The organism is Anabaena sp. CA = ATCC 33047 (assembly GCF_963870205.1).
GTDB lineage: Bacteria > Cyanobacteriota > Cyanobacteriia > Cyanobacteriales > Nostocaceae > Trichormus.
Window position 1 is genome coordinate 497,309 of sequence record NZ_CAWMSA010000044.1, and the last position, 51,534, is coordinate 548,842.

Annotated in this window: 49 protein-coding genes and 1 other RNA gene (1 of these 50 running past the window's edge); 33 read left to right on the forward strand and 17 right to left on the reverse strand. The window is 41.8% G+C overall.

Going from position 1 to position 51,534, the window contains the following annotated elements:
* The 3 genes from AACS98_RS14110 to AACS98_RS14120 form a co-directional block, all read right to left on the reverse strand.
* Positions 1-820 carry the 5' portion of a YcaO-like family protein gene (locus tag AACS98_RS14110; protein ID WP_066380814.1) on the reverse strand. 494 nt of this gene lie to the left of the window's left edge, so 820 of the gene's 1,314 nt are visible here — the first part of the coding sequence; the start codon lies at positions 818-820; its stop codon lies off the left edge, out of view.
* On the reverse strand, positions 817-1,947 hold the full coding sequence (locus AACS98_RS14115) for a TOMM precursor leader peptide-binding protein (RefSeq protein ID WP_066380818.1): 1,131 nt from the start codon (positions 1,945-1,947) through the stop codon (positions 817-819). Before AACS98_RS14115 ends, AACS98_RS14110 begins: the two co-directional genes overlap by 4 nt.
* Positions 1,948-2,183: 236 nt before the next feature.
* Positions 2,184-2,531, reverse strand: a complete 348-nt coding sequence (locus tag AACS98_RS14120; protein WP_066380820.1) for a hypothetical protein — start codon at positions 2,529-2,531, stop codon at positions 2,184-2,186.
* 634 nt (positions 2,532-3,165) lie between these two features.
* Between AACS98_RS14120 and AACS98_RS14125 the strand changes: the two genes are divergently transcribed.
* From AACS98_RS14125 to AACS98_RS14140, 4 genes are all read left to right on the forward strand, one after another.
* Complete coding sequence (locus AACS98_RS14125) at positions 3,166-4,986, forward strand: ABC transporter ATP-binding protein (protein WP_066380822.1); 1,821 nt, start codon at positions 3,166-3,168, stop codon at positions 4,984-4,986.
* A gap of 191 nt (positions 4,987-5,177) precedes the next feature.
* Positions 5,178-6,593 (forward strand): ammonium transporter, encoded by a 1,416-nt coding sequence (locus AACS98_RS14130; RefSeq protein WP_066380824.1) that lies wholly within the window; start codon positions 5,178-5,180, stop codon positions 6,591-6,593.
* A gap of 73 nt (positions 6,594-6,666) precedes the next feature.
* Positions 6,667-7,545, forward strand: coding sequence for an SGNH/GDSL hydrolase family protein (locus AACS98_RS14135; RefSeq protein ID WP_084386911.1), 879 nt, complete (start codon positions 6,667-6,669; stop codon positions 7,543-7,545).
* 205 nt (positions 7,546-7,750) lie between these two features.
* Positions 7,751-8,959, forward strand: coding sequence for a 4-hydroxy-3-methylbut-2-enyl diphosphate reductase (locus AACS98_RS14140; RefSeq protein ID WP_066380828.1), 1,209 nt, complete (start codon positions 7,751-7,753; stop codon positions 8,957-8,959).
* Positions 8,960-9,148: 189 nt separating this feature from the next.
* Here AACS98_RS14140 and hpf read toward each other — a convergent pair whose 3' ends face one another.
* The gene (gene hpf, locus AACS98_RS14145; RefSeq protein WP_066380829.1) at positions 9,149-9,796 is read right to left on the reverse strand and encodes a ribosome hibernation-promoting factor, HPF/YfiA family; all 648 of its coding nucleotides are present in this window, start codon (positions 9,794-9,796) and stop codon (positions 9,149-9,151) included.
* A gap of 624 nt (positions 9,797-10,420) precedes the next feature.
* On the opposite strand from hpf, the gene lipB reads away from it, so the two are divergent.
* The 3 genes from lipB to AACS98_RS14160 all read left to right on the forward strand — a co-directional run bounded on the left by lipB (position 10,421) and on the right by AACS98_RS14160 (position 13,325).
* On the forward strand, positions 10,421-11,095 hold the full coding sequence (gene lipB / locus AACS98_RS14150) for a lipoyl(octanoyl) transferase LipB (RefSeq protein WP_066380831.1): 675 nt from the start codon (positions 10,421-10,423) through the stop codon (positions 11,093-11,095).
* A 174-nt stretch (positions 11,096-11,269) separates the two neighbouring features.
* On the forward strand, positions 11,270-11,479 hold the full coding sequence (locus AACS98_RS14155; RefSeq protein WP_232317156.1) for a hypothetical protein: 210 nt from the start codon (positions 11,270-11,272) through the stop codon (positions 11,477-11,479).
* 274 nt (positions 11,480-11,753) lie between these two features.
* On the forward strand, positions 11,754-13,325 hold the full coding sequence (locus tag AACS98_RS14160; protein WP_066381026.1) for an ABC transporter permease subunit: 1,572 nt from the start codon (positions 11,754-11,756) through the stop codon (positions 13,323-13,325).
* A gap of 413 nt (positions 13,326-13,738) precedes the next feature.
* Here AACS98_RS14160 and AACS98_RS14165 read toward each other — a convergent pair whose 3' ends face one another.
* Complete coding sequence (locus AACS98_RS14165; RefSeq protein ID WP_066380833.1) at positions 13,739-14,308, reverse strand: thermonuclease family protein; 570 nt, start codon at positions 14,306-14,308, stop codon at positions 13,739-13,741.
* Positions 14,309-14,483: 175 nt separating this feature from the next.
* Here AACS98_RS14165 and AACS98_RS14170 point away from each other — a divergent pair, with 175 nt between their 5' ends.
* Positions 14,484-14,846: an ArsR/SmtB family transcription factor gene (locus AACS98_RS14170; protein ID WP_066380835.1), complete on the forward strand. Its 363-nt coding sequence runs from the start codon at positions 14,484-14,486 to the stop codon at positions 14,844-14,846.
* A gap of 62 nt (positions 14,847-14,908) precedes the next feature.
* On the opposite strand, the gene psbA is transcribed toward AACS98_RS14170, so the two are convergent.
* Entirely contained in the window at positions 14,909-15,991 is a 1,083-nt protein-coding gene (gene psbA, locus AACS98_RS14175) for a photosystem II q(b) protein (RefSeq protein WP_066380836.1), read from the reverse strand.
* A 413-nt stretch (positions 15,992-16,404) separates the two neighbouring features.
* Between psbA and AACS98_RS14180 the strand changes: the two genes are divergently transcribed.
* Positions 16,405-17,484 carry an NAD(P)H-dependent flavin oxidoreductase gene (locus AACS98_RS14180; RefSeq protein ID WP_066380838.1) on the forward strand — a complete coding sequence of 360 codons (1,080 nt, stop codon included), beginning with the start codon at positions 16,405-16,407 and terminating at the stop codon, positions 17,482-17,484.
* Here AACS98_RS14180 and AACS98_RS14185 read toward each other — a convergent pair.
* Both AACS98_RS14185 and petC read right to left on the reverse strand, forming a co-directional pair.
* Positions 17,438-18,445, reverse strand: a complete 1,008-nt coding sequence (locus AACS98_RS14185) for an NAD(P)/FAD-dependent oxidoreductase (RefSeq protein WP_066380840.1) — start codon at positions 18,443-18,445, stop codon at positions 17,438-17,440. The genes AACS98_RS14180 and AACS98_RS14185 overlap by 47 nt on opposite strands.
* Positions 18,446-18,660: 215 nt before the next feature.
* Positions 18,661-19,197 carry a cytochrome b6-f complex iron-sulfur subunit gene (gene petC, locus AACS98_RS14190; protein WP_066380841.1) on the reverse strand — a complete coding sequence of 179 codons (537 nt, stop codon included), beginning with the start codon at positions 19,195-19,197 and terminating at the stop codon, positions 18,661-18,663.
* 324 nt (positions 19,198-19,521) lie between these two features.
* Between petC and AACS98_RS14195 the strand changes: the two genes are divergently transcribed.
* The 3 genes from AACS98_RS14195 (at position 19,522) to hetL (ending at position 22,266) form a co-directional block, all read left to right on the forward strand.
* Complete coding sequence (locus AACS98_RS14195; RefSeq protein WP_066380842.1) at positions 19,522-20,823, forward strand: NAD(P)/FAD-dependent oxidoreductase; 1,302 nt, start codon at positions 19,522-19,524, stop codon at positions 20,821-20,823.
* Between the two features lie 50 nt (positions 20,824-20,873).
* Positions 20,874-21,383 carry a ferritin-like domain-containing protein gene (locus AACS98_RS14200; protein ID WP_066380843.1) on the forward strand — a complete coding sequence of 170 codons (510 nt, stop codon included), beginning with the start codon at positions 20,874-20,876 and terminating at the stop codon, positions 21,381-21,383.
* Between the two features lie 169 nt (positions 21,384-21,552).
* Positions 21,553-22,266: a heterocyst differentiation pentapeptide repeat protein HetL gene (gene hetL / locus AACS98_RS14205; protein ID WP_066380844.1), complete on the forward strand. Its 714-nt coding sequence runs from the start codon at positions 21,553-21,555 to the stop codon at positions 22,264-22,266.
* A 72-nt stretch (positions 22,267-22,338) separates the two neighbouring features.
* Here the strand turns inward: hetL and panB are convergent, their stop codons facing one another.
* Positions 22,339-23,109 (reverse strand): 3-methyl-2-oxobutanoate hydroxymethyltransferase, encoded by a 771-nt coding sequence (gene panB / locus AACS98_RS14210; protein ID WP_066380846.1) that lies wholly within the window; start codon positions 23,107-23,109, stop codon positions 22,339-22,341.
* 161 nt (positions 23,110-23,270) lie between these two features.
* Positions 23,271-24,380, reverse strand: a complete 1,110-nt coding sequence (locus tag AACS98_RS14215; RefSeq protein ID WP_197480085.1) for a ligand-binding sensor domain-containing protein — start codon at positions 24,378-24,380, stop codon at positions 23,271-23,273.
* A gap of 900 nt (positions 24,381-25,280) precedes the next feature.
* Here AACS98_RS14215 and AACS98_RS14220 point away from each other — a divergent pair.
* From AACS98_RS14220 to AACS98_RS14245, 6 genes are all read left to right on the forward strand, one after another.
* Positions 25,281-26,711 (forward strand): form I ribulose bisphosphate carboxylase large subunit, encoded by a 1,431-nt coding sequence (locus AACS98_RS14220; protein WP_066380850.1) that lies wholly within the window; start codon positions 25,281-25,283, stop codon positions 26,709-26,711.
* Between the two features lie 92 nt (positions 26,712-26,803).
* Positions 26,804-27,211: a RuBisCO chaperone RbcX gene (gene rcbX, locus AACS98_RS14225; protein ID WP_066380855.1), complete on the forward strand. Its 408-nt coding sequence runs from the start codon at positions 26,804-26,806 to the stop codon at positions 27,209-27,211.
* Between the two features lie 45 nt (positions 27,212-27,256).
* Complete coding sequence (locus AACS98_RS14230; RefSeq protein ID WP_066380858.1) at positions 27,257-27,586, forward strand: ribulose bisphosphate carboxylase small subunit; 330 nt, start codon at positions 27,257-27,259, stop codon at positions 27,584-27,586.
* Positions 27,587-27,884: 298 nt separating this feature from the next.
* Positions 27,885-28,079 (forward strand): type II toxin-antitoxin system Phd/YefM family antitoxin, encoded by a 195-nt coding sequence (locus tag AACS98_RS14235; protein ID WP_066380861.1) that lies wholly within the window; start codon positions 27,885-27,887, stop codon positions 28,077-28,079.
* Positions 28,080-28,167: 88 nt separating this feature from the next.
* A complete protein-coding gene (locus tag AACS98_RS14240) occupies positions 28,168-29,031 on the forward strand; it encodes a hypothetical protein (protein ID WP_232317154.1) in 864 nt (287 codons plus the stop codon).
* A gap of 143 nt (positions 29,032-29,174) precedes the next feature.
* Positions 29,175-30,422 carry a ribulose bisphosphate carboxylase small subunit gene (locus AACS98_RS14245; RefSeq protein ID WP_066380864.1) on the forward strand — a complete coding sequence of 416 codons (1,248 nt, stop codon included), beginning with the start codon at positions 29,175-29,177 and terminating at the stop codon, positions 30,420-30,422.
* A 178-nt stretch (positions 30,423-30,600) separates the two neighbouring features.
* Here the strand turns inward: AACS98_RS14245 and AACS98_RS14250 are convergent, their stop codons facing one another.
* Positions 30,601-31,161, reverse strand: a complete 561-nt coding sequence (locus AACS98_RS14250) for a 2'-5' RNA ligase family protein (protein WP_066380866.1) — start codon at positions 31,159-31,161, stop codon at positions 30,601-30,603.
* Between the two features lie 71 nt (positions 31,162-31,232).
* Between AACS98_RS14250 and AACS98_RS14255 the strand changes: the two genes are divergently transcribed.
* The 5 genes from AACS98_RS14255 to queF all read left to right on the forward strand — a co-directional run bounded on the left by AACS98_RS14255 (position 31,233) and on the right by queF (position 33,088).
* On the forward strand, positions 31,233-31,499 hold the full coding sequence (locus AACS98_RS14255; protein WP_066381028.1) for a YciI family protein: 267 nt from the start codon (positions 31,233-31,235) through the stop codon (positions 31,497-31,499).
* Positions 31,500-31,535: 36 nt separating this feature from the next.
* An RNA gene (ffs, locus tag AACS98_RS14260) (signal recognition particle sRNA small type) lies at positions 31,536-31,632 on the forward strand.
* Between the two features lie 26 nt (positions 31,633-31,658).
* Complete coding sequence (locus AACS98_RS14265; RefSeq protein WP_066380871.1) at positions 31,659-32,039, forward strand: phasin family protein; 381 nt, start codon at positions 31,659-31,661, stop codon at positions 32,037-32,039.
* Positions 32,040-32,202: 163 nt separating this feature from the next.
* Positions 32,203-32,598 carry a hypothetical protein gene (locus tag AACS98_RS14270; RefSeq protein WP_066381031.1) on the forward strand — a complete coding sequence of 132 codons (396 nt, stop codon included), beginning with the start codon at positions 32,203-32,205 and terminating at the stop codon, positions 32,596-32,598.
* 79 nt (positions 32,599-32,677) lie between these two features.
* Positions 32,678-33,088: a preQ(1) synthase gene (gene queF, locus AACS98_RS14275; protein ID WP_066380873.1), complete on the forward strand. Its 411-nt coding sequence runs from the start codon at positions 32,678-32,680 to the stop codon at positions 33,086-33,088.
* Positions 33,089-33,226: 138 nt separating this feature from the next.
* Here queF and AACS98_RS14280 read toward each other — a convergent pair whose 3' ends face one another.
* The 3 genes from AACS98_RS14280 to AACS98_RS14290 form a co-directional block, all read right to left on the reverse strand.
* The gene (locus AACS98_RS14280) at positions 33,227-34,597 is read right to left on the reverse strand and encodes a cytochrome c biogenesis protein (protein ID WP_066380875.1); all 1,371 of its coding nucleotides are present in this window, start codon (positions 34,595-34,597) and stop codon (positions 33,227-33,229) included.
* Between the two features lie 3 nt (positions 34,598-34,600).
* A complete protein-coding gene (locus AACS98_RS14285) occupies positions 34,601-35,341 on the reverse strand; it encodes a cytochrome c biogenesis protein CcdA (RefSeq protein ID WP_066380878.1) in 741 nt (246 codons plus the stop codon).
* Between the two features lie 314 nt (positions 35,342-35,655).
* Entirely contained in the window at positions 35,656-35,814 is a 159-nt protein-coding gene (locus AACS98_RS14290) for a hypothetical protein (protein WP_156481560.1), read from the reverse strand.
* Positions 35,815-36,666: 852 nt separating this feature from the next.
* Between AACS98_RS14290 and nifJ the strand changes: the two genes are divergently transcribed.
* The 8 genes from nifJ to AACS98_RS14330 all read left to right on the forward strand — a co-directional run bounded on the left by nifJ (position 36,667) and on the right by AACS98_RS14330 (position 47,168).
* Complete coding sequence (nifJ, locus tag AACS98_RS14295; RefSeq protein WP_066380879.1) at positions 36,667-40,227, forward strand: pyruvate:ferredoxin (flavodoxin) oxidoreductase; 3,561 nt, start codon at positions 36,667-36,669, stop codon at positions 40,225-40,227.
* Positions 40,228-40,594: 367 nt separating this feature from the next.
* On the forward strand, positions 40,595-41,434 hold the full coding sequence (locus AACS98_RS14300) for a prephenate/arogenate dehydrogenase (RefSeq protein ID WP_066380880.1): 840 nt from the start codon (positions 40,595-40,597) through the stop codon (positions 41,432-41,434).
* A gap of 238 nt (positions 41,435-41,672) precedes the next feature.
* Entirely contained in the window at positions 41,673-42,614 is a 942-nt protein-coding gene (locus AACS98_RS14305) for an N-acetylmuramoyl-L-alanine amidase (protein ID WP_066380881.1), read from the forward strand.
* 555 nt (positions 42,615-43,169) lie between these two features.
* Positions 43,170-43,817, forward strand: a complete 648-nt coding sequence (locus AACS98_RS14310) for a hypothetical protein (protein ID WP_066380883.1) — start codon at positions 43,170-43,172, stop codon at positions 43,815-43,817.
* A gap of 143 nt (positions 43,818-43,960) precedes the next feature.
* Complete coding sequence (locus AACS98_RS14315; protein ID WP_066380885.1) at positions 43,961-44,371, forward strand: hypothetical protein; 411 nt, start codon at positions 43,961-43,963, stop codon at positions 44,369-44,371.
* Between the two features lie 121 nt (positions 44,372-44,492).
* Entirely contained in the window at positions 44,493-45,134 is a 642-nt protein-coding gene (locus AACS98_RS14320) for a hypothetical protein (RefSeq protein WP_066380887.1), read from the forward strand.
* 571 nt (positions 45,135-45,705) lie between these two features.
* Positions 45,706-46,032 (forward strand): hypothetical protein, encoded by a 327-nt coding sequence (locus tag AACS98_RS14325; RefSeq protein ID WP_066380888.1) that lies wholly within the window; start codon positions 45,706-45,708, stop codon positions 46,030-46,032.
* Between the two features lie 539 nt (positions 46,033-46,571).
* A complete protein-coding gene (locus tag AACS98_RS14330; RefSeq protein ID WP_066380890.1) occupies positions 46,572-47,168 on the forward strand; it encodes a helix-turn-helix domain-containing protein in 597 nt (198 codons plus the stop codon).
* A gap of 49 nt (positions 47,169-47,217) precedes the next feature.
* Here the strand turns inward: AACS98_RS14330 and AACS98_RS14335 are convergent, their stop codons facing one another.
* The gene (locus AACS98_RS14335; RefSeq protein WP_066380891.1) at positions 47,218-48,213 is read right to left on the reverse strand and encodes a CHAD domain-containing protein; all 996 of its coding nucleotides are present in this window, start codon (positions 48,211-48,213) and stop codon (positions 47,218-47,220) included.
* 264 nt (positions 48,214-48,477) lie between these two features.
* Between AACS98_RS14335 and AACS98_RS14340 the strand changes: the two genes are divergently transcribed.
* Entirely contained in the window at positions 48,478-49,545 is a 1,068-nt protein-coding gene (locus AACS98_RS14340) for a DUF3616 domain-containing protein (protein WP_066380892.1), read from the forward strand.
* Here the strand turns inward: AACS98_RS14340 and AACS98_RS14345 are convergent.
* On the reverse strand, positions 49,542-49,946 hold the full coding sequence (locus AACS98_RS14345; RefSeq protein WP_066380894.1) for an NIL domain-containing protein: 405 nt from the start codon (positions 49,944-49,946) through the stop codon (positions 49,542-49,544). The genes AACS98_RS14340 and AACS98_RS14345 overlap by 4 nt on opposite strands.
* Before the next feature lie 195 nt (positions 49,947-50,141).
* Here AACS98_RS14345 and AACS98_RS14350 point away from each other — a divergent pair, with 195 nt between their 5' ends.
* The gene (locus AACS98_RS14350) at positions 50,142-50,720 is read left to right on the forward strand and encodes a thioredoxin family protein (RefSeq protein WP_066380896.1); all 579 of its coding nucleotides are present in this window, start codon (positions 50,142-50,144) and stop codon (positions 50,718-50,720) included.
* Between the two features lie 204 nt (positions 50,721-50,924).
* Here AACS98_RS14350 and hpsU read toward each other — a convergent pair whose 3' ends face one another.
* Positions 50,925-51,485, reverse strand: coding sequence for a hormogonium polysaccharide biosynthesis acetyltransferase HpsU (hpsU, locus tag AACS98_RS14355; RefSeq protein ID WP_066380898.1), 561 nt, complete (start codon positions 51,483-51,485; stop codon positions 50,925-50,927).
* Positions 51,486-51,534: the final 49 nt, after the last annotated feature.

The window sequence follows — 51,534 nt, forward strand, 5'->3', positions numbered from 1 at the left end:
GGCCATCAAGATGACATCCCAAACCGATAACTACAGCCGGCCCTTGACCTGAATGATCAATGGCGATCGCTACCACCACAGGCACTTTTACATCAGTGGTAAAATCGAATGCCATTAACTCAATATCAAATCTGGCATAATTACGTGCAATTTCTGACATGATTCCTGGTTGGTGGTCAAAATATATTCTTGGCGCAGGTAAGCGATTTAACCAAGTAACGATTAAAGCATCACGCTCAATCAACTCGCACAAGCCACCATAAGCCGCAGATTCTAAACAAGAGCCTGTAGCCATGCCATTAGAAGAAGCTGGTACAATATCATCTCCTGGTTGTTCACCGCACCAGTCAAGATAAGTTAAGGACATGGGGACGAAAACTTGACGGTTGCTGCCAAGTACCTGAGCTGCAATCCATGAAGTCTGCACTGTGGGATCAAAAGCCGGAAAAGGGAAATTCAAGTCAGAGTATTGTCGCTCAGAAAAAGAGTAAAAAGTTGGTGGAGGCAGGGCGCGATCGCCTAACTCTGCGTAGCTACTAACAACTATTCGCCGACGATCAACAATCCCTCCACAGTAGCGTTCCAAGGATTCACCAACAGCACCTAAAATTGCCTGCTCATCAGTCACGCCCTTGCCTACACCGAAGCGTAAATTTTCGACTTGCTGTTTGCGAATTTGGTAATTGGCTAATTCAGCCTGCCATAAGACTGGCAATTCACACTCTGTATATGGCTTACTGATTCTTTCCATTGCTCGGATGATACCAGTATGCGGGCTGACCAAATCCCGCCAACGCGGACTAGCTACTACTGCATTCACGGTGTTTTCTCCTGACGTTGGGAACAATGAGGGCAACCAGGTTTCTTCAGTACAACATTGTGAGTCAGCTGTGTAGTGATTAAATCTAGATGCAGTAATTTACCTTCAGTAGCGATTGGCAAACCCAGCAACATCTTTAATGCGTCAAGGGCTAAGTAACTACCAACTAAGGTATAACCTATCGGTAAGTTTTCTCGGAGCCGTGGTTGAGAACGCCGTTCTCGGTTGAGAAACTGCTCAAGTGCCAATTTTGCCTCTGGAAGCTTGGCGCAAGCCATAGACCGCAGCCGATAGCAGAGATAACAAGGGCCATCCTCAAAAAATACTAACGGCCCCACAGTTGCCTCCACCCCAGCTGCTCCCCCTGGGAGCAATGGGCGTTTCATCTGCAAACATAGTCTGTTGAGACGATACGCTAAATTGACTGATACTGCATCGGTGGCAACAACAACCAAGTCAACGTCTTGAATTGATTTACTGACTATTTCATCATTATTTAAAGGATCTGTCACACTCTCAGTTTCGGTGACTCCTGCCATCGCCTCAATTCGTTGAGCAGCTTCCACCACTCGCTCAGTACCAACTTGATTTAAGTCCCTACCCGACATCATCAGCACATCAGAGGGAACTATATCAGCATCATCGCACAGACGCATAAAACCAATTCCAGAACCAGCTAATGTCATTGCGGCTACTAATCCTGAACCTCCTAGTCCAAATACAGCTATTCGAGCATTGGCTAATTGTTTCTGAGCGTCCTTTTGCTCAAAACCTAACTCATGGTAAAGACTCAGTTGAGGCAGCAATTGAGCGCGACGAGCTAAATCAATTGCATCTTCCTCAAAATCTTCTACTAAACGATGGTCAATTAAAAATTCTAAACATTTATCTAATGAAGAATTTGTGATTTTTTCTTGGACAGCATGACGTATTTCTCCTACGGTTCGGCTGCCATCCAGTAAAGGAAAAACAACTCTATCTACATCGTGCAGAGATTGACCTTTAACTTCTAATGTTCGCCGCGTTGTATTAAATATCATACTTTCCCCATCATGTTCATCTGAGGGGATAACGCGAATAACAAGATGTTCTAGCAGACGCAATCGCTTACTATCATTTAATTTCATAGGGTTGCTTTGATTGTCCTAGTTTTATAAAATATGAGTAAAACTGCAAAAAAGCTAACTCTTGAAGCTAAAATATCATCTGACAAATCACCCAATAGGATATGAAGTTATATTTGATTTAGCTCATAGTCTCTATTTGAAAAACTAATTTCTAATTCTAATAAGTAAAAAAACGAGTCTTTCTTGAATTAATATTTAATTAAAACTCAAGAAAAACTCGTTTTAAAATATTAATATTAGTTGCCAAATTCAAGGTCTAAATTCTCTTCCATCACATCTGATCCTGATTCCAAACTACTGAAACTACTAAATTTTCTACCACAGCGACGATAACATTTGCGCCCACAGTAACGACATCGACTCCAGCAGTATCCACCACAATATCCACCGCAGTATCCACCGCAGTATCTACGGCATCGACTAACCCATCTTTGGCTAGTTTCAGAATCCAACACTCCTGGTAAAACTAATTTTTCTAAAGCAGCGATTTCTTCTTTAGACAGCAGCGTTTGTTCTAATTTATCTTCGCTGTCTACCAAATACATTTCTAATGTTTGGGTGGTCAGTTTTTCTTCTGCAAGCATTATTCTTTCTCCTTTTAGCTGCAAACCAATACCTGTGTTTCAATCTGTTTAAGAGTTATTGCACAGTTATAGATTTTTTTTCGCATCAAACATTCCTAAAGTAGTATTTGAGCCTGTTAATTTGAGAAAATTCTGCAAAATACGACAACTGTTAATTACCGATTTTTATGCTTTTACAACTCTAGTTCAATAAACAAACTTAGGCTGATAGCTAAAATGTCAACAGTTTACTGAAGTTCAAAATCAATTGGTCGTAAATATGGTAATGTCCCTCATGGACTTGATTTTACCCAAAATACTGGCTTTCAAAAAACTTTCTTTGTCTCTGGTGTTATACAGGAGTTCGTTTTGCGATTATTTAACTCCTACAATAATATCTACTTTATCTTTTTATGTTGGTATTTGTTCCTACTTAAGTAGTATTGTTTTTAGTATTGATAGTAATTTTGTTACTTCCTAAGTAGTATTATTTTTATTCTCGATAGTATTACAGTGTCAGATAGTTGAATTAGACAAAGATTTCTCGAACAAATAAACTCTTACTGTTTGAAAAACATGGCTGTTGCTGAAAAGTCATGAATATGTTTGCAATCTGAGAAATATTGAACTCAAATCAAAAATTAGGTTTACGTCAATGAGCGATTTAAGAGTTTGGTTTGAAGACTATACTAAAGCTTTATTTCGTTCTCTGCCTTTGTTATGGACAGCAGCACCCAGGGAAATCACCATTCTGATTGTTGCTACTTTGTTACAAGGGTTTTTACCTGCTTTAAGTGTGTGGATTACTAAGTTAGTAGTAGATACCGTAGCTACAACATTGACGGCTGGTAGAGAATTGGGTTGGACAATCTTGCTACCCTTAGTTGCGGGTTGGGTAGGTGCTTTGCTGTTAACTACGCTACTTGACCCTTGGAGAACAGCACTGCAAGGAAATCTCAACGATAAATTGATGGCTCAGATGAGTTTGGCGTTGATGCGTAAAGCCAATTCATTCCCAGACCTGAGCCGTTTTGAAGATTCACGATTCTATGATGAGCTACAGATGTTGCAAGAACGGGTTAACTATCAACCCTTGAACTTTTTAGAGAATTTGGTGGAATTAGGGCGGTCTTTGGTGACTGTAGTGGTGATGGTGGCCTTATTGATTCCCCTAGGCTTTTGGATTCCCTTAGTAATTGCGATCGCCACTATACCACAGGTAGTAGTTTCTACTCAGTATGGTAAAACAATTTGGCTAACTTTGTTTGAAAACAGTCCCCAAGCGCGGAGGATGGAGTATTACACTTCAGTAATGTTGACTGACACCTATGCTAAAGAAACTAGGCTATTTCAGTTAGGTTCATTTTTTATTGAGCGTTATCTCCAAGCATTTCGCTCTTTATATCAGACTATGAGCCATCTGCGCGGTAAACAGGCTTTTTGGTCATCTAGTTTAGCTATTTTAAGCACCCTAGGAAATGGCTTTGCTTTTTACTGGGTAGTGCAGCAAGCATTTCGAGGAGCGTTGAGTCCAGGTAGCGTGTTGTTATTCGTGCAGTCTTTAACTTATTTTCAGCAAAATTTAGAAGGATTTGTGGGTAATTGGTTGGAAATATTTGAAAATGCGCTGTTTATGCAGCAATTTTTCACTTTTATCGATAGTAAAACTCCCATGCGATTGAGTTTACCTGGAGAGAAGATACCAAATCCCATTCTTTCCGGTATCACCTTTGAAAAAGTTTACTTTCGCTACCCTGGTACTAGAAAATGGGCGCTCAAAAATGTTTCTTTTACCCTGCACCCAGGTGAAACCGTAGCTATTGTAGGGGAAAATGGCGCAGGTAAAACCACTCTTGTCAAACTACTTGCGAGGTTATATGACCCCTCTAGAGGACGCATTTTAGTTGATGGTATTGACCTGAAAAATTTAAATTTAGAGCAGTGGCGACAGCAAATAGCTGGAGTATTTCAGGACTTTGGACGCTACTCCCTGACTCTAGGTGAAAATATCGCTTTAGGCAACCTCAAAGCATTAGAGCATCGAGACTTACTCAGATACGCCATAGAAAAAGCCGATATCGTCAAATTAGTAGAAAAGTTTCCTACAGGGGAAGACACGCCCCTAGGTAAGCAATTTAGTGGTACAGAACTGTCTGGAGGTCAGTGGCAAAAGTTAGCTTTAGCTCGTGCTTTTGTCCGACAGGAAGCGCAAATATTACTCTTAGATGAACCAACAGCCGCACTAGACCCCCGTAGCGAATATGAGTTATATCTGCGCTTTGTTGAATTAACAAAGGGTAAGACTACTATTTTGATTACCCATCGACTAGCTTCTGTGCGAATGGCTCACAGAATATTAGTTCTCAAAGCTGGTCGATTAATTGAAGATGGCACACATGAGGAACTTTTGCAGCATGGAGGCGAGTATACTGCCCTGTGGAATATGCAGGTTCAACAGTATGGCATTGCTGAGTGAAGCAAGAATCCCCGTATGTAGCGATAGCAAAATGCGGGGAACGTCAACTGTGGTTAAGATGATTTTTTTGTTAAGATTCCCCGAAAAATAAATTTCGAGTAACTTGCACGACAAAAATTTACTGCCAAAAGTAATCAAATGTAATTAAGTATACAAGGTACTTGATCTGCAAGGGAAAAAGACAAAAAGACGTGATCAAGAAAATTTTAACGCTTGGGGTTGTTACCCTATTACTTTTGGCAGTCCCGATGATGGGTGATGCGTTTGCTCAAACTCCAGCAAATGTTCCGGCTGCTGATCCGGGAGATACGGCATTTATGCTGATTTCATCGGCTTTAGTGTTGTTAATGACACCAGGGTTAGCTTTTTTTTACGGTGGTTTTGTGCGATCGCGCAATATCCTGAATACATTGATGATGAGCTTTGTATTGATGGCGATTGTGGGTGTCACCTGGGTTTTATGGGGTTATAGTCTTTCGTTTGCCCCTGGGTTGCCGTTGATCGGCGGTCTACAATGGCTGGGTTTAAATGGTGTGGGATTAGAAACCACTAATTATCTGCAAGGTTCAAACCCAGCAGAGGTAGTGACTTATGCGGCGACGATTCCCCATCAAGCATACATGATTTATCAAGCCATGTTTGCTATTATCACCCCGGCATTGATTTCGGGAGCGATCGCCGAACGAATGAGCTTTCGCGCCTATTGTTTATTTGTCTTACTTTGGTCAACCTTCATTTACACCCCCCTAGCTCACATGGTTTGGGCTAAAGGTGGTTTACTGGGATTATACGGCGGTTTAGGTGCGCTTGACTTTGCTGGTGGCACAGTAGTTCATATCAGTTCTGGTGTTTCTGCACTTGTCGCCGCCATCGTCCTAGGGCCACGCAAAACCCACCCCGACCGTCTCAGCCCTCCCCACAACGTACCATTTATATTGTTGGGTGCTGGTTTACTCTGGTTTGGTTGGTTTGGCTTCAATGCTGGGAGTGCCTTATCTGTCGCTAGTGGTACTTCTGGTAATTTAGTCACCAACGTCGCCACAACTGCCTTTGTAGCGACTAACACCTCTGCGGCAGCAGGGGCGTTAATGTGGTTAATTTTAGAAGCGACTTTACGCGGTAAACCAACTGCTGTAGGTGCGGCTACAGGTGCGGTGGCGGGTTTGGTAGGTATTACCCCGGCGGCTGGCTTTGTTGTTCCCTTATCAGCAATTTTGATTGGTTTGATCACCGCTACTGTGTGTTTCTATGCTGTGAGTTTCAAACACAAGCTCAATGTTGATGATGCCTTAGATACCTACCCTGTACATGGTGTTGGTGGCACAGTAGGGGCAATTTTAACAGCCTTCTTTGCCACTGCTGAAGTTAACTCAGCCGGGAAAGATGGGGTATTGCGGGGTAATTTTGGAGAATTAGGTGTGGAACTAGCAGCAATTATCATTGCTTACGTAATTGCGGCGGCTGGAACTTGGATAATTCTCAAAATCATCGACGCTACCGTAGGGTTACGAGTCCAAGAAGAAGCCGAATATCAAGGATTGGATATCAGCGAACACGGAGAAGAAGGTTATAACTCCGAGTTTAGCGATCGCATCGTATCCAAATAAATGGGTAAAATAGTGCCATTCTCCCACTAGCGATTTAAAATCTGAGTCAAATCATTGCAAAATTTCGCTAGTCGTGTCCACTACTGCAAAAACCTTTCCTGTTTGGGCTTTTTTCTTACTGGCAACCAACGGCATACTGATGTTGGCGGTGATCTTGCTGCTTTGGCAACAGCAGAGATTGACCGCTTTTTCTAGTAATCCACCGTCTCAACTTCCAGAGAAACAACCCCAAGCTGTCAAACCAGAGTTAGGCCCTCGCCATCAACTCAATTATCAAAAGTGGTTAGAGATTCTGGAGCAAGAAGCCAAAATAGCAGCTGATCAGCGTCCGCCAAAATTAACCATACTAGCAGGGGATTCTTTAAGTTTATGGTTCCCCGTAGAATTATTACCAAAAGATAGAAACTGGCTCAATCAGGGAATTTCTGGCGAAACCAGCAATGGTTTATTAAAAAGATTAAATTTATTCGACAATACCCAGCCAGAGACGATTTTTGTCATGATTGGGATTAATGACCTGATTCGGGGAGTCAGTGAGCAGGTGATTTTAGATAATCAACGCCAAATCCTCAGTTACCTCCGAAGAACCCATCCCCAAGCTAAAATCTTTGTTCAGTCAATTTTGCCACATGGGGGAGAAACAGCCACTTGGGAAGGTAGAGAAAAATTACTAGCTATTCCTAACAGTCGCATTCAGCAGTTAAATGAGCAGTTAAAAAGCATAGCAGCTAAACAAGGTGTTGAATATCTAGATTTGTATTCTTTATTTGTTAATCAACAAGGTAATCTCCGCCAGGAATTGACTACGGACGGCTTACATCTCAATCCCGCCGGATATCTAGTTTGGCGCACAGCCTTGCAGATTTATCAGCAGCGAATAGGGACTGGGGACAAATCAATTCAAAATTCAAAATACCCTACGGGAAGGCAAGCCTACAAAATTCAAAATTGAAGAATTTCTGCCTCCGCTCCTCCGCTCCTCCGCTCACGGCAGTCCGCTCAAGTCGGGAAACCCGCCCACGCGGCTGCCTCCCCTGCTTCCTCATCCCCTCCACCGTGGAAAACGATAAAATTTTTCTGCATATCTCGATTTGGTCAAGTAAATCGTGTCATCGCACGAGAAAATCATAAACAGGAGATACTAACGAATACAACAGATGGATACAAAAGCTTTTAAACGTTCACTGCAAAATTCAGAGAATTATAACCGTAAGGGGTTTGGTCATCAGGCTGAAGTGGCTACCCAATTGAAATCTGAGTATCAAAGTAACTTAATCCAAGAAATTCGCGATCGCAATTACGTCCTCAAACGCGGTGATGTCACTATCCGCTTGGCTCAAGCCTTTGGTTTTTGCTGGGGTGTAGAGCGTGCTGTGGCTATAGCTTACGAAACCCGCAAGCACTTCCCCACAGAACGCATCTGGATTACTAACGAAATTATCCATAATCCTTCTGTAAATCAGAGAATGCAGGAAATGCAAGTGGGATTTATCCCAGTGGAAGCGGGTAAAAAAGATTTTTCTGTAGTTGGTAACAAGGATGTGGTGATATTACCTGCTTTTGGTGCTAGCGTCCAAGAAATGCAGATTCTTAATGATAAAGGTTGCCAAATCGTTGATACTACCTGCCCTTGGGTATCTAAAGTTTGGAATACCGTCGAAAAGCACAAAAAACGCGAATACACCTCAATTATTCACGGTAAATATAAACACGAAGAAACCATCGCCACCAGTTCTTTTGCGGGCAAATATTTAATTGTTCTCAACTTAAAAGAAGCGCAATATGTAGCTGATTACATTCTACATGGTGGCAACCGTGAAGAATTTTTACAAAAGTTTGCCAAAGCTTGTTCACCAGGATTTGATCCAGATCAAGACTTAGAAAGAGTTGGGATTGCTAACCAAACTACCATGCTCAAAAGTGAAACCGAGCAGATTGGCAAACTGTTTGAGCGCACCATGATGCAAAAGTATAGCCCCACTGAATTAAATCAACATTTCCAAACCTTCAACACGATTTGTGATGCTACTCAAGAACGGCAAGATGCCATGTTAGAGTTAGTAGAACACAAATTAGATTTAATGATTGTGATTGGTGGGTTTAATTCTTCAAATACTACGCAATTACAACAAATTGCTCAAGAAAAAGGATTGCCTTCATATCATATCGATTGTGTGGAGCGAATTAAATCTATCGCCTCTATTCAACATCGCCAATTAAATGGTGATTTAGTAATCACAGATAACTGGCTACCAAAAGGGGAAATTGTCATCGGTGTTACTTCCGGTGCTTCTACACCTGATAAAGTTGTGGAAGATATCATTGAGAAAATTTTTGCCCTCAAGGCAACTGTCGCTGTGTCTTAGTTTTAGCCTCTGTAGTGTAAATGTAGAGACGTTGCATGCAACGTCTCTACTTATAGGAATCCTACTTGATTTGTGAATAAAATTAGGTACTTGTGGGGTGGATTAGCAAAGATGACTACACCATGATTCTGGCTTGGATGCTGTACTCTCGCCTAACACACCCTACCTATTTTTTCCCACATCAAATGTTTATCGACTGTGTGATTTTTCTGGCATCAGATTCACGACAACTTTACCGTTTTTGCCGTTGGTATGATGGTGTCCGTTATTATTGCGGGGTTGAATCACACCATAACCGCCGTGATTGCGTTCATAAACAACGTTAATCTCTCCAGTTTCGGCATTACGGAACATATAAAAATCATGTCCAACTAATTGCAGCTGTTCTAAAGCCTCTGCAACAGTCATTGGTGGCATGGAAAAATATTTAGTACGTACTACTTGTTCTGGGAGTTCGGGAGTGCGATCGCCAATTAAATCTGTAACTACTGGTTCGGTTACAATAACTTCATTAGTAGGTTGAGCTTGAGTTTTCTTATCTTGCCTTCTTTCTTTATATTTACGCAGTTGTCGGGAAATTTTATCTGCTACTAAGTCAATGCTTGCATATAGGTTTTCGCTGCTTTCCTCGGCGCGGATAACGCTACCATTTGCATAGATAGTCACTTCCGCCGCTTGTCTGGGATTAATTCGGGGATTGCGAGCTACGCTCAGATGGACATCCACTTCATTTGTGATGTTCTGAAAGTGATTAACTGCCTTTTCTATTTTTTGATGCACATATTCTCGAATCGCATCGGTAATTTCAATATTTTTGCCGTGGATGACAAGCTTCATGTAAACTCTCCCGCTCAATAGCTCAATATTTGATTTGATGTGATGTTGTTTTTCTATGAAAAGAAATTGCGGTAAGTTATGTCACTGCACCAACGCCTCATTTTTGCGGTTTCATGTACTGCTAGTCTGTTTTCTCTCATTCCTTGCCAACTTGATAGTCTTCTCATGTATACTCTTAATTTTGCTCCTTGATTTCTGCGCTGATTCTAAATGGTTGCCAAACAATTAGATAGTCGCGCTATGTTCTCAACAAAGGTCGTCTGAGTAATGAATCTTTTGACTCCCTTCTTTATTAAAACCAACTTGAGATAACGGTTAGTTGTTACTTCTGGTTTGTTCAAGGAGATTTGCTCACTGTTGGTAGAGTACACAAGTTCTTCAGATGTCAACAATGTATGAGATTCATCAGCCAGTACATTTATGTCTGTGTTCATCTTGGCGTGATGCTGATTGTAGAGAATTCCTCCCAACACCTTTGTGTCTATATATTCAAATTAGCACTTTGTTTTCCCGATAGCTGATTCCGTTGATGTTCCTTTAAAATCCTTTGCATAGCTTGACAATTGTTGACCCTGAGTATGTAAGTTGAAATATATTTAGTTATTAACCCAGTTGATTTTCGGCATGATTCATAGTAAAGAAGCTCAGTTAAAACGCTGTTTGTTATATAACCAAGGATTAATGCCATACAGGGAAGCCCATGAGTGGCAAAAATCGCTACTCACAGAGCGTGTTCACAATCCCCATCTGGATGATGTGTTAATCTTGCTAGAACATCCCCCTGTCTACACTTTAGGACAAGGCAGTAATCCAGAATTTCTCAAATTCGACATCAGTCAAAATCAATTCGAGGTGTATAGAACTGAACGGGGTGGCGAGGTGACTTACCACTGTCCCGGCCAATTAGTCGGGTATCCAATTTTAAATTTGCAACGTTATCGTCAAGATTTGCATTGGTACCTGCGACAGTTAGAAGCAGTGATTATTCGCGTATTAGCTGTTTATGGTTTGCAAGGCGATCGCATCCCCGCTTTCACTGGGGTATGGTTAGAAGGACGTAAAGTTGCAGCTATTGGTATTAAAGTGAGCCGTTGGATTACTATGCACGGTTTTGCCTTAAATGTTTGTCCCGACATGACAGGCTTTGGGCGTATTGTCCCCTGCGGTATTGCTGATAAACCTGTAGGCAGTTTAGCCGAATGGATACCAGGAATTACCTGTGAAGAAGTCCGGTGTCATGTCATCCGAGCTTTTACGGAAGTTTTTGCGATGGAATTTATTCACCCAATTGCTGAATAATTATGTTTTTGTGAGTAGATTTGGCCGGGATAATGTCATCAGTGCGATGTGTTGCTAACTAGAAATATCTGGCAAGTAAAAGCAAATCGTTGCATATTGGTGATTTCCATTGTGCAAGCTAAAATATGATGGTTTAAAAGTCTTAAATCCTACTTTTTGTATCAGTTGACTCAAATTTCGCCTGTGACTTATCCCAGCCATCCACAGACTTACACGCCAGTGTTTACTTCTCTGCGAGAAAGAGACTGGAAAGTTCTCATAGAACTGTTTGATAGACAAGACAGTGACGATATTGAAGCTGACATCAACAATAATTTACTGTTAATGATACCCGAACCATGTTGGGAAGACGACCCCTTTGATTTCCTACGCGAATATTTGTAGAAACGCGATTCATCGCGTTTATGTTGAGTCTTGTATGAGTGTTGTTCAATTAGCGTGAATTCGATGAACCTCTACCTAACCCCTCTCCGAAGCAGAGAGGCTAAAATCTGCTGAGGTTTCGACGAAAAATAAAGCTTTTAAAGCCTCTCTCCTTGCTGTTCGGAGGTTTGGAGAGGGGTTTTTCAATTCGTCGAACTCAGGTTAAATTAGCGGTGTGCAACCCGTGCCAATTCAGCATACACTACTCACCACTCATTCAGGGGGTCAAAATCAGATGACGAGATTCAGTTTTGGGCGTTGGCTGTGCTGGTGTCTGGTTGTATGTTTGAGTTGTGTTTTCCTCTCTGGTTGCAATGCAAATCTGAGTGCTGGTAAAACCTTACAAGTGGCGACTGAACCAGTGTTTCCACCATTTGAGTTTCAAGCGCAAGGTGGAGAGTTGCAGGGTTTTTCCATTGACTTGATGAATGCGATCGCTTCCAGCACGCCTGGGGCGATCGCTTCCTCTGCTAACTTTCAAGTAAACTATCAAAGTCTGCCATTTGATGGCATTATCCCCGCTTTACAAGCGAAAACCGTAGATGCGGCGATTAGTTCGATGACTATCACCGCCGAACGAGCCAAGACTGTCGCTTTCTCCCGTCCTTATTTTAAAGCAGGACTAGCGATCGCCATCCGTGACAACAATTCAGATATTACAAATTTTGACAGTCTCAAAAATAAAAAAATCGCCGTCCAAATTGGTACAACAGGCGCAAACAAAGCTAAAACTATCCCAGGCGCAGAAATTCGCAGTTTTGATTCTGCACCCTTAGCCCTACAAGAATTACTCAATGGTAACGTAGATGCAGTTATTAATGATGCACCAGTAACTTTATATGCCATCAATACAGGTAATCTCAAAGGCATTAAAGTTATCGAGCAATTGCTCACAGAAGAATATTATGGCATTGCCACCGCCAAAAATTCACCCTATTTATCACTCATCAATAACGGACTTGATACAGTTTTAAAAAACGGTACTTATTCCCAAATCTATCAAAAATGGTTTAAAGCCACTCCGCCACCATTACCAGCAAAATCACCCTATGAAAATCAAACAAACACAGGTAAACCGGGAATATTTAGCTCAATAGGCGTAATTTTCCAGGCGTTACCGACTTTATTGCAAGGCGCATTAATTACCCTGCAACTGACAATTATTTCCGTAGTGCTGGGTTTAATAGCAGGTTCATTCATTGGTATTGTGCGCCTCTCGCCTATTACTTCTGTGCGCTTCTTAGCAAGGGTTTATATTGATTTCTTTCGCGGTACGCCATTACTCGTGCAGATTTTTATGATTTATTTTGGCATCCCCGCCATTGTTCAAGAACTTAATTTTACTTTTACATTTGATCGGTTAGCGGCTGGGGTAATTGCCTTAAGCTTAAATAGTGCGGCTTACATTGCCGAAATTGTTCGGGCTGGAATTCAATCAATTGAACCAGGGCAAACAGAAGCAGCGAAATCATTAGGCTTAAATCCTATATTAACCATGCGCTTAGTGATTTTTCCCCAAGCCTTCCGGCGGATGTTACCACCTTTAGGAAATGAGTTTATTAGTTTATTGAAAGATACCAGTTTAGTAACAGTGATTGGTGTTGAGGAATTATTTCGCAAAGGACAATTAATCGTAGCTGCCAACTATCGCCCCTTTGAAGTTTATGCAGCAGTCGCCATAGTTTACTTATGTTTAACTCTGCTTTCTTCTCAAGCTTTCAGTCGCTTAGAAACTTGGATGAATCTTACTGAATCGGGTAAAGTTAGGCAAGGTAACACACCCAAGCTAAATCATAACAAAAATTGATTTGAGCAGCGTCTTACATTGGTATGATTGTTGTGAATATGTAAAGAAATGTAAATATTTTCTATTGCTGCATAAAACTCTCGTGTACTCCTGAATAAATAGATGAAGATATGGATTACGGTTTGATCAATACTGTTTTATGTGCCGATTTTAAACTGCTTTCTTTATTAGTTATTCTCATTAGCTCATATCTTGGTTGCAATTCAATTTGAAGAAAGGGATTTAATTGACATTCACGGTGAAGCTTACACTACTTACCGTCAACGTGTACCAATGCTAATTCCATTTTTGAAGAAAAATTCAGCTTGAATATTATGCTGAATTAAGTGAATTTCTGAATACAAAACCCCGCTTTCTTTAAGAAAACGGGGTTATATATTTATAATTATCTAGCAAGATGGAGATATGAAAAGCTATTTTGGCTTGTTAAAACTCCGATATTCCCAAGGATTAACAAATTTAGCATCACCCCAAATTCCGATTTTTTGTTGTTGTGCTAAAGCTTCTGCTTGCTGTACTAAATCTTTACTAGGACACTTATTTAAATAAGGACGATAAACTTTAGCTAATCCTTCCTGTAACAAAACTTGTTGAACAAAAGTCCCATCTCTTAACCGTACCTCAGCCACTTTCCGCCCATAGCGATCGCTATCTGTAATACTCAAGATAACGCGATCGCCACTTTGTTGTACCAATTGCTCTAATCTTTGCTGTGCTTTCGCACCCCAATTAAATTGATTGCGATCGCTTACTCTGTTACTAGCTTTCTCCTTCCGAGTATGGGGTATTTCCGGCGCATCCATACAAGCAAAGCGCACACTAAATTTATTACCCTCACCATCCTTAATTAATAAAGTATCACCATCACTAACCCGCTCAACCAACTCGCCAGAGACACCAAACAAGCGTTCACAACCCATCAACCCCAAAATAATTAACCCTGCACTCAATAAGATTAGTAACTTTTTGTGTAATTTAGTCATTAGTCGCCCCCTGCGGGGAATTCAAAATTCAAAATTCAAAATTCAAAATTAAATAACTTCTGCTTACCCTGCTCCTCTGCTCCTCAGCTCCTCAGATCCTCTGCTTCTTGTCATGTATTGCTTATAATACTAATGAGTTATGAAACTATCTTATTATTCACTCTTGAATCTGCCTATGCCTAAAAATAAGCCATCTCAGGCTGATTCAGATAGATTTGCCGCAATTGCTGACTATTTTAAAATGCTATCAGAGGCGAGTCGGCTGCAAATTTTGGCTTGTCTTAAATCAGGGCCGATGAATGTGATGGAACTAACGGAAGCTACTGGTTTAGGACAAGCAAATCTGTCCAAGCATCTCAAAGCCTTAACTCAAGCGGGAATAGTCACTCGTCAGCCAAAAGGAACGAGTGCTTTTTATGAGATTTCTGATCCGATGATTTTTGAACTTTGTGAACTGGTGTGCGATCGCATTAGTGAAAGAATACTACAACAAGCCGAACATCTCAAAGCCTTGCAGAACACAAAAACAATATTTTAACCCCATAAAAAAAGCACCCTAATTCTAGGGTGCTAATCTATGAAGCAGTAAGAACAGAGCAACTAGCTAGCAATGGCAGGAGCAGCCAAAGCAATAGGTTGAACTTCACCAGAAGCTAAATCTAGAGGGAAGTTGTGAGCATTACGCTCGTGCATAACTTCAATCCCCAGGTTGGCTCGATTAAGCAAGTCTGCCCAAGTATCAATTGTGCGTCCTTGGTGATCCAAAATCGAGTTATTAAAGTTGAAACCATTCAAGTTAAAGGACATGGTGCTGACACCCAAAGCTGCAAACCAAATACCAATTACAGGCCAAGCAGCTAAAAAGAAGTGTAAAGAACGAGAATTATTAAAGCTGGCATATTGAAAGATTAACCGTCCAAAGTAACCATGAGCCGCTACGATATTGTAGGTTTCTTCTTCTTGACCAAACTTATAACCAGCATTAGCTGATTCTACTTCTGATGTTTCCTTAACCAGCGTAGAAGTCACCAAAGAACCGTGCATTGCCGAGAACAAAGCCCCACCAAACACCCCAGCCACACCAATCATGTGAAACGGGTGCATGAGGATATTGTGTTCTGGTGAAAACACAATCATAAAGTTGAATGTGCCGGAAATACCCAACATCATGCCATCGGAAAAACTACCTTGTCCAATCGGGTAAATCAACAACACAGCAGTTGCAGCCGCAACGGGAGCAGAAAAAGCCACAGGAATCCAAGGACGCATTCCTAAACGGTAGCTTAATTCCCATTGCCGACCCATGTAAGAATAGATAGCTAGCAGGAAGTGGAACACAATCATTTGATAAGGGCCGCCATTGTACAGCCATTCATCCAAAGAAGCCGCTTCCCAGATCGGATAAAAGTGCAAGCCAATAGCCGCCGAAGTCGGGACTACAGTAGCACTAATCAGGTTATTCCCGTAAAGCAATGAACCGGAAACAGGTTCACGGATACCGTCTACATCCACGGGAGGCGCAGCAATAAACGCCAGAATAAAGACAATCGCCGCAGTTAAAGCAGTAGGAATCAGGATTACGCCAAACCAGCCAATATACATCCGATTTTGCGTACTGGTGATCCAATTACAGAATCTCTCCCATAAGTTCGCGCTACTGCGCTGTTCTAAAAGTGTTGTCATATTTGGTGATGAGTGCGAATAGAATGGTGAAATTTTTATAGGAAATAAAACCAATTCGTAATTAAGTAGCTGGCTTTCCCGTTCAGGTACGGGAAGGCTAGCGTTGACGTAAGAAAGTCAGATGCAATCTGAGTTTTCAAGGAAAGCATCTGTAGCTTTCTGTCAGGGAATTGGTTGAATCCGTCGTATATAAACTATATAACTGTATAGCAATACAATTGTCAAGTAGTAAATTAAAATTTTTTTTGAGTTGGCTGGTATAGAGCCTTGTAGGGTGCGTCAGATGTTGAAAATATGTTCATTTGGGCGAAATGATCTTTTCTGACGCACCCTAATCCTGGCTGCATGAAAAATCACACCGAGATGATAAAATTACTCCTCAGTTATTTAGTTAATAAATGAGCAAATCTGTCATGTCCCCGATCCTCCATCCCTTGCAGATTGGTAAACATATAGCCCGTTATCCCATCGTGCAAGCGGCAATGGCGGTGCGGGTATCTGGCGCGAAATTGGCTGGAGCAGTCGCCAATGCTGGAGGAGTGGGGATGATTGCCTCTCTGGGAATCGGGTTAGATTCTCCCTACTATAATCCACGTCAACGGAGTAGTTTTTTTACAGCCAATCGACTGGCATTAATAGATGAATTGTCCAAAGCCCGCAGTATTAGTCCAGATGGGGTGATTGGTGTCAATATTCTCGTAGGTACAAAAGATTACCCCGTATTAGCTAAAACCGCAGCAGCCGAGGGAGCAAATCTGATTATTACCGGGGGAGCATTACCGTTAGCTTTACCAGAGTACACCGGCGATAATCCCGATGTTGCCCTTGTCCCGACTGTAGCCAATGTAGACTCAGCGCAATTTATCTGTCAAACCTGGAAAAGTCGATATAACCGCCTACCCGATGCCTTAATTTTGGAAAATTGCCAGAAAGTCGGGGGACATTTTACCCAATGTGAACAGATAAACGTTCCAGGGTTTTCTATTGGCTGGGTAATTTCGCAAGTACGAGATTATTTAACCGAGACAATGGGTGTGAGAATACCCTTGATTGTCACAGGAGGAATTAGCGATCGCACCGACATTGATCAAATATTAGCAATGGGAGCAGACGGCGTGCAGATGGGTACACGCTTCATCACCACCATCGAATGTGATGCCCATCACAATTATAAACAACGTCATCTACATTCCCTAGCAGAAGATATCGTCACCGTACCCAGTCCTGTAGGAAAACCCAGCAGAGCTTTACGCAACACCTTTGCAGAGCAAATCATGGCAGAATTATCACCGGAACGGCGATGTATTGCCAACTGTTTAGAAACCTGTCTATTTAGAGACAAAGGTAAAACCTATTGCCTACTCAACGCCCTAGCTCAAGCTGCCCGTGGCGACGTAGAAAATGGTTTAATTTTCTCTGGTGCGAATGTGAGTCAAAATCAGCGTATCATGTCTGTAGCTGAACTGATGGCAGATTTGACCGCCAAGGTTTAGCACCGACAGCACGGCGAATATTTCGCCAAATCTGCGTTGCCGCCAATGCGCCATCACCCGCAGCAACCACCACTTGATTTAAGCCTACCTTCAAGTCACCAATTGCAAAAATGCGCGGGTGAGAAGTTTGACCCATCTTATCTGTTACCAAATATCCGCCTTTTTTCTCCAAATTGAAACCTTCTAAATAGGTATTGTGGTAGCGCGAACCCATAGAGATTAAACCAGTTTCCAACTCAACCACAGTACCATCCAGCAATTCCACACCCGTCATCTGATGGTTTTTCCCCAAAAATTGCTTAATTGGAGTTTCCACCAAACGATAACCATGCTGCTGTAATTGAGAACGTAATTCTGCGCTCACCGTAAATAATCCATGAGTGAAGATAGTAATGTAGGGAGTAAACCAACTGAGATTAAACACCATTTCCTCAATACTGGCTTCACTCCCCGCAAAAAACCCGCATAGTTTATCAGCCATTTCATAGCCATCGCAAACCATGCAAACGTGCAAATTATAGCCAGCGTATTCAAACACATTCTGCATATTTTCCAAAGGAGGCAGATGGTCAATAATACCACTAGCAGCAATCAGATACTTAGAACGCAACACAGAATAAACACTGTTTTGACGACCGACTTTTACCCGCACAGCAAAAGTATCGCCCTCGTCCACCACCTCGTCAACATAAGCATTTAAAAAATCTCCATCCAAAGATTCATAATGCTTTTTACCCTGTTGCAACAACACACGACCAGGAGTATCTGGAGGCAACCCCAGATAGTTATGTAACTCTTGCATCCAGAAAGAACGCGCTTTTCCCTTGTCAATAACTAGACTAGAAAGCAAATATCTTTGTAGATAGATTCCCGCAGAAAGCCCCCCAGCACCACCACCAACGATAATGGCATCATAAACATGGTCAACACGTTCCGAAAGATTAGCCTTTGATAATCGCATATCCTCACTTCTTTCCTATGGAATCAGTAAAAACTTCTCCGCGTACCCACCGTACCCCTACGGGGAAGCAAGCTACGCGCAGCGTCTCCGTTAGGAGAAGTTCTGATGTCTACGACAAGCCGCTTGCGCGTCTACGGCGGTTCGTCGTAAGGCGTTCCCGCAGGGTAGCCGCCGCTCAGACTTCTCTTTGCGCTTACTTTGCCTACCTGGAGCGTTTAAACCCACCAAGGCTTTTCACCAGTGCGGGGGTCAATCTCACGCCAAGGCGAAACCCAAATGTAATTCTCCTTAACCTCAACATGAACCAACTTCAGAGGACGATTAGCAGGGCCACGTTGTACAGAACCTTGGGCATCATAGCGTGAACCATGACAAGGACATTGGAACTGTTCATCAACAGAATTCCAAGGAAAAGTACAACCCAAATGGGTACAGTTATTAACAATACCCACCTCATCAAGAGTGCCATCCTCTTTCAGAGTTAAATAAGTAGGCTCACCAGCCAGCCCAGCAATTAAAGCCCTTGTTCCTGGTGCTTCCGCTAAAATTTGGCTGGCTGGGATAGGACGACCCATTTTGTCTTTAGCGAGGATGCTACCCTCTGCATCAGTGCTTTCGGCTGGAGGGATAAAAAACTTAGTCGCTGGATATAAGGCAGCACTAGCTGTAGCAGCAACCATCGCTCCAGTAAAGAAGTTAAGCAGTTGCCGCCTGGACATAGAAGGATTGGGTAGACTTAAGCTATCGTCCATAAACTATTTCACTCTTTACTAATCTTCAACTATTATACTACTATATAGTTATATAAATTCTCAAGGAGTTTCTCAACTCAAACAATTTCTTTTTCCCAGTCACCAGCACCGAGTACCAACTGATGACTTTCTGTTGAAGTCAGTATCTTAATTAAAAGTAATACATCACTTCTGAGAAATGACGAATGATAATAATAGAGATAAATCTATGATACGGCACACCCAAATCCCCTATGAAAAATCTTCTGTTCACTTCCTTAGCCTCTAGCCTAAGCACCCCTATTTTCACCAGTTAAACAATCAAATATTTGGAGATTTCCTGCAATGGCTCACATTGTCATCATCGGTGCAGGGTTGGGTGGTTTACCCACCGCTTATGAATTACGGCATATTCTTCCAAGGCAACATCAACTTACTGTAATTTCAGAGTCACCAAACTTTACATTTATTCCTTCATTGCCTTGGGTAGCACTGGGTTTAACTTCTCTGGACTCTGTTCAGATTAGTCTGGAACACCGATTGAGACAAAGGGGTATTAACTGGATACAGGGGCGAGTAGATCAATTAAATCCTGATACACAACAGATATGCTGTGGTGAGCAAACCATTGTCTACGATTATCTGATTATTGCCACAGGTGGAGAACTAGCACTGGATGCGTTACCTGGACTTGGCCCCGATGGATATACGCAATCAGTTTGTAATCCTCATCATGCTTTGATGGCACTTAAGGCGTGGCAGAAATTTCTGCAAGCACCAGGGCCGATAGTAGTAGGGGCGTTACCGAAAACGAGTTGTTTAGGCCCTGCCTACGAATTTGCGCTGTTAATAGACTACGTTCTACGCCAGCAGGGTTTACGAAAACAGGTATCAATTACTTTTGTGACTCCAGAACCCTATGCGGGACACTTGGGTATTGGTGGTATGGCTAATTCTGCCGAGGTGGTGAAAAAAATCATGGCAGAACGAGATGTAGAAGTTATTGAAAATGCCCAAATTAAGGCAATTGCAGCCAATCAGATTCATTTAGGAAATGGCAGAGTCTTGCCCTTTGCTTACTCCATGCTATTACCACCCTTCCGGGGGCCGCATTTTGTGCGCCAAGTCCCAGGATTAGGTAATCAGGATGGTTTCATTCCCGTATTGCCCACATACAGACATCCTGAATATCCTTCAATTTACGCGGTAGGTGTAGTTGTACAGCTAAAACCGCCAGAGGAAACACCTATACCATTAGGAGTACCAAAAACTGGACAGATGACGGAAGCAATGGGCATGGCAGTGGCACATAATATTGCCATTGAACTAGGGGTAATTTCTGCCCAACCAGTAACTCCAACACTTGATGCTATTTGCTTTGCTGACTTTGGCAACACAGGAATTTTATTTCTTGCTAACCCGGTGTTACCTGATGTAGTCACAGGCAAACGTCGGCGGGCTGTAGCCTTGAGTGGGGCTTGGGTAAGTTGGGCAAAAAGTGCGTTTGAGAAGTATTTTTTAGCCAAAATGCGTTTTGGGACTGCTGTACCTTGGTTTGAAAGGATAGGGTTGAAATTCTTGGGATTATCGTTAGTGAAACCTATTCAAGTACAGAGTAGTGGAAACATCAGCCAAGAAATTTCTTGAAGAAAAATACAGCATGAAATTTTCTCTGATTAAACAATGAGGCAGAAATTATGAATTGTCAAAGAAACCGCCGCAGATATCATCAAATAAGTGGTTTGTGTGCTGTGGCGATCGCCTCTAGCACTACTAGCCCAACTACCGCTTATAATCCAAGTACGGAGTTGAATGCCAAAACCCAACAGGCAATGATTGATGCTATCAACGATGAATATTACGCCCGTGCTTTTTACACAGCAGTAATTAACAAATTTGGTGCAGTGCGTCCGTTTAGTAACATTGTTCACGCTGAAGATAGACACGTTTCTTTGTGGAATCACCTATTTACTAAATACGGGCTGCCCATTCCTCCTGATACATTTATGGGCAATGTCCCAGCACCTGATACTCTACAAACTGCGTGTCAAGCGGGAGTAGAATCAGAAATAGCCAATGTTCAGATGTATGACCGCTTTTTAGAATTTGTTCAAGAAGCAGATTTACGAAATGCTTTCACCCAACTCCGTCATGTTTCTCAAAATAACCATCTTCCGGCTTTTCAACGTTGCGTTAGTCGTTATTAGGGAATGGGGAATAGGGAAAAACGATTTTCTTGGTTCTGCTTTGTGTAGATTTTTGTGAAAATAATTAAACGCAGATGAACGCAGATGAACGCAGATGAATCTGTGTTCTATTCGTTTGTAATCCGCTATAATTTCTGTTCTTAAACTTTTAATCTTTTTGAATTTAATGATGGATTTGGATAATATTCTCAAACAGTATGCTGCTGGAGAACGGAATTTTCAGCGAGTCAATTTACAAGAAGCTGAATTAACAAATGTCAACTTGACAGGTGCAGATTTTAGTTATGCTGATTTGCGTCAGACGCGCTTGGGAAAAACTAACCTCAGCCATGCTTGTCTACAGTCAGCCGACTTGAGTGAATCGATTCTTTGGGGAATAGATTTGAGTGCGGCAGACTTATATCATGCCATTCTCAGGGAAGCTGATTTGACAGGTGCAAAGTTAATTCAAACTCGTTTGGAATCCGTAAACTTAATTAAAGCTAGTTTATGTGGGGCAAATTTAACTGGTGCAAATCTCTCTGGTTCTTTGCTATTTCAAGCAGATTTGCGTCCTAGTTCCAACCAGCGCACAGATTTGGGATATGCCATTTTGACTGGGGCAGATTTGAGTTACGCTGACTTGAGAGCAGCTACTCTACATCACGCCAACTTAGATAAAGCAAAATTGTGTCGGGCAAATCTGGGTAAAACAATTCAATGGGGAAATTTAGCGGCGGATTTAACTGGAGCTAGTTTGCAAGGTGCAGACCTGAGTTACGCTAATTTAGATAGTGCCATTCTTCGCCAAGCAAATCTGCAAGGGGCAGATTTAACAGGAGCAATCCTCACAAATGTAGAATTAGAAGGGGCAATCATGCCTGATGGTACGGTTCATGAATAGTCATTAGTCATTAGTCATTAGTCATTGGTCATTGGTCATTGGTCATTAGTTATTCTCCCCTACACCCTTAAATTAGGGAAATTTTCGCTCTCGCACATCTACAGCGTAATCTTGTACAGCTTTGGTAATTGTTTCTCGCAGGTTAGTATAAACTTTGGCGAATGGGGGCTGTTTTTCTGATATGCCCAGTACATCAGAGGTAACTAAGACCTGACCATCACAGTGAGAACCTGCACCGATACCAATGGTGGGAATGCTGAGTTTTTGTGTAATCTCCATTGCCAAATCGGCGGGAATATGCTCTAAGACAATGGAAAAAACACCAGCTTGTTCGAGGGCGATCGCTTCGTTTAAAATTCTTTGGGCTGTTTCCTCAGTTTTTCCCTGTTGTCGCAAACCCAATTGATGAATTGACTGGGGTGTTAAACCCACATGACCCATCACCGGAATACCCGCCTGTACCAACCGTGCTACAGTTTCCACCATTGCCGGATAACCACCTTCTAACTTCACGGCTTGCGCTCCAGTTTCCTTTAATACTCGCCCAGCCGAATGTATTGCTTGAGAGATGCTTTCTTGATAGGTGAGAAACGGTAGGTCTACCACAACTAAGGCACGTTTTACACCCCGACGTACAGCCTTAGCATGGTGTAGCATTTCTTCTAGGGTAATGGGCAGCGTGGTTTGATAACCCAAAACTACAGCCATCGAGTCCCCGACTAAGATTAAGTCTACACCAGCCGCATCGAGAATGTGAGCGATCGCATAATCCCATGCGGTCAACGCCACTATTGCGCGTCCCTGTTGTTTCCATTGAATTAATTGCTGGGTAGTAACTGCCATTTTTAAATCGGGAGTAGGGAGTAGGGGAGCAGAGGGAACAGGGGAGCAGAGGAAGTAGAGGAGATTAATTTCTCAAAATTCTTGAATTTTGAATTTTGAATTTTGAATTTTGAATTTTGAATTTTGAATTTTGAATTGATTTGTCCCCAGTCCCCAGCCCCTCATTTCACAGCACGACTGAAAGCTAGATGAGGTTTTGCACGATCCATTTTAGGCATTAACCAAGCCAGACCTTCACTCGTACCCACCCATAATTTATTAGCAAGGTCGGGTACAAGTGTTAGCACTCGACTGGAAGGAAGCCCAGCTACTTCATCTAAGACAGCACCTGTGTTTGGATTTAATCGTAACAAACCATTGTTAGTCCCTACCCAAACACTACCATCTTCAGAAAAACTAACTGCTGTGACATTCCTGCCACGTAAACGAGTCACAGACCGCAATACTATTCCAGTTTTAGGGTTAATCACCAATAAATTATTCGGCATTCCTGCCCAAATTAACCCTTCTGGACTAATAGCTAAAGCTTGTACGGTCGTACCGGGTAAATCGTTAATGCGTTTCATAATCAACGCACTGGCGGTATTTACTCGGACTATACCATCCAAAGTACCAACCCACAATTGACCCTCAGCATCTAAAGTCATAGTATTGGCACTCACACCCGGCAAATTTTTGAGTGTGGTCATAATTAAGCCTTGGTCTGGACTAATTAAAGCTAAACCACTATCAGTCCCAGCCCACAAATAGCCCCGCTTGTCAACCAGCAATGACAACACCCTTTTGGAAGGCAAAAATAAATTTTGGGCTGTGATTTCATTCGTGCGGGGTTCTACCCGAATTAGTCCTTCATAACTTCCCACCCACAAACGCCCTACTTTATCTTGGGCTAAAGCCCCAATAGCCGTATTGGGTAGACTAACACGCGCCAAAATTTTACCTGTTTTCGGGTCAATCCGCGATAAACCCCGCCAAGAACCTACCCAGAGATTACCCGCATAATCTCCCAGCAAGTTACTTACACGATAATCAGTTTCTATCGCTCGCTCTTGCAACCCCCGTTCATCAGGTAAAGGGTCTACTCGTGGTGGTGGTGCAGATGCAGGATAAGAAGGAGTTAACTCGGATGGTTTAATGTCAGGAGTTTTGGGTGATGGCGGATTACTATCTTGGTTTTGGGCTTTGACTGCAATGCTCGGCATCACAATTAAGCCCAACAATATAGAAATAGAAGTAATTAGTAAGTTAAGACGCTGGCGAAGTAATACCATAGCAAAATTTCCTTTAAAGACAGTACCTAGAACTATTGCCTAAATTAGCTAAAGGTTAACTTCAGTTTTCCCCCAGTTGGGATTTTATCAACAGGCAAAAGGGGAGATGAGGAAGATGAGGAAGATGAGGAAGATGAGGGAGTAGGGGAGGCAGCCGCGTGGGCGGGTTTCCCGACTTGAGCGGACTGCCGTGAGCAGAGGGGAAAAATCCAATCCCCAGTACCCAGTCCCCAATCAACAGCCTCAGTCCTCATTACAATTACCATGCTTTTTTGTAAAGTGTTTTTTACAAAATGTTGCAATATTTATGTAATAAAAAAATTAAATATATAAGTTAAGAACTTTCAAAGATTAACTTATGCCATTTATTGATATATTGTGAGACAAGCTACAAATTACGTGGTGTGCAACTTTTGATCTGGCCCTGATCACTCTCATAAGTGTTCCGCCAAGTAAACTCTCTCCTGTTGAATGTTTCTGGATAATCAGGAAGATATCAGGAAAGTATAGGCGGAAACTGATGAAAAGAAAACCAATTCCCTAATTACACTGGGATTATGGAATATAATCACACTTTCGGCATAAAGCCAAGGTAGTGAGGGGATAGAGGAATTTAGTGGAGTGAGAAAAACAGATAAAAGAGAATTTTTAAATGATGGCATGGGGGATAATGCAAAAGCGTTAAGTTATGCAATCCTAGATGGGAAAGACACTGGTAAAGAAGCTAACAACTTAGACTAAGTGTCAAAAGCAGAAAATCGCCACCCTCTACCAAAAAAAACTCGAAAAAAAGTTATTGCTGTTTTTCTCCTTGCTGATGGGGAGATAGGGCGGTTGTGAGAAAAATTGCACAGAACGTGATTTGATTAATAAAAAGAGTGACATCTTGGAAGGATAGATATGTCTTACGCTCAAACGAAGACTCAGTCAAAAGCTGGGTATCAAGCCGGGGTTAAAGATTACAGATTAACTTATTACACACCAGATTACACACCAAAAGATACAGATATTCTGGCGGCATTCCGTGTTACACCCCAGCCTGGAGTACCTCCCGAAGAAGCAGGTGCGGCTGTAGCGGCTGAGTCTTCCACCGGTACTTGGACAACTGTGTGGACAGACTTGTTAACCGACCTAGATCGTTACAAAGGTCGTTGCTACGACATCGAACCAGTTCCAGGCGAAGACAACCAATTTATCTGCTACGTTGCTTATCCCCTGGATCTGTTTGAAGAAGGTTCTGTTACCAATATGTTTACCTCCATCGTAGGTAACGTATTCGGTTTCAAAGCTTTGAAAGCCCTGCGTTTGGAAGACTTGCGGATTCCTGTAGCTTACCTCAAGACATTCCAAGGCCCTCCCCACGGTATTCAAGTTGAGCGTGACAAATTAAACAAATACGGTCGTCCTCTGTTGGGATGTACCATTAAACCCAAGTTGGGTCTGTCTGCTAAAAACTACGGTCGTGCTGTATACGAATGTTTGCGCGGTGGTTTGGACTTCACCAAAGACGACGAAAACATCAACTCTGCACCTTTCCAACGGTGGCGCGATCGCTTCTTGTTCGTGGCTGATGCTATCCACAAATCTCAAGCAGAAACAGGTGAAATCAAAGGTCACTACCTGAACGTCACCGCTCCTACCTGCGAAGAAATGCTCAAGCGCGCTGAGTACGCTAAAGAACTCGGCATGCCCATCATCATGCACGACTACCTAACCGCAGGTTTCACCGCTAACACCACCTTGGCACGTTGGTGTCGTGATAACGGTTTATTGCTGCACATCCACCGCGCGATGCACGCTGTAATCGACCGTCAAAAGAACCACGGTATCCACTTCCGTGTATTGGCGAAAGCTCTGCGGATGTCTGGTGGTGACCACATCCACACCGGTACAGTAGTAGGTAAATTGGAAGGCGATCGCGCCATCACAATGGGCTTCGTTGACCTGTTGCGTGAAAACTACGTTGAGCAAGACAAATCTCGTGGTATCTACTTTACCCAAGATTGGGCTTCCATGCCTGGTGTAATGGCAGTTGCTTCCGGTGGTATCCACGTATGGCACATGCCCGCCCTGGTAGAAATCTTCGGTGACGACTCCGTACTACAATTCGGTGGTGGTACACTCGGACACCCCTGGGGTAACGCTCCTGGTGCAACCGCTAACCGTGTTGCACTGGAAGCTTGTATCCAAGCTCGTAACGAAGGTCGTAGCCTAGCTCGTGAAGGTAACGATATTATCCGCGAAGCTGCTAAGTGGTCTCCAGAATTGGCTGCTGCTTGCGAACTGTGGAAAGAAATTAAGTTCGAGTTTGAGACTGTTGATACCGTCTGATAAAGGCTGAAGGTGTAAGGATGAAGGTTAAATAAAAATTACTTCATCCTGAAACACGATACACTTCATCCTTTAGAAGGGCTGGGTCAAGCATGAACCTCAAGCAAATTGCGAAAGATACAGCCAAAACACTCCAAAGCTACCTGACTTATCAGGCACTAAGGACTGTGCTGGCACAGCTAGGCGAAACAAATCCACCGTTGGCACTTTGGCTGCATAACTTTTCTGCCGGGAAAGTCCAGGATGGCGAAAAATACATCGAAGAACTCTTTCTCGAAAAGCCTGACTTAGCATTGCGAATAATGACAGTCAGAGAACATATAGCTGAAGAAATCGCTGAATTCCTACCAGAAATGGTTGTGACTGGTATTCAGCAAGCCAACATGGAAAAACGCCGCCAGCATTTAGAACGCATGACGCAGGTGAGTTTATCCCATCCCAGTCCTGAGTCAGAACAACAGCAATTTTCCGATCCTGACTGGGATAATTTAGCCAGTTAGGAAAATTCCAAGTCGTCACACAATAGCAAACCGTTATTATTAGCTATGCAAACCCTACCAAAAGAGCGTCGCTACGAAACCCTTTCTTACCTACCCCCCCTCACCGACGCTCAAATTGAGAAGCAAGTTCAGTACATTCTGAATCAAGGCTACATTCCAGCAATTGAGTTCAACGAAACCTCTGAACCCACCGAATTTTACTGGACAATGTGGAAGCTGCCTTTGTTCAATGCTCAAAGCACCCGCGAAGTATTGGGCGAAGTTCAAGCTTGCCGTTCTCAATATCCTACCCACTACATCCGTGTTGTAGGTTTCGACAACATCAAGCAGTGCCAAATCCTCAGCTTCATCGTACACAAACCCAGCAGATACTAAAAGCTGATTTGGTTTAAATAATTTATCCATCAAAGAGAGGTAGAGTTTTCTATCTCTCTTTTTTTAGCCACACACTATTAGTGATGCTTGGGTTAATTGGTTTAGATAAGAATTGCTTATACTAGATGTAGCAACACTCCTGTGAAGAATCTGCCAATGACATCATGACATGAGGCAAGTTTTAGCAGTGTGACAACAAGGTTTAAACTCTACCGAATATCAGACATTTATACAACACTTATCCAAATAGTCTTAAGGCATAAAATAAGAATATTGACAGGTTATTCAAGGTGAAATTATGACAGCAATTGCTTTAGATGAAGCGTCTCAACATTTACCAGAATTAATTGAAGCAGCACTGGGCGGTGAGGAAATTATCATCATGCGAGATAATCAACCTGTTGTAAAGTTAACTCCTGTAGAGCCAGTTAAACGCCGCCGCCAACCTGGAAGTGCCAAAGGCTTAATTACAATAGCTGATGACTTTTTTTAGTATTGCCCACCTGACTGTAATTGCAATACAGTAATTGGTGCAAGATGTAAGTAAATGAATATTGTAAAATTACTAACTTTTTATTACCATGTTTAATAACTTAGATTTTCTTAAAGCACACCCAGCATTCGATAAGCTAGAAATTATTAAAAAAGGAACTTATTATACAATCTATCGGCCAAAGACTGACAGTGATAGGGATTGTTACAAAACTTTATTTCTACAATATTTCAAAAACTTTGTTATTCTTATTGAATATGGATGTTTTATTGATCATTTTATAATTATTGAACGAAATTATTTTGACAATACTAAAGCACATAACTTAAAAGAAAAATGTTACCGTTTTTTACCAAAGCTAGATGAGGATAATAGTAGCCGACCTCAAGATGGAGACCTTTTAGATGAAAAAAAATATTGGTCTATTCTCAATGATAGCTTTGTTCAAGAAATAGAAATATGTTATCGCAGGATTATAGATACAGAAGATACCCATACAAGTAGCTATAGATTAGTATCTGGTGGTATTTTGCATACCAGAGCTATTGCTACTTTATTTAATCTTCTGTCTGCGCTTGAAAATATATGGAACTCTTTCAAAGCATTAAATATAGTTAAAAGAACAAGATTTTTGCCTATCTCTTCTACGAATTTCCCCCACATTACATCAAAAGACTATTTAGAAGACACAAACATAAATAAATTGTCTGATCTTAAGGAAGTTATCCTTTTGAATGATGACGAAAGTAGTTACCGTTATTTCTATCCTGAAGATGTAGAAGCAGAAAAGGAACGTCGTCGCAAAGAAGCAGCAGCAAGAAAGAAGGAACGGGAGCAGGAAAGAAAGGAATATATGCAACTAGAGGCAAGAGAGTGGGTAAATTTTGGATATTATGCAGCTATGGTTGACGAGGGAGAATTAGCTCCTGATGATCCTAGATATCCCTTCTGATCAGAAGTGCCACTTTATCTGGGTATTAAGTTTTTTTTAGTTGAGCTACTGAGCAACCAGGAATTTTTACCAAAAGATTAGTAAACATAAGATACCAAAAAAATTTAACATTAATTGAATACAACATTATCAGTGATAATTTTATGAGTTATTACATTGCTCCGCGATTTTTGGATAAACTAGCTGTTCACATCACTAAAAACTTTTTAAATCTTCCTGGTGTGCGCGTTCCCTTGATTTTGGGTATTCACGGACGCAAAGGTGAAGGAAAAACTTTTCAATGTGAGTTAGCTTTCGAGAAAATGGGTGTGGAAGTTACACTCATCTCTGGCGGTGAATTGGAAAGTCCCGATGCAGGAGATCCAGCCAGGTTGATTCGGTTGCGCTATCGGGAAACCGCAGAACTGATTAAAGTACGTGGTAAAATGTGCGTACTGATGATTAATGATTTAGATGCAGGTGCGGGTCGCTTTGATGAAGGCACTCAATATACTGTCAACACTCAGTTGGTGAATGCCACACTGATGAATATTGCTGATAATCCCACAGATGTACAATTACCGGGAAGTTACGATTCAACACCTCTAAGGCGTGTACCAATTATTGTCACAGGTAATGATTTTTCTACCCTCTACGCGCCGTTAATTCGAGATGGGCGGATGGAAAAATTTTATTGGGAACCTCACCGCGATGAAAAGGTGGGAATTGTCGGTGGAATTTTTGCAGAAGATGGACTGTCACAACGTGACGTAGAAAAGTTAGTTGACAGTTTCCCCAATCAATCAATTGACTTTTTTAGTGCTTTACGTTCCCGAATTTACGACGAACAAATCCGCGACTTCATTCATCAAGTGGGTTATGAGAATGTCTCGTTGCGCGTGGTGAATAGTTTAGAAGGGCCACCAGCATTTAAAAAACCTGATTTTACCTTGTCTCATTTGATTGAGTCTGCTAACTTCATGGTGGCTGAACAAAAACGCATCGAAACTTCTCAATTGGTGGATGAATACAATCGTCTGAATCGAGGTAGAAGTTATCAACCTGCATCACCTGTTGCCGAAATAGCAACGAGTCAGCCGTCACCGAATGGAGTTAATCAACCCCAGAGTGCGAGTCCCCATATCAGCCTAGAGACACAAGAACAAATCCGGCAAATCTTGGCTCAAGGTCATAAAATTACCTTTGAACACGTTGATAATCGCCGTTTTCGTACAGGTTCTTGGCAAAGCTGCGGTACAATTCACGTCGATGCTGAGTCTGATGCCATCTCGACTTTAGAATCTTGTTTAGCAGAGTATAGGGGTGAGTATGTGCGCTTGGTAGGGATTGATCCGAAAGCCAAGCGACGGGTTGTGGAGACGATTATTCAGCGTCCGAATGGGACAAATTAGGAGGACTGACGTAACTGGTATCATACCCTAGCCCTTATCTTGAGGACTTTAGTCCTCAAGATAAGGGCTAGAGCCGCTTACTACAAACAAAAAATTAGTCTTTTTTGTCACACTGGCGAAGGTTATACCCAGATACCCGACTTCTCAAATAAGTCGGGTATCTATCTGTGATCTTGAGCTACTTACCAGACAGAAAAGCAAATTCTGATTGAATATTCCAGCGTCTACCGTCGTGAATCAACAGCGTTAACTTGTCTGCTGTAAACTCAAAGTGTAGCTGACGATGTTCAAATTCTGGCCATGCAGCTTTAAAGTTTTGTTTGGTTAAATCTCGAAACGCTACCGTTAGATGCGGCGCAAACGGGCGGTTTTTGCCAACTTTGTCAATAATTTCTAAGTTGGCTTCTAGATGCAGCATCAAGTCACATTGTAAACTCAGCAGTTCTGCACTTCTGACTACATTTATATATATGACGCGAGGCACAAAGGCGGCAAACCCACTGAGAGTCATAGATAATGGCTGCTGCTGTTGGGCGAACTCCAACAAAGATGCTTCCATCCTTGATAAATCATCATTCACCCATTCAAAGGGCGGTTGTAAAGTAATGTGTGGTGGTGACTTTTGCGCGTGCTTACTAGCATAGTTATCAGCAAAGTGCTGCTTGATTTCGTTGGCGTAATCTTGAATATGCTGGGGTGGTAGCAGCGCAATGAAAAATCGGCTTTTGGAGGAATTCAAAATACAACAAGATAAAAGCAGATAATCTTTACAGATATTAGAACATATTCGTGATCAAGGTTGCTAGGAAAATGCCGTGGTTCGTCAAGATTGAGGAGGGGAAAGTGGATAAATCCATCTTTGACCAATACATACCTGCTCATAAAGCCTATGTTCAAGAGTTAATTGCCCAAGGTCATCAAGCCAAATCAGGTTATTGGGCAAGATATGGCGGTGGGATGTTGCTGTTTGAGGCTGGCTCGATGGAGGAAGCCGAGTCCATAGTCGCTAATGACCCCTTGGTGAAAAACGGCTGTGTCAACTACAAACTTTATGAATGGAAAATTGTTGTTGAATAATACACAATTACCGAAATTAGTGTTATATTATGTTTAGACCTGGATCTATGCGACTGCAACGCCTAAACCTTGTCAGGACCGGAAGGTAGCAGCAACACAGGATGCTTGTGGTAGGCGTAGTCTCCGGGTCGCCCTATTTGTTAGGAGCAATCACCAGCAATGGCCGGTTTTGGAAATTTGGTTCAAAAAGCTTTTTACCTTGGTGTCGGGTTAGCTTCTTACGCAGGTGAGAAGGCCGGGGAAAAACTAACTGAACTGCGATCGCAAGCCCAAAAACTGGCGGATGAAATGGTGGCTAAGGGCGAAATGACCACAGAAGAAGCCCGGCGGTTTGTGGACGATATGATGAAGCAAGCCCAACAAGCACCAACATCGGCTGAGACTCCTGAAAAACCGCCAGCTTCCGAGCCTCGTCGCATCGAAATTTTAGAGGACAACGAAGAACCGACGGTCAAACAAGCATCAACAGAAAATGTGGATCAACTCCGCGAACAAGTGCTAGAACTGCAAGAAGAGTTAAAGAGATTGCAAAAAGATTAGTCATTAGCAACTTTTTAGCTGTTGCATCAGCAGTTAGCACCGTGCAACGGTATTGAATCACATCCACAAGAATCTATAATAGATAATACCTAGGGTGTACTCTAGTGCTTCAAGCCAAGTAGCACTAAGCGTCCTGTTGACCGTCAGTATGGGCGTTAAATTTATGGAACAGTGGCAAAAAGATTTAATGGAAATTGTCGAAACCGTGGCTGATGAAGTAGAGCGTCTTTTCCTAGGAATGAGTGAAATGGTAGATGCTTTTTTTGAGTTATCAGAAGAAATTGTCGAGGAAGTTCAGAACTCCATTGCAACTGAAGTTGACCAGTATCTACAGGAGATAACTGAACCGTTTTTAGACGTTTATGAGGAACTGGAAGACATTATAATTGATGCTGATCCGGGTTTTCCCTATTCAGTTGAACCCTCAGCCGAACAAAATCCGGCTTGCATTGGCTGTCAGAATTATCATGGTCATGTGTATGGTGGTAATTTATTAGTTTGTGGTATCCATCCACATGGCTGGGATGATGGGAATTGTCCAGACTGGGAGAAAGAGTAGTGTTGAGTGGTGATTGCGGAATGTTAAGTTAGTAATGTTTGGTTTCTCTATATTGCTAACACAGCTACCGCAGTAACTTATGAGTAATTCCTCACCTGAAACAGTATCTCAGTCTAGCCAAGAAATGAAGTATGGCGAGCGTAACATTGCGGAAGGAGAATTAATTACCTTTCCTAACCCGCGTGTGGGTAGACGTTATGACATTAATATTAGTTTGCCGGAATTTACTTGTAAGTGTCCATTTTCCGGCTATCCTGATTTTGCGACAATTCATATTACCTACGTGCCTGATGAGCAAGTTGTAGAATTAAAGGCTTTAAAACTTTATATTAACAGTTACCGCGATCGCTATATTTCTCACGAAGAAACAGCTAACCAAATTCTCGATGATTTTGTCGCTGCTTGTGAACCTTTAGAAGTGACAGTGAAAGCAGATTTTGCGCCTCGTGGTAATGTTCACACTTTTGTAGAAGTGCGTCACATTAAGTAAATTAGGTAGGGGATGAGGGAGATGTAGCTTTAGCTTCTCTTTCAGAGACGCTAACGCGAACCCGCAGGGTGGGAGATGAGGGAGATGAGGGAGAATTTTTTACCCAGTCCCCAGTCCCCAGTCCCCAGTCCCCAGTCCCTATACTGTAGTAGACTGGGAACTTAAGCTGTCTAAAATTTCTAAAACTTCTTGTTCAAAAGCTACTTGAGCGCGATTAGTTTTACCACCAATATACAAGCGATCGCCTGTTTTTAATGCCCAAATTTGGGAGTGGGAAAAATAACTCATCACTGTACCCAACATTAACACAGCAAACCCTGTATAAACAATGGGAATACCAGGGTCAGCTTTAATTTGTAAGCCAGTGCTACCAACTACATCTAAAACTTTCAGTGTCACACCATTAACTTGGGTAGACATTCCCGCGCGGACAGTATCAACTAATTTACCTTCAGCATCGTAAATTAACACCATCCCCTGCAAGTCTTTAGCTAATAGGGAGACTCCTGTACTCATATCTGGTTTGGTAGGAATCCAAGTCCCCCAAATTCGTCCCTTACCATTGGTGTTTAATAATGCCATTGGTAGCTGAAAAATCGGACTTTTGTTAATCCGAATTCTTACAGATGAAATTCCCCAATCAGTTTGATAGAAAGTTACGCCATGATAACGCAAAGGTTGATTAACAAAAATCTTTTTGTGGTCAACTTCCTCTCCCTGACTATTCAAGACTGACATATCAGAATAAAATTGGTCAATGCCACCTTTAGGAGTGTAATCAATCCAAAAACGATTCACTTTTATAGACCAATCTTTGGGGATTTGGGCAGATGCTAAAGGGCCAGCATCAATAATATTTTTAACTTGAAAAGTTTCACCACTGGGAATCATTTCTTGGGCAATAAACCCGGTCATTGCTCCCCAAATTGCCCCTAATAAAATGGCGACAATACCAATATGAACAATAATTGGGCCGATGCGTCCGATTATCCCTTTACGGGCGTAAAGAATATCATCCTTTTCTTGAAAGATTTTATAACGACGGTTTTGTAAAATTTGGCTTAAAGAATTTAAAGAACCAGTATCTAGTTCTGCACTTAAAGCGAGTTTTTGAAATTGTCGTGGTTCTTCGTAATATTTCCAGCGACGGGCTGCTTTTAAGGCTGGTAACTGACGGGTGAAAGTACAAGCAGTTAAGCTAGTCCCGAATAAAACCAGTAAAGCTAAAAACCACCAAGTGCGGTAAACATGATCTAAGCCTACGACTTGAATCACTTTCCAAGTCAGGAAACCGAATAAAGCCGGGTGTTCTGGGTAGTTAGCTTGATAGAATGCGGGTGATTGACCTTGCTCGATGACAGTACCAGTGATGCTAAAGAGGGCGATGATTAATAATAGAGCGATCGCCAGTCGTAAATCTGTCAGTACAGGTAAAAACTCTCGCCGCAAAAATCGCCCTGGTACTGACCACCAAGGGGAAGGGGTGGACACGGAATTATCTATAGTCATTGCTTACAAACTGCCAAGGGGAATCCGAGAAATTAGAGAAAATACGCCAAATCCGACCAAAAGCGCGCCGCTAACTGGATTTATCCAACCAGACCAGCGACGCAATTCTAGTAATCTTTTAATTGCAGCTGTAAAAGTACCTGCTACAATTAAAGGTGCAACATATCCGGCTGTATAGGAAATTAACAACACAGCACCTAAAACTAAGTCTTGGGTATTCGCCACCCAACCCAACAGACTGGCTAAAACAGGTGTGCTACAGGGGGAAGCGACTAAACCAAAAGTTAAGCCAATAGCATAGGAACGCACCCCAGGCGGTAAATCTGAAGAAATCCAATTAGTATCACCAAAAGAGGGGAGTTGCAGAGGTAACGCTTCCAGTAAATTCAACCCCATGATAATGGCGATAATGCTCACAATAATCGGCAAACCCAGCCCTATTTGACCGTAGACTTTGCCGACCAAAGCAGCTATAATACCTAAACCTGCCAATGTCGTGGCTAACCCTAGAGCAAACCAAGTTGATTGAGCAGCTGCTTGCAGACGGCTTTTAGCTTCATAACCGCCAATGTAACCGATGGTGATGGGCAGCATAGAAAGCATACAAGGAGTCAGGCTAGTAAGTAAACCGGCTGTAAAAATGATGCCAATACTCAGCAAACTCAAGTGTGTTAGTTGTTGAGAGACAAGGGTGTTGGCAAATTGTTCTAGTTGATATAGTCGGGTTTGCAGATTCTCCAGCATGGGGTATTAGTTGGGCAAGAAATGCTTAATCTGCTTGAATTGTAGCTTACTTTGGGGTGTAAGGGTGTAGTGGTGTAGGGGTATAAGGGTATAGGGGGATGAGGAAAAGTAAGAAATTAATAACTAATAACTAATGACTTTAAACTTGTTTCTTTTAGTTTTCGCTAGTGCGTCACTGTGCTAGTTAGAGGCTCAGATTTTGCACTATTTCTAATTAGCATAAGGCGATGCACACCCAACAACTTGAAGCTAAATTTTTGAGCAAATTCCCAGCAATGCCCACCCTACACATCACTAATGACTAGCAATAATTCTTACTTTTGTATTGTGGGTGAATTTATGGGAACAGAAGGTGTAGAATCACTGCGATATTGCTCAAAACCTAGATATCCCAAAAACAATATTAATCCTAGCAAAGCCAGAACTTGAAGAGATTTTTCGATGGTAATAAAACCGCGTATAAATTTATTCATTGCCATCATTTTGCTTTGATGCTCAAATTTCTACTTAAGTAACTACATTATCTCAATCTCAATTTTCGCAAACTAGCGATCGCTGTAATTTTCCGATTCTACAAAATCTGACAAGCTCTGCATTTTTTCGCTTTCATACCTAAGATTCTGCTTTTACGAAACAGCGACAGCGTAACGCACCAGTATTCATGGTTTGGTGCATTACGCTAAATGCTAACGCACCCTACTGGATTGACACAGCTAATTTAGTGCATTAGGAAACTCTTGTGGGATGGTCATCTTGACCGTCCTGTGCAGGCAAGATGCCTGCACCACAAGAAATCTTGTATTATATTTGTGCATCATTTTAGTCGTGTCAGTCCACTACAAGTATTTAGATTTAGAACCTAAAGTATTTAATAAATCCCGCAACACCTGAAAAAGTTACGATAAATACACTGTAGTAACTCCTCCCGCACCTCTACCCCAGACTCAATCATTGCAACGCTGAAAGTCTGATGAATATGTATTTCTAGATATTGAGTACATTCCTAATATTTGTTAAGAAATATATATTGGCAGATGAGATAATAGTAGGCGAAATATTGTACTAGCCATTAGCCACATTCAATATCTATATATATCGTTTTCTCACCTAACGAGGTAAAAACTTATCTGCGTTTATCTGCGTTTATCTGCGTTCAATTCTGACTGATTTTACCTCACTTGAATGGGTATTGCTATAACTCAGCATAATTCCCAGCATAAATATAACAATAAACTTCCTGGCTCTGGCTATTTATCAGGTTTTTATTTCCGGGTTCTCTGCATCCAATAAACCACCCATAGAAGTTGAGACAGGGAAACAAATTAATGAGTAAAAACTTTGCTATTATTGACGGCAATGAAGCTGTCGCGCGTGTGGCGTACAAATTAAACGAAGTCATCGCCATTTATCCTATCACCCCCTCATCACCGATGGGAGAATGGACGGATGCTTGGGCGGCGGAAAGTCGTCCGAATTTGTGGGGAACTATCCCCAGTGTAGTACAGATGCAAAGTGAAGGCGGCGCGGCGGCGGCGGTGCATGGTGCATTACAAACAGGTGCTTTAAGTACCACTTTCACCTCCTCTCAGGGACTCTTGTTAATGATTCCCAACCTCTACAAAATTGGGGGAGAATTAACCAGCACTGTCGTTCACGTTGCGGCTAGGGCTTTAGCTACCCATGCACTATCTATTTTCGGTGATCATAGTGACGTAATGGCAGCCCGTGGTACTGGGTTTGCTATGCTGTGTTCGGGTTCGGTGCAGGAAACTTATGATTTTGCTGTCATAGCTAACGCGGCTACTCTAGAAACACGGGTTTCCTTCTTACACTTCTTTGATGGCTTCCGCACCTCCCATGAAGTGCAGAAAATTGAGTTATTATCAGATAATGATTTGCGATCGCTGATTAACGAAGACCAAATCTTTGCACACCGCGCCCGCGCCCTTTCCCCAGACAAACCATTATTACGGGGTACAGCCCAAAACCCTGATGTTTTCTTCCAAGCCCGTGAAGGTGCTAACCCTTACTACAACGCCTGTCCTGAGATTGTACAGGCAATCATGGATAAATTCGGGGAACGCACAGGCAGATTTTACCAACTTTATGAATATCACGGCGCAAAGAATGCCGAGCGCGTGATTATTCTCATGGGTTCTGGTTGTGAAACCGTCCATGAAACAGTAGATTATCTGAACGCCCAAGGTGAAAAAGTTGGGGTTCTGAAAGTAAGACTGTATCGCCCCTTTGATATTAGCAGATTTATCCAAGCTATACCTAAGAATGTCAAGGCGATCGCAGTTCTCGACCGCAGCAAAGAACCAGGAAGTGCCGGAGAACCTTTATATTTAGATGTAGTCACCGCTATTCATGAAGGTTGGGGAAAGAAAAAGCAGCCCAAACTTGTCGCCGGGCGTTACGGGTTATCCTCAAAAGAATTCACCCCAGCGATGATCAAAGCTGTCTTTGATAACTTAGCCCAAACTACACCTAAAAATCATTTTACCATTGGGATTCATGACGATGTTACCCACACATCCCTAGACTATGACCCGACTTTCTCCACCGAAGCGGATAACGTTGTACGGGCGATGTTTTACGGGTTGGGTTCTGATGGTACAGTAGGAGCTAACAAAAACTCGATTAAGATTATTGGAGAAGGAACAGACAACTACGCTCAAGGCTATTTTGTCTACGACTCCAAAAAATCAGGTTCAATGACGGTTTCACATCTGCGCTTCGGTTCTCAACCAATACGTTCTACCTATCTCATTAACCAAGCTAACTTTATTGGTTGTCACCACTGGGGATTTTTAGAACGCATCGATGTGTTAAAATCGGCGGCGACGGGTGCGACTCTTTTAGTCAACAGTCCATACAATGCGGATGAAGTTTGGGAAAATCTACCCCCGCCGGTAAAACAGCAAATTTTAGATAAGCAACTGCAACTTTACGTCATCAATGCCAACCAGGTGGCGCGCAATAGTGGTATGGGTGGAAGAATCAATACCATTATGCAAGTGTGTTTCTTTGCTTTAGCTGGGGTATTGCCACAGGATGAGGCGATCGCTAAAATTAAACAAGCGATTGAAAAAACTTACGGTAAAAAAGGCGCGGAAGTTGTCCGCATGAACTTGCAAGCCGTAGACCAAACCCTAGATAATTTACATCAAGTCAAAGTCCCCGATGAAAAAGGTAAATGGCTAGACGCAGCTAACCAAAATCCCTTTCCTCACAACGTCCCGGCATTTGTCGAGAAAGTTTTAGGTAAAATCATGGTGTGGGAAGGTGATGATTTACCTGTGAGTGCTTTACCAGCAGATGGAACATTCCCCACCGGCACAGCGAAATGGGAAAAACGCAACGTTGCTCTAGAAATTCCCGTGTGGGATGAGAATATCTGCGTTCAGTGCAGTAAGTGTGTGATGGTTTGTCCCCACAGTGCAATTCGCGCTAAGGTTTATCAACCGAGTGAATTAGCGAATGCGCCGACTAGCTTCAAGTCAACCAATGCCAAAGACAAAGACTTTGCTAACCAAAAGTTTACTATTCAGGTAGCACCGGAAGACTGTACAGGTTGCGCTATTTGTGTGAATGTATGTCCAGCCAAAAACAAAGCTGAACCCTCACGCAAAGCCATTAACATGGCGGAACAGCTACCTTTGCGAGAACAGGAGCGAGAAAATTGGGATTTCTTCTTAAATTTACCCAATCCTGACCGCAGACAGCTAAAACTCCACCAAATTCGCCAACAACAACTGCAAGAACCATTATTTGAATTTTCTGGAGCTTGTGCTGGTTGTGGTGAGACACCTTATGTTAAACTATTGACACAACTATTTGGCGATCGCGCCGTCATAGCTAATGCCACAGGTTGCTCATCCATTTACGGCGGAAACCTCCCTACTACCCCGTGGACGAAAAACGCCGAAGGAAGAGGCCCCGCTTGGTCAAATAGTTTATTTGAAGACAACGCCGAGTTTGGTTATGGCTATCGTCTCTCAGTCGATAAACAAACGGAATTCGCAGCAGAACTCTTAAGACAGTTTAGCAGCGAACTAGGAGATAAACTCGTTGACTCCATCCTCAAGGCAGAACAGAAAACCGAAGCTGATATCTGGGAACAACGGGAAAGGGTGAAACAGGTACGGCAGAAATTAGATAAACTGCTGATTAAGGAAAAAGACACCCAGCGTAAACTAGCCATTGAAACCCTAAAATCTCTCGCTGACTATCTAGTGAAGAAAAGCGTCTGGATTATTGGCGGTGATGGTTGGGCTTATGATATTGACTTTCATGGGATAGACCATGTATTAGCCAGTGGTCGCAACGTCAATATCTTAGTCATGGATACAGAGGTTTATTCTAACACAGGCGGTCAATCATCCAAAGCCACCCCAAGAGCCGCAGTTGCGAAGTTCGCCGCTAGTGGTAAACCTGCGCCGAAAAAAGACTTAGGCTTAATGGCGATGAACTACGGTAACGTATACGTAGCGAGTGTAGCGTTAGGCGCGAAAGACGACCAAACACTCAAAGCCTTTTTAGAAGCAGAAGCCTTTGACGGGCCATCCCTAATTATAGCATACAGTCATTGCATCGCCCACGGGATTAACATGACTACCGGGATGAACCAGCAAAAAGCCCTGGTAGACTCAGGGAGATGGTTGTTGTATCGTTATAATCCATTGTTGCAACAACAGGGTAAGAATCCCTTACAATTGGATATGCGATCGCCTACCCAATCAGTAGAGCCATCCATGTACCAAGAAAATCGCTTCAAAATGCTCACCAAGAGTCATCCAGAACTAGCTCAACAACTGCTAGAACAAGCGCAGGCTGAAGTTGATGCACGTTGGCAGATGTATCAATATTTAGCCAATAGGTAATAGTGAATAGGTAATAGGTACAAGCCTATTACCTATTATTAATTGGTATGGATTTACCTTACTTCGCGCCCCTCCGCCTTTAAAAACCCCATCCCTCTGGTAAAGTCAGAGGAAAATACACAAGTAAGCGAAAATAAGAATAAGCCTCGCGCAAAGGCGAGCCAGTGCGTTGGGCGGCTCCGCCGACTTGTAGCAACTGGCGTGCAAAGACGCAAAGAATAAAACAACAAAACCTCAGCGTACCTCTGCGTTACCTCTGCGCGACGGCAGTCGCTACAAGTCCGGCGATCGAACGCGCTGCCTCCCCTCCGCGTTTAAAAACCTCATCCCTCTGGTAAAGTAGGCGGAAAATACAAATAACAAAAAAATGAAAATAGGAATCTTAGGACTAGGACTAATTGGCGGCTCATTAGGTTATGATTTGCGATCGCAAGGACATCATGTAGTCGGAGTCAGCCGCAAACAAACCACCTGTAAAACAGCAGTAACATTGGGTAGCGTCGATGAAGCCAATATCAATCTTAGCCTGTTAGCCGACACAGAAGTTGTATTTATTTGTACACCCATCGGCCTCATCGTCCCACAAATGGCACAATTAATTAAACACCTATCCAGCAATACCATAGTTACTGATGTCGGTTCAGTCAAAGCACCGATAGTCAAAGCCATTGCGCCGACGTGGGAAAATTTTATTGGTGGGCATCCGATGGCGGGAACAGCAGACAGTGGAATAGAAGCAGCGCAAAAGAACTTATTTGTGGATAGACCTTATGTGTTAACACCAGATGATACCACACCAAAAAGAGCGATCACAGTTGTAGAGGAAATAGTGCGATCGCTAGGTGCTAATATCTATTATTGTCAGCCAGAACAACATGACCGCGCTGTGAGTTGGATTTCTCATTTACCCGTCATGGTGAGTGCCTCACTAATAGCAACTTGTCTGAGTGAAACTGACCCAGAAGTATTACAATTAGCGCAAAACTTAGCTAGTTCTGGGTTTAGAGATACTAGCCGAGTTGGTGGAGGTAATCCAGAATTAGGCGTAATGATGGCGCAGTATAACCGCCAAGCACTGCTAAGTTCATTACAACAATATCGCCACCAGCTTGATGAAATCATCAACTTAATTGAGCAAGAAAATTGGACAGATTTAACAGCAAAGTTGCAGTCAACCCAACAAGCAAGACCTAATTTTGTTGATTAAATTGACGGTGCGTTATTAGTAGGTTAACGCACCCGAAAAGTTAATGTATTTAGATAGTTAAGTTTATTGGGATATTTTTCCTGATAATTACTTTTTTTGTTACAATAGCAATTTAGTAAATAAAATTATCTCACACCCATATATTGTTCAATTTTGCTGCAATAGCAATTGAACAAACTTGACATCAACAAGTAGCAGTATCCAGCAAACTTGAAAAACTGAATTGAGGAATAACATAATGAAGTATGGCATTGACATGGGTCATAATTGCCCACCAGACACCGGAGCAAGAGGTATCAAAGTTGAGGACATTTTAACCATAGATGTAGGAAATAGAGTTATCTCGAAATTAAGAGCTTTAGGACATGAAGTCATATCATGTAACCCAGAAAGAGCAAGTTCAGTCAGAGATTCTCTGTCACAAAGATGTAACAAAGCCAATGCAGCCAGAGTAGAAGTTTTTGTTTCAATACATTTTAATGCTTTTAACGGAAGAGCTAATGGCACAGAAGTATTTGCCGCTAGTGAAGCCGGCAGAAGAATTGCTCAACCTGTTTTAAATGAAATTGTCAAATTAGGATTTTTTAATCGTGGAGTCAAGAGTGGTTCCCACTTGTTTGTTCTCCGAAATACAAATATGCCAGCAATTCTAGTAGAATGTTGCTTCATAGATTCTCAAAAAGATATGAATATTTTCGATGCAGAAGCAACAGCTAATGCAATTGTGAAAGGTTTAACAGGTAAATTGCCTACGACACCTGTAAATGTAATTCCAGATGAAGAACAGAATATAGATACCAGTATATTAAGGCTGCAAAAAGCTTTAAATAGATTAAAAATTACTGATAGAAATGGTAAAGCTCTCGCGGAGAATAATCAAATCAATGCCGAAACCAAATTTGCCATTGAAAAATTTCAAGGTATAGTAGGAGTAGAAAAAACTGGTATAGCAGGTGAAACTACCTGGAATGCTATTAATCTAATTTTAGCCAAACGCATTATCAGACGAAATCATGGCGGTGGGCCAGTAGTCCGATATATACAATACCGAGTAGGTGCTGATGTTGATGGGATTTTTGGGCCGCAAACAGAAGCAGCAATTAAGAGATTTCAAAGACAGAATGGTTTAATTGCTGATGCAATTGTTGGGCCAATGACTTGGAGAAAATTGATCGGTTAACACACATCTTGCACCTGTTCCTCAATGATAATTTTTGTAGGGTGGGCATTGCTTGCAACTTGCTGAAAGCCTTAGTTTTACGTCATTGGGTGTGCATCACCTGACGCTTATTGAGAAAGGTGCAAGATAGGAGCTAATTTTAATTATGGGGATTTCCCTGTTAAGAGTTGCCCGTTAAAAGTTCCCTCTTAAAGCATTTAAACAGTCTGACGTACCCTACAAGACATTTGTAATGTGACACTTGCGTAATATCATGTCCGGCTAATTACTTATGATAAGTTTTCGATGCTGATCTTTTCTTGTTCCCTGTTCCCTATTCCCTGTTCCCTATTCCCTGTTAAGAGTTCCCTACCCCAACAGATATGATAACTATTCAAACGGACATGATATAAGTAACTAATTCAGTTGTGTCATCAAGCTTTGACAGCTTCACGAAAAAAACTTTTCCTCAAATTGGTGAGAGGGTGCATAAATAAATCAAGGTCAACCTATTGAGTGAGTGAAGGGGTTGAAACCCAACAAACAAACCAACACTAACACTTGAGAAGCATGACCATGAAATTCCGTAACTTAACAGGTTCTTTACTCACCGCTACCGCACTATTAACCAGCACAGTTCCCGCTTTTGCAGGGCCTTTCGATGTAAAAGCTAGTGGTATTTTCCAACCCGTGAAAGTTAACCCCGGTGCAATTGGTAACGTCAAACCTGCGACACCAGCATCCACAAGCAACCCAGTTGGTAACAGTGAAATTCAAGGTTTAGGCGACCATCAATCATGGGTATCTCCCGATACCCTAGCAAAAGACCCCCGTGCATTGTGTAGCGATGTTGGTTTAGGAAACAACACCCGCACCAGCACCAGCAAAATTGCCTTAGCTACCTCTACCAGCAGCCGTTCTAGTTCATCTCGCAGTCATAACGATGGCGGTGGCGGTGGTGTCAGCATCTTTGGTATTGGCGTTAGTGGTAATGGTAGTAGTCAAGGTAGCCGAAATCGCAGCGAATCTAGAAATAGCCGCCGCAACAGCACAGAAGAAGCTAGTAGCAGTTCTTCTACAGTAGTGCAGGGTAAAAATTGCGATGCTTTCGTGAACGCCGCCGCCGCCAGAGATATGAACTATCAAGATAACCTCACCCGCCGCTATGAAATTAAAACAGGTCGTCGTGGACAACAGGTTAACCAATTACTGGAAAATAAATAATAATTAGGGGTAATGGGTAAAGTCTCATTTCCCATTCCTCCCAGTCTGAAACCATTAATTAAGAGTGTTAAATTTTGGATTTTGAATTGTTACGCCGCCGGGGTTAGTACCCTGGCAATTGCTTTATTTAGCTGAGGAAAAGTATGAATACCAGAATAGGAGGTGGAATAATTGCCGTCTCTACAACCTTATTATTGACTATCACACCCTTAGTCAGTGCTGAAACTCCTGCGCGCTCAATTCGTGACTCACAAATTTTACCCTATCTATTAGAGAATCCCCGCGATCGCTCATTGGTGAGGGTACGTTGTGTTTCCAAATTCCGACAAGAACAAGACAGAAAGCGCAGTATCATCAGGGATAGTCTATTAAGACCAAACGGCCAAGGCAATGATACTGTCACCATTGAAATAGAAGGTAGCTGTCGTCATGTCAGAATTCGCTCACAAGACTACTTAGACTATTCTCATTATCCAGCTAACCCGGATTTTGAAGATGATTGGTTAACCCGCCAAGGTTCAGGATGGGACTGGCTGTTGAGACATCAACGTTAAACTCAGGTGAACTATTTTTGATTTTTTCCAGCAACAGGCTGCATAAACCCAAAATCATCAACCTATTGATTAAGTGAAGGGGTGAACACCCAAAACACTGCAATCAAAGGAAGATGTGATCATGAAAACCCAAACCTTGTTAAGTCTCGCCTGTTCTCTTTCTGTTTTAGGTTCTTTAACACTACCCGTTACAGCTCAACCAGTTGCCACCGAACCAACTCAACCCCAGGTAGTCAGCCCAGAAATTAGCATTCCCCAAGATACAGCCCTGATTGTCTCATTCCCCGCACCTGTGACTGTAGATGTCGGGCAGAAAAAAGACTATCCTCTGACTGTTCCTTTAGCTAGTGCCATTCAAGATGCTGAAGGAAATACCATTGCACCAGAAAACACTCCTGTCACCATTGTCTTAAAACCCAGTGAAGGCGGTGCCAAAATTGTTGCTCAATCTATAGTCATCAATGGCCGCATCGTTGCCATTAAAGCATCTAGCCAAATCATCCCCGGTACTACCATTACCCACAAGCGAGCTAATGACAAAGCCGTAGAAAATGGTTCTATTTGGGGTAGAATTGGCGGTAGTACCTTGGGTTTCTTCAGCAACGGTGATCCAGATCAGTTTGACCGGGGAGCGATGTTAGGTAGTGCTGTTGGTTTGCTCTCAGGTTTGCGTTCCGCAGAAAACACCCGTGTTGTGCAGATTCCCCAAAGTAGCGTTTATGTTTTGTCGCTAGAAGCTCCTATCACTTTATCTCTTCGTTAGTGACAGGAGACAGGCGTTTACAAGCTTTGTTCAACATCTTCTTTCCCTACCCTTTGGGTTGTCACAGGCTCATGACTGTCTTGTGTCTTGCTGTTAGGGTTAATCAACAGGTGATAAACTTCCGACAAAATTAGTCTAATTTTGTCTCTCAAACTCACCCTAGCTGAATAAGAAAAGCCAGCTTGGGAAGAATTCAGATACAGCCTCAGATGATAGATTGTGCAATCTCATGATAGGTAGGGTTGCATAATTATTCTCACCGCCTTAGCTGTTTGAGTTTTCCTAATGCAGATGTTTTAACTTGAGTGTGAAATCAGTATAAAATCATAGGATTTCATTGGGATTGTTATTCAAGCCGCAAAAAAATTCTTTCAATAAATCACCTAATTTCTTATATTAAATCTAAGTATTTCTTCAAAGACATAATTAGTCAGTTTAAGTCGAAGTTACTGGGTTAAAACTATTGAACCACAATTTTTTTTAGCTAATAATTGCAGTATGAGTTAAGCAATACAAGCTTAATCCATACAGATGGTAATGTTTTCACTCAAGTATTTTCGAGGAAAAAACAATGGCGAACATTAATGTTTTTGAATCCCATAATGTTGGTTCTGAACTGTTTATCGATTCAGAAAACTTTTTGCAAGACCTAAATGATGAAAATGCTATGGCTGTGCAAGGAGGACAAGGTGATGGATTCCCTCAATATCTTAACTACGGTCAGAAGTTTCTAGAGTATGGCTTGAACGGATTTGCAATCAATAATATTGTATCTATCGTCAAGACATATACTGGTGCCGTTGGTATGGGAGCTGCTCCTAACGGTAATGGCGGTGCTCCTGCTCCTAACGGTAATGGCGGTGCTCCTGCTCCCGGCGGTAATGGTGGTGCTGAGTAATAGATTGTAATTCGTTGCTTAATAGGATTTAGCAACTAAACGCTGAATCCTATTACATTTCACCCCATCAGGACTTACGCAACTGGCATATTAGTAGGGTGCGTCAGATATCAAAAATACTTTTATTGACAGCATTTAAACAGTCTGACGCACCCTACAAGACATCTGTAATGTGACACTTGCGTAAGTCCTGCCAATGATAGGATGAATGAAGTGAAGCATTCATTCTATTCAGACTTTGTATTTTGAATATATTAAATTAATGATTTTTCAGATTACCTGAGAAAATTTAGGCTTTTAATTCAACAAACTTTGATAATTTTACTACGCCCATCTTTTGATGTAACCCATTAGGAATAAATTCCCAACCTACTTGAAATTATAAATCTAACTCCAGACAGAATCAAAATAAAATCATATAGAATTAATTTACTAAGTATTAATGTCTGAGACAAAAATATATTAGGTAAATTGAAAGCGATGTATTTCATAACAATTATATATCAAGATTTACCAACTAAGTAAAAATTACAGGAGTTATGTCACACACTACTGATCAATTCCCCAATTCTGAAAATGCAGAATCTGCTAGTGGTAAATTGTTAACGCCTTTTCAACGAAAATCACTGCTGAAGAAATTACAAACTGATTTACAACCAAAATATCGCCGACGTATCGAAATTATGTTGTTGGCAGATCAGGGAAAATCTCAAACCCAAATTTGTAAAATATTGGGTTGTTCTTACCACATGGCACGATACTGGATTAGTGTAGCAAAAGCTGGTTTAGCCCACCAATGGCAGGAGCAACCTATAGGTAGACCAAAAAGTGTTAATGAGGAATATCTCCAATGCTTGAAAGATTTGGTAAACCATAGTCCCCGTGAGTATGGCTATCCCTTTCAAAACTGGACTGCACAATGGTTAAGTAAACATTTAGCCAAAGAAATGGGGATTGCAATTACTGAACGCCACATCAGTCGTCTACTCAAACAAATGGGACTATCTACTAAACAAAAAAATCATATCTCTAGACAAGATGCTGACAGTAGACAAGATGCTGAGATTACAATCAAAGACTTGCCACCGCCCTGTGATTCTAATTTACAATTAATAGTTAATTTCTTTGTAAATTGATATCACACTGTCAGGTGTCTATCTGATAGGGGTTTTGAGAAATAGCCTCTTACTCTACTGGGTTAAGTATTTCACATTCCAGAGGATGCAGGATTGTTAAATGAAAATTCTGCCTATTTTCTGCTTGCAAATACTGTTGCTGTAAGGGTTGCCATTGTTGCCACCACTGAACACGATTGGCGGCTAACAAACTCGCAAATGTCGGTAATTTAGTTTGAATTTCTGACTTGAATACATCCCTCAGCCACTCATCCATCACTACACTATCTTGAATATTGCCCAAAATGTCTTGAATACTTTTGATATCTGCAATGTAAGCTGAGTAAGACTCACCATATAACTCGGTAAATAGTTCCATTTGGTAGCGCATCCGCTTGGCTTGTTTTCGTAAATCGTGGATGATTTCGCCGTGAGTTGTCAATTGTTTTTCTATATCTTCTGGTGTGGAGTCGGTATAGATTTTCACTTGAGAATCAAGGAGATGAGTACCTACTAATAATCCTGGATGCAGCAAGAAACTACTGACTTCAGGTAAAAGTAAGTCTGGTAGTACCTGCTGAATAGGGATAGATGCTAAAGGTTTATAAGTTGGTGTTTCTAACCAATCTTCTAAAGTTTGTTTGAAAGACTTATAAGCATCATCCTTGAGTGTTGTCAGGGTTTTAGTTAGTGCATCTTCACGCTGTTTAGCTAAAGCACTAAAAGCTTTTTGCAGAGATTTCTGTTCTTTAGGAGGTAAATTTGGTTGATAAAGGGTTTCTAAATTTTGCTTTAATACGTCTAAATCACGCAGATTACCGAGGCGACGAGCAATTTTACCTATATTTTTATCACTGGCTGGCTTAGGTAAGTTTAGTACAATCTCAAATCTACTAATAGCTGTGCGTAAACGACGCATTCCTACCCGCATTTGGTGTAATGCTTCTGGGTCTTCATCTTTCTTAACAGGTTTTTCCCATTTGATAATTTTACTAAAGTGTTTTTTCATAGCCTGATAGGCGTATTCTCCTAGAGTTTTTACTGTAGGATTTGTATCTAAATTCATAGATATTAGTCATTATTTACTTAGTTTATTGCATAATAACATTAGTTGAAAAATCCATCTATCCTTTGAGAGTTATTTTTTATATTATGCTCGCAATTAAGAAGTGATATCAATCTGGACAGTTATGTAGCTGAGAAAAATATGCAATTGCTGTGATAGCTATGAACTATTAGTTATTTAAGATATGATTAAGTCTTTTTTGTATAGTGATGAACTAATTAAAATAGTAGGATTAATATTTGTGAATTAAAGAGAGTAGTCAACATGGCAATCTCAAATTTAATCAAGCAATGTGTCCTGAGATTTAGCGCGAGTTTTCAAGAACACAGACAAGACCTTTCCGCAGTCAGACTAACTCAAAGTCAGTATTTATGGTTGGGTTCGGATGAGACGGCAACAATTGAGCGGTTATCTGTGGCTGATGGTGAGCAATTTACCAACCATAAACAATTTCGTGTAACTGAATTTATTGATTTACCTGCGTCAGAGGATGAGGAAATTGATATTGAAGGTTTAGCTTATGACGATTATTATTTATGGTTAGTTGGTTCTCATAGCTACAAGCGTAAAAAACCTAAGCCTGATAAAAGTGATGCCAAAAATATTGCGAGGTTAGCTAAAATTGAATCAGAACACAACCGCTATGTTTTAGCCAAAATTCCCTTAGTCGATGGAGAATTAATTAAGTCTTGTCCACATCCTGAGAAACCAAAAGAGCAGTTAAGCGCAGCCAAATTAAAGTTAACTAAAGATAGTAATATCCTGATGGCGGCTTTAGCAGATGACCCACATTTAGGAAGTTTTATAAAAGCTGGGATTCCTGGAAAAGATAATGGTTTAGATATCGAAGGTTTAGCCGTTTATCAAGGACGAGTTTTTTTAGGTTTGCGTGGCCCAGTATTGCGGGGTTGGGCGATAATTTTGGAACTGGAATTAAAAAATTATCAGCCTGATTTATTGAAACTAAAAGAAATAGGAGAGGGGAAAAAAGAGTATAAAAAGCATTTTGTTTGGTTGAATGGTTTGGGTATTAGAGATTTATGTTGTGATGGGGAAGACTTGTTAATTTTGGCTGGCCCAACTATGGATTTAGATGGGGTAGTGCAAGTTTATCGTTTAAAAGATGGGGTGAAGTTGCAAGAAAATATTCTCAATACTCCAGAGTTGGTGCAAGAAATTCCGCATGGCGATCGCAATGATCGGGCGGAAGGAATTACTTTATTTGAGGATATCTCTGGAGTACCGTCACTACTGGTAGTTTATGACTCTCCCGCCCCGAATCGGCTAGTGGGTGACGACAGCGTGATTGCTGATGTTTTTCAGTTGGGTTAGAGGTTAGTTGAGATTGCTTGTACTGGACAGGTAGGAATACACTGCTCACAGACAATGCAACGCGATCGCGTGAATGTCAGTTTATAGGTTTCTGGGTGGAGAGTCAGGGCTTCTGTAGGACAAACCCCAGTACATAAGCCACAGTGAACACACAAATCTTCATCAATGACAATTTCCCCCAAGCTGAAGGAAACGTTGATATGTCGCGATCGCATCCACTCAATCGCTGCATCCAACTGATCAATATCTCCTGATAATTCTACGACCAGCTTACCAATTTGATTAGGCGCAACTTGAGCGCGAATAATATTCGCAGCAACATTGAAATCTTTAGCCAGCACATAAGTCACTGGCATCTGGATTGCACGTTTGGGAAAGGTGAGAGTAACTCGTTTTTTCACAGATTTCAGCAGAGACTTTCATCTCAATGATAGTCAAGGGTGGGGACTGGGGATTGGGGACTGGGGATTGGGGATATATGTAGAGACTAAGCATGCTTAGTCTCTACAAGTCAATAGTTAGTTGTGATTCCGCTTCCTCGGCTCACCTCAGTTAAACTAAAAGAGAAATTACTTAATATCATTTAATAAAATGTTATGACTACAAATTCACCAGCGAAGCCGGAAACTACTGTTGGGACTAGATTGAGAAATTTTTTGATAGTGATAGTAGCGATCGCTCTCAGCGTTGCCTTATTCTTAGGACTGCGGGCTGAAAAAACTTCTGTTTCCCTTGCCAGTTTAGAAGAAACATCCACACCCTTAGAAGTAGCGACTACCAACGGTAAACCCTCACTTGTAGAGTTTTACGCTAATTGGTGTACTGTCTGTCAAAAAATGGCCCCTGATATTGCCGAATTAGAACAACAGTATGCTGACAAGGTGAATTTTGTCATGCTGAACGTAGATAATACCAAGTGGTTGCCTGAGATGCTGAAATATCGAGTTGATGGTATTCCCCACTTTGTATTTTTAGATCAAGAAGGGGAAACTGTGGCTCAAGCTATAGGTGATCAACCTCATACAATTATGGGCAGTAATTTAGAAGCTTTGGTGACTGGTTCATCTTTGCCCTATGCTCAAGCCAGTGGTAAAGTTTCTCAATTCTCAGCACCAGTGTCACCCACATCTAGCCAAGATGATCCCCGTAGTCATGGGAGTCAGGTAGTTAATTAGGGGAATGAGGGGGACAAATCAATTCAAAATTCAAAATACCCTACGGGAAGGCTTACGCCTACAAAATTCAAAATTCAAAATTCAAGAATCCTTGGGAAATGGGGATAACTAACTATTGTTTTGTAGAGACGTTGCATGCAACGTCTCTACATATATCCCTAGTACCCAGTACCCAGTACCCAGTACCCAATCCCCAGTCCCCTATTATTTAAACCTGGGATATTGGGGACGGCAAGGAGTACCCCAACAGACTTGTCCGGCAGGTAGATCAGAAAAGACACTACTACGCGCGCCAATGACGGCATTAGAACCAATCTGCACTCCAGGCCCGACAAAGCAATCTGTGGCTAACCATACGCCGTTACCAATGGTGATGCTGGCTATTTTCAAGCCAAAGGCAGGATCATAAATATCATGGCTACCAGTGCATAAATAACTTTTTTGAGAAACTACGCTGTGTTCACCGATATAAATCTCATCTAAGCTGTAGAAAACTACATCGTCACCAATCCAGCAATAATCGCCGATGGTGACTTTCCAGGGGTAGGTAAAACGTGCAGTCGGTCGAATGACTACGCCTTTGCCGATACGCGCCCCAAATAATCGTAATATCGAGCAACGCAGACTATTAAACGGGTGGAGAGTCAAAGGAAAAGCGATCGCCTGTACAAACCACCATAGTAAAACATACCAACCAGGCCGCCCCCTATCAAACCCAGATTGGTCATATTTGCGTAAATCTACAAAGGATTGGTCATTAGTCATTAGTTATTAGTCATTAGTTATTAGTCATTAGTTATTAGTTATTAGTCAT

Bases quoted from the DNA above. Each gene is read 5' to 3' on its own strand.
- AACS98_RS14335 (WP_066380891.1), bottom strand. From the start codon at position 48,213: ATGAATTTAGATACAAATCCTACAGTAAAAACTCTAGGAGAATACGCC.
- queF (WP_066380873.1), top strand. From the start codon at position 32,678: ATGAGTAATTCCTCACCTGAAACAGTATCTCAGTCTAGCCAAGAAATG.
- AACS98_RS14235 (WP_066380861.1), top strand. From the start codon at position 27,885: ATGACAGCAATTGCTTTAGATGAAGCGTCTCAACATTTACCAGAATTA.
- panB (WP_066380846.1), bottom strand. From the start codon at position 23,109: ATGGCAGTTACTACCCAGCAATTAATTCAATGGAAACAACAGGGACGC.
- AACS98_RS14140 (WP_066380828.1), top strand. From the start codon at position 7,751: ATGGATACAAAAGCTTTTAAACGTTCACTGCAAAATTCAGAGAATTAT.
- AACS98_RS14120 (WP_066380820.1), bottom strand. From the start codon at position 2,531: ATGCTTGCAGAAGAAAAACTGACCACCCAAACATTAGAAATGTATTTG.
- psbA (WP_066380836.1), bottom strand. From the start codon at position 15,991: ATGACAACACTTTTAGAACAGCGCAGTAGCGCGAACTTATGGGAGAGA.
- AACS98_RS14325 (WP_066380888.1), top strand. From the start codon at position 45,706: ATGGCGAACATTAATGTTTTTGAATCCCATAATGTTGGTTCTGAACTG.
- AACS98_RS14315 (WP_066380885.1), top strand. From the start codon at position 43,961: ATGAATACCAGAATAGGAGGTGGAATAATTGCCGTCTCTACAACCTTA.
- AACS98_RS14125 (WP_066380822.1), top strand. From the start codon at position 3,166: ATGAGCGATTTAAGAGTTTGGTTTGAAGACTATACTAAAGCTTTATTT.
- lipB (WP_066380831.1), top strand. From the start codon at position 10,421: ATGATTCATAGTAAAGAAGCTCAGTTAAAACGCTGTTTGTTATATAAC.
- AACS98_RS14280 (WP_066380875.1), bottom strand. From the start codon at position 34,597: ATGACTATAGATAATTCCGTGTCCACCCCTTCCCCTTGGTGGTCAGTA.
- AACS98_RS14320 (WP_066380887.1), top strand. From the start codon at position 44,493: ATGAAAACCCAAACCTTGTTAAGTCTCGCCTGTTCTCTTTCTGTTTTA.
- AACS98_RS14215 (WP_197480085.1), bottom strand. From the start codon at position 24,380: ATGGTATTACTTCGCCAGCGTCTTAACTTACTAATTACTTCTATTTCT.
- AACS98_RS14195 (WP_066380842.1), top strand. From the start codon at position 19,522: ATGGCTCACATTGTCATCATCGGTGCAGGGTTGGGTGGTTTACCCACC.
- rcbX (WP_066380855.1), top strand. From the start codon at position 26,804: ATGAACCTCAAGCAAATTGCGAAAGATACAGCCAAAACACTCCAAAGC.
- AACS98_RS14185 (WP_066380840.1), bottom strand. From the start codon at position 18,445: ATGCGATTATCAAAGGCTAATCTTTCGGAACGTGTTGACCATGTTTAT.
- AACS98_RS14350 (WP_066380896.1), top strand. From the start codon at position 50,142: ATGACTACAAATTCACCAGCGAAGCCGGAAACTACTGTTGGGACTAGA.
- AACS98_RS14305 (WP_066380881.1), top strand. From the start codon at position 41,673: ATGAAGTATGGCATTGACATGGGTCATAATTGCCCACCAGACACCGGA.
- AACS98_RS14310 (WP_066380883.1), top strand. From the start codon at position 43,170: ATGAAATTCCGTAACTTAACAGGTTCTTTACTCACCGCTACCGCACTA.
- AACS98_RS14265 (WP_066380871.1), top strand. From the start codon at position 31,659: ATGGCCGGTTTTGGAAATTTGGTTCAAAAAGCTTTTTACCTTGGTGTC.
- AACS98_RS14290 (WP_156481560.1), bottom strand. From the start codon at position 35,814: ATGAATAAATTTATACGCGGTTTTATTACCATCGAAAAATCTCTTCAA.
- AACS98_RS14200 (WP_066380843.1), top strand. From the start codon at position 20,874: ATGAATTGTCAAAGAAACCGCCGCAGATATCATCAAATAAGTGGTTTG.
- hpsU (WP_066380898.1), bottom strand. From the start codon at position 51,485: ATGACTAATGACCAATCCTTTGTAGATTTACGCAAATATGACCAATCT.
- AACS98_RS14255 (WP_066381028.1), top strand. From the start codon at position 31,233: ATGCCGTGGTTCGTCAAGATTGAGGAGGGGAAAGTGGATAAATCCATC.
- petC (WP_066380841.1), bottom strand. From the start codon at position 19,197: ATGGACGATAGCTTAAGTCTACCCAATCCTTCTATGTCCAGGCGGCAA.
- AACS98_RS14285 (WP_066380878.1), bottom strand. From the start codon at position 35,341: ATGCTGGAGAATCTGCAAACCCGACTATATCAACTAGAACAATTTGCC.
- AACS98_RS14115 (WP_066380818.1), bottom strand. From the start codon at position 1,947: ATGAAATTAAATGATAGTAAGCGATTGCGTCTGCTAGAACATCTTGTT.
- hetL (WP_066380844.1), top strand. From the start codon at position 21,553: ATGGATTTGGATAATATTCTCAAACAGTATGCTGCTGGAGAACGGAAT.
- AACS98_RS14330 (WP_066380890.1), top strand. From the start codon at position 46,572: ATGTCACACACTACTGATCAATTCCCCAATTCTGAAAATGCAGAATCT.
- AACS98_RS14180 (WP_066380838.1), top strand. From the start codon at position 16,405: ATGTCCCCGATCCTCCATCCCTTGCAGATTGGTAAACATATAGCCCGT.
- AACS98_RS14270 (WP_066381031.1), top strand. From the start codon at position 32,203: ATGGAACAGTGGCAAAAAGATTTAATGGAAATTGTCGAAACCGTGGCT.
- AACS98_RS14300 (WP_066380880.1), top strand. From the start codon at position 40,595: ATGAAAATAGGAATCTTAGGACTAGGACTAATTGGCGGCTCATTAGGT.
- nifJ (WP_066380879.1), top strand. From the start codon at position 36,667: ATGAGTAAAAACTTTGCTATTATTGACGGCAATGAAGCTGTCGCGCGT.
- AACS98_RS14245 (WP_066380864.1), top strand. From the start codon at position 29,175: ATGAGTTATTACATTGCTCCGCGATTTTTGGATAAACTAGCTGTTCAC.
- hpf (WP_066380829.1), bottom strand. From the start codon at position 9,796: ATGAAGCTTGTCATCCACGGCAAAAATATTGAAATTACCGATGCGATT.
- AACS98_RS14340 (WP_066380892.1), top strand. From the start codon at position 48,478: ATGGCAATCTCAAATTTAATCAAGCAATGTGTCCTGAGATTTAGCGCG.
- AACS98_RS14240 (WP_232317154.1), top strand. From the start codon at position 28,168: ATGTTTAATAACTTAGATTTTCTTAAAGCACACCCAGCATTCGATAAG.
- AACS98_RS14220 (WP_066380850.1), top strand. From the start codon at position 25,281: ATGTCTTACGCTCAAACGAAGACTCAGTCAAAAGCTGGGTATCAAGCC.
- AACS98_RS14160 (WP_066381026.1), top strand. From the start codon at position 11,754: ATGACGAGATTCAGTTTTGGGCGTTGGCTGTGCTGGTGTCTGGTTGTA.
- AACS98_RS14230 (WP_066380858.1), top strand. From the start codon at position 27,257: ATGCAAACCCTACCAAAAGAGCGTCGCTACGAAACCCTTTCTTACCTA.
- AACS98_RS14170 (WP_066380835.1), top strand. From the start codon at position 14,484: ATGCCTAAAAATAAGCCATCTCAGGCTGATTCAGATAGATTTGCCGCA.
- AACS98_RS14165 (WP_066380833.1), bottom strand. From the start codon at position 14,308: ATGACTAAATTACACAAAAAGTTACTAATCTTATTGAGTGCAGGGTTA.